This is a genomic window from Prauserella alba (genome assembly GCF_024171735.1).
GTDB classification, from domain to species: Bacteria; Actinomycetota; Actinomycetes; order Mycobacteriales; family Pseudonocardiaceae; genus Prauserella; species Prauserella alba.
The window spans coordinates 230687-285349 of the sequence record NZ_JAMTCH010000004.1 but is presented as its reverse complement, the minus strand read 5'-3'; the positions used below and the strand labels follow the sequence as shown (position 1 = coordinate 285349).

General features: G+C 69.4%; 59 protein-coding genes (2 of these 59 only partly in view). 40 read left to right on the top strand and 19 right to left on the bottom strand.

Going from position 1 to position 54663, the window contains the following annotated elements; translation table 11 throughout:
- The 5 genes from atpA to LY12_RS10260 form a co-directional block, all read left to right on the top strand.
- On the top strand, window positions 1-698 hold the end of the coding sequence (gene atpA / locus LY12_RS10280; RefSeq protein WP_253855440.1) for a F0F1 ATP synthase subunit alpha. The gene continues 943 nt to the left of window position 1, outside the view; the window shows 698 of its 1641 coding nt (coding positions 944-1641); its start codon lies off the left edge, out of view; the stop codon is at window positions 696-698.
- A gap of 12 nt (window positions 699-710) precedes the next feature.
- Window positions 711-1661 (top strand): F0F1 ATP synthase subunit gamma, encoded by a 951-nt coding sequence (locus tag LY12_RS10275; RefSeq protein ID WP_253855438.1) that lies wholly within the window; start codon window positions 711-713, stop codon window positions 1659-1661.
- A 3-nt stretch (window positions 1662-1664) separates the two neighbouring features.
- Complete coding sequence (gene atpD / locus LY12_RS10270) at window positions 1665-3089, top strand: F0F1 ATP synthase subunit beta (RefSeq protein WP_253855437.1); 1425 nt, start codon at window positions 1665-1667, stop codon at window positions 3087-3089.
- 135 nt (window positions 3090-3224) lie between these two features.
- Window positions 3225-3590 carry a F0F1 ATP synthase subunit epsilon gene (locus tag LY12_RS10265; RefSeq protein ID WP_253855435.1) on the top strand — a complete coding sequence of 122 codons (366 nt, stop codon included), beginning with the start codon at window positions 3225-3227 and terminating at the stop codon, window positions 3588-3590.
- Between the two features lie 28 nt (window positions 3591-3618).
- Window positions 3619-4053, top strand: coding sequence for a DUF2550 domain-containing protein (locus LY12_RS10260; protein WP_253855433.1), 435 nt, complete (start codon window positions 3619-3621; stop codon window positions 4051-4053).
- 294 nt (window positions 4054-4347) lie between these two features.
- Here the strand turns inward: LY12_RS10260 and LY12_RS10255 are convergent, their stop codons facing one another.
- Complete coding sequence (locus LY12_RS10255) at window positions 4348-4920, bottom strand: cob(I)yrinic acid a,c-diamide adenosyltransferase (RefSeq protein ID WP_253855431.1); 573 nt, start codon at window positions 4918-4920, stop codon at window positions 4348-4350.
- 142 nt (window positions 4921-5062) lie between these two features.
- Here LY12_RS10255 and murA point away from each other — a divergent pair, with 142 nt between their 5' ends.
- Complete coding sequence (gene murA / locus LY12_RS10250) at window positions 5063-6340, top strand: UDP-N-acetylglucosamine 1-carboxyvinyltransferase (protein ID WP_253855429.1); 1278 nt, start codon at window positions 5063-5065, stop codon at window positions 6338-6340.
- Between the two features lie 31 nt (window positions 6341-6371).
- Here murA and LY12_RS10245 read toward each other — a convergent pair whose 3' ends face one another.
- On the bottom strand, window positions 6372-6995 hold the full coding sequence (locus LY12_RS10245; RefSeq protein WP_253855427.1) for a LysE family translocator: 624 nt from the start codon (window positions 6993-6995) through the stop codon (window positions 6372-6374).
- A gap of 253 nt (window positions 6996-7248) precedes the next feature.
- On the opposite strand from LY12_RS10245, the gene ehuA reads away from it, so the two are divergent.
- Both ehuA and LY12_RS10235 read left to right on the top strand, forming a co-directional pair.
- On the top strand, window positions 7249-8019 hold the full coding sequence (gene ehuA / locus LY12_RS10240; RefSeq protein ID WP_253855425.1) for an ectoine/hydroxyectoine ABC transporter ATP-binding protein EhuA: 771 nt from the start codon (window positions 7249-7251) through the stop codon (window positions 8017-8019).
- A gap of 56 nt (window positions 8020-8075) precedes the next feature.
- Complete coding sequence (locus LY12_RS10235) at window positions 8076-8849, top strand: enoyl-CoA hydratase-related protein (RefSeq protein ID WP_253855424.1); 774 nt, start codon at window positions 8076-8078, stop codon at window positions 8847-8849.
- Here the strand turns inward: LY12_RS10235 and LY12_RS10230 are convergent.
- Window positions 8846-9379 (bottom strand): NUDIX domain-containing protein, encoded by a 534-nt coding sequence (locus tag LY12_RS10230; RefSeq protein WP_253855422.1) that lies wholly within the window; start codon window positions 9377-9379, stop codon window positions 8846-8848. The genes LY12_RS10235 and LY12_RS10230 overlap by 4 nt on opposite strands.
- A 72-nt stretch (window positions 9380-9451) precedes the next feature.
- Here LY12_RS10230 and ehuB point away from each other — a divergent pair, with 72 nt between their 5' ends.
- Window positions 9452-10354 (top strand): ectoine/hydroxyectoine ABC transporter substrate-binding protein EhuB, encoded by a 903-nt coding sequence (gene ehuB, locus LY12_RS10225; protein ID WP_253855420.1) that lies wholly within the window; start codon window positions 9452-9454, stop codon window positions 10352-10354.
- Window positions 10355-10408: 54 nt separating this feature from the next.
- Here ehuB and ehuD read toward each other — a convergent pair whose 3' ends face one another.
- Both ehuD and LY12_RS10215 read right to left on the bottom strand, forming a co-directional pair.
- Window positions 10409-11065 (bottom strand): ectoine/hydroxyectoine ABC transporter permease subunit EhuD, encoded by a 657-nt coding sequence (gene ehuD / locus LY12_RS10220; RefSeq protein ID WP_253855418.1) that lies wholly within the window; start codon window positions 11063-11065, stop codon window positions 10409-10411.
- Window positions 11062-11826: an amino acid ABC transporter permease gene (locus LY12_RS10215; protein ID WP_253855416.1), complete on the bottom strand. Its 765-nt coding sequence runs from the start codon at window positions 11824-11826 to the stop codon at window positions 11062-11064. Before LY12_RS10215 ends, ehuD begins: the two co-directional genes overlap by 4 nt.
- A gap of 522 nt (window positions 11827-12348) precedes the next feature.
- Here LY12_RS10215 and nucS point away from each other — a divergent pair.
- From nucS to LY12_RS10180, 7 genes are all read left to right on the top strand, one after another.
- On the top strand, window positions 12349-13008 hold the full coding sequence (nucS, locus tag LY12_RS10210) for an endonuclease NucS (RefSeq protein ID WP_253855414.1): 660 nt from the start codon (window positions 12349-12351) through the stop codon (window positions 13006-13008).
- Between the two features lie 450 nt (window positions 13009-13458).
- Entirely contained in the window at window positions 13459-15156 is a 1698-nt protein-coding gene (locus tag LY12_RS10205) for a sodium:solute symporter family protein (protein WP_253855412.1), read from the top strand.
- 10 nt (window positions 15157-15166) lie between these two features.
- Window positions 15167-15448 (top strand): hypothetical protein, encoded by a 282-nt coding sequence (locus LY12_RS10200; RefSeq protein ID WP_253855410.1) that lies wholly within the window; start codon window positions 15167-15169, stop codon window positions 15446-15448.
- 141 nt (window positions 15449-15589) lie between these two features.
- Window positions 15590-16591 carry a dihydroxyacetone kinase subunit DhaK gene (dhaK, locus tag LY12_RS10195; protein WP_253855408.1) on the top strand — a complete coding sequence of 334 codons (1002 nt, stop codon included), beginning with the start codon at window positions 15590-15592 and terminating at the stop codon, window positions 16589-16591.
- A complete protein-coding gene (gene dhaL, locus LY12_RS10190; RefSeq protein ID WP_253855406.1) occupies window positions 16591-17220 on the top strand; it encodes a dihydroxyacetone kinase subunit DhaL in 630 nt (209 codons plus the stop codon). The genes dhaK and dhaL overlap by 1 nt, the downstream gene beginning before the upstream one ends.
- Window positions 17217-17927 carry a dihydroxyacetone kinase phosphoryl donor subunit DhaM gene (gene dhaM, locus LY12_RS10185; protein WP_253855404.1) on the top strand — a complete coding sequence of 237 codons (711 nt, stop codon included), beginning with the start codon at window positions 17217-17219 and terminating at the stop codon, window positions 17925-17927. The genes dhaL and dhaM overlap by 4 nt, the downstream gene beginning before the upstream one ends.
- Before the next feature lie 179 nt (window positions 17928-18106).
- Window positions 18107-19225 (top strand): alkaline phosphatase family protein, encoded by a 1119-nt coding sequence (locus LY12_RS10180; protein ID WP_253855403.1) that lies wholly within the window; start codon window positions 18107-18109, stop codon window positions 19223-19225.
- 64 nt (window positions 19226-19289) lie between these two features.
- On the opposite strand, the gene soxR is transcribed toward LY12_RS10180, so the two are convergent.
- The 3 genes from soxR to LY12_RS10165 form a co-directional block, all read right to left on the bottom strand.
- Window positions 19290-19757 (bottom strand): redox-sensitive transcriptional activator SoxR, encoded by a 468-nt coding sequence (gene soxR, locus LY12_RS10175; protein WP_253855401.1) that lies wholly within the window; start codon window positions 19755-19757, stop codon window positions 19290-19292.
- A 66-nt stretch (window positions 19758-19823) separates the two neighbouring features.
- The gene (locus LY12_RS10170; RefSeq protein ID WP_253855399.1) at window positions 19824-20639 is read right to left on the bottom strand and encodes a sugar phosphate isomerase/epimerase family protein; all 816 of its coding nucleotides are present in this window, start codon (window positions 20637-20639) and stop codon (window positions 19824-19826) included.
- On the bottom strand, window positions 20636-21805 hold the full coding sequence (locus tag LY12_RS10165) for a DUF993 family protein (RefSeq protein ID WP_253855397.1): 1170 nt from the start codon (window positions 21803-21805) through the stop codon (window positions 20636-20638). Before LY12_RS10165 ends, LY12_RS10170 begins: the two co-directional genes overlap by 4 nt.
- On the opposite strand from LY12_RS10165, the gene LY12_RS10160 reads away from it, so the two are divergent.
- Complete coding sequence (locus tag LY12_RS10160) at window positions 21804-21947, top strand: hypothetical protein (RefSeq protein WP_253855395.1); 144 nt, start codon at window positions 21804-21806, stop codon at window positions 21945-21947. The two genes, LY12_RS10165 and LY12_RS10160, sit on opposite strands and share 2 nt — an antisense overlap.
- Window positions 21948-22012: 65 nt before the next feature.
- Here the strand turns inward: LY12_RS10160 and LY12_RS10155 are convergent, their stop codons facing one another.
- Window positions 22013-23050: a LacI family DNA-binding transcriptional regulator gene (locus LY12_RS10155; RefSeq protein WP_253855394.1), complete on the bottom strand. Its 1038-nt coding sequence runs from the start codon at window positions 23048-23050 to the stop codon at window positions 22013-22015.
- A 204-nt stretch (window positions 23051-23254) separates the two neighbouring features.
- Here LY12_RS10155 and LY12_RS10150 point away from each other — a divergent pair, with 204 nt between their 5' ends.
- The 7 genes from LY12_RS10150 (at window position 23255) to lpdA (ending at window position 30304) form a co-directional block, all read left to right on the top strand.
- Window positions 23255-24136, top strand: a complete 882-nt coding sequence (locus LY12_RS10150; RefSeq protein ID WP_253855392.1) for an ABC transporter permease — start codon at window positions 23255-23257, stop codon at window positions 24134-24136.
- A gap of 38 nt (window positions 24137-24174) precedes the next feature.
- Window positions 24175-25197 carry an ABC transporter substrate-binding protein gene (locus LY12_RS10145; RefSeq protein WP_253855390.1) on the top strand — a complete coding sequence of 341 codons (1023 nt, stop codon included), beginning with the start codon at window positions 24175-24177 and terminating at the stop codon, window positions 25195-25197.
- A 95-nt stretch (window positions 25198-25292) separates the two neighbouring features.
- The gene (locus LY12_RS10140) at window positions 25293-26069 is read left to right on the top strand and encodes an ABC transporter ATP-binding protein (RefSeq protein ID WP_253855389.1); all 777 of its coding nucleotides are present in this window, start codon (window positions 25293-25295) and stop codon (window positions 26067-26069) included.
- Window positions 26070-26156: 87 nt separating this feature from the next.
- Window positions 26157-27311 carry a Gfo/Idh/MocA family protein gene (locus tag LY12_RS10135; protein ID WP_253855388.1) on the top strand — a complete coding sequence of 385 codons (1155 nt, stop codon included), beginning with the start codon at window positions 26157-26159 and terminating at the stop codon, window positions 27309-27311.
- Window positions 27312-27334: 23 nt separating this feature from the next.
- Window positions 27335-28336 (top strand): threonine ammonia-lyase, encoded by a 1002-nt coding sequence (locus tag LY12_RS10130; RefSeq protein WP_253855387.1) that lies wholly within the window; start codon window positions 27335-27337, stop codon window positions 28334-28336.
- A gap of 44 nt (window positions 28337-28380) precedes the next feature.
- Window positions 28381-28794: a nitroreductase family deazaflavin-dependent oxidoreductase gene (locus LY12_RS10125; protein ID WP_253855386.1), complete on the top strand. Its 414-nt coding sequence runs from the start codon at window positions 28381-28383 to the stop codon at window positions 28792-28794.
- 109 nt (window positions 28795-28903) lie between these two features.
- A complete protein-coding gene (lpdA, locus tag LY12_RS10120) occupies window positions 28904-30304 on the top strand; it encodes a dihydrolipoyl dehydrogenase (RefSeq protein ID WP_253855385.1) in 1401 nt (466 codons plus the stop codon).
- Between the two features lie 186 nt (window positions 30305-30490).
- On the opposite strand, the gene LY12_RS10115 is transcribed toward lpdA, so the two are convergent.
- Window positions 30491-30931, bottom strand: a complete 441-nt coding sequence (locus LY12_RS10115; RefSeq protein ID WP_253855384.1) for a pyridoxamine 5'-phosphate oxidase family protein — start codon at window positions 30929-30931, stop codon at window positions 30491-30493.
- An 82-nt stretch (window positions 30932-31013) separates the two neighbouring features.
- Between LY12_RS10115 and LY12_RS10110 the strand changes: the two genes are divergently transcribed.
- The 5 genes from LY12_RS10110 (at window position 31014) to LY12_RS10090 (ending at window position 37970) form a co-directional block, all read left to right on the top strand.
- Window positions 31014-31937, top strand: coding sequence for an AraC family transcriptional regulator (locus LY12_RS10110; RefSeq protein ID WP_253855383.1), 924 nt, complete (start codon window positions 31014-31016; stop codon window positions 31935-31937).
- 115 nt (window positions 31938-32052) lie between these two features.
- Window positions 32053-32988, top strand: coding sequence for a phosphotransferase (locus tag LY12_RS10105; RefSeq protein WP_253855381.1), 936 nt, complete (start codon window positions 32053-32055; stop codon window positions 32986-32988).
- A gap of 218 nt (window positions 32989-33206) precedes the next feature.
- Window positions 33207-35789: an ATP-dependent Clp protease ATP-binding subunit gene (locus LY12_RS10100; protein WP_253855379.1), complete on the top strand. Its 2583-nt coding sequence runs from the start codon at window positions 33207-33209 to the stop codon at window positions 35787-35789.
- Between the two features lie 87 nt (window positions 35790-35876).
- A complete protein-coding gene (locus LY12_RS10095) occupies window positions 35877-36743 on the top strand; it encodes an RNA polymerase sigma-70 factor (protein WP_253855377.1) in 867 nt (288 codons plus the stop codon).
- Between the two features lie 93 nt (window positions 36744-36836).
- A complete protein-coding gene (locus LY12_RS10090; RefSeq protein ID WP_253855375.1) occupies window positions 36837-37970 on the top strand; it encodes an NAD(P)/FAD-dependent oxidoreductase in 1134 nt (377 codons plus the stop codon).
- 3 nt (window positions 37971-37973) lie between these two features.
- Here the strand turns inward: LY12_RS10090 and LY12_RS10085 are convergent, their stop codons facing one another.
- Window positions 37974-38798 (bottom strand): alpha/beta fold hydrolase, encoded by an 825-nt coding sequence (locus LY12_RS10085; protein ID WP_253855373.1) that lies wholly within the window; start codon window positions 38796-38798, stop codon window positions 37974-37976.
- A gap of 79 nt (window positions 38799-38877) precedes the next feature.
- Between LY12_RS10085 and LY12_RS10080 the strand changes: the two genes are divergently transcribed.
- Together LY12_RS10080 and LY12_RS10075 are read left to right on the top strand one after the other, a co-directional pair.
- Window positions 38878-40203: an aminotransferase-like domain-containing protein gene (locus LY12_RS10080; RefSeq protein ID WP_253855371.1), complete on the top strand. Its 1326-nt coding sequence runs from the start codon at window positions 38878-38880 to the stop codon at window positions 40201-40203.
- Window positions 40204-40530: 327 nt separating this feature from the next.
- The gene (locus tag LY12_RS10075; protein ID WP_253855369.1) at window positions 40531-40929 is read left to right on the top strand and encodes a hypothetical protein; all 399 of its coding nucleotides are present in this window, start codon (window positions 40531-40533) and stop codon (window positions 40927-40929) included.
- Here LY12_RS10075 and LY12_RS10070 read toward each other — a convergent pair.
- Complete coding sequence (locus LY12_RS10070) at window positions 40919-41281, bottom strand: hypothetical protein (RefSeq protein ID WP_253855367.1); 363 nt, start codon at window positions 41279-41281, stop codon at window positions 40919-40921. The genes LY12_RS10075 and LY12_RS10070 overlap by 11 nt on opposite strands.
- A 119-nt stretch (window positions 41282-41400) precedes the next feature.
- Window positions 41401-41841 carry an Hsp20/alpha crystallin family protein gene (locus LY12_RS10065; RefSeq protein ID WP_253855365.1) on the bottom strand — a complete coding sequence of 147 codons (441 nt, stop codon included), beginning with the start codon at window positions 41839-41841 and terminating at the stop codon, window positions 41401-41403.
- Between the two features lie 195 nt (window positions 41842-42036).
- On the opposite strand from LY12_RS10065, the gene LY12_RS10060 reads away from it, so the two are divergent.
- The 3 genes from LY12_RS10060 to LY12_RS10050 are packed head-to-tail and all read left to right on the top strand — an operon-like array spanning window position 42037 to window position 44910.
- Window positions 42037-42318 carry a metal-sensitive transcriptional regulator gene (locus tag LY12_RS10060; RefSeq protein WP_253855363.1) on the top strand — a complete coding sequence of 94 codons (282 nt, stop codon included), beginning with the start codon at window positions 42037-42039 and terminating at the stop codon, window positions 42316-42318.
- Between the two features lie 40 nt (window positions 42319-42358).
- Window positions 42359-42565, top strand: a complete 207-nt coding sequence (locus LY12_RS10055) for a heavy-metal-associated domain-containing protein (RefSeq protein WP_253857276.1) — start codon at window positions 42359-42361, stop codon at window positions 42563-42565.
- Window positions 42566-42606: 41 nt separating this feature from the next.
- The gene (locus LY12_RS10050; RefSeq protein ID WP_301302477.1) at window positions 42607-44910 is read left to right on the top strand and encodes a heavy metal translocating P-type ATPase; all 2304 of its coding nucleotides are present in this window, start codon (window positions 42607-42609) and stop codon (window positions 44908-44910) included.
- A 92-nt stretch (window positions 44911-45002) separates the two neighbouring features.
- Here the strand turns inward: LY12_RS10050 and LY12_RS10045 are convergent, their stop codons facing one another.
- Window positions 45003-45620: a TetR family transcriptional regulator gene (locus LY12_RS10045; RefSeq protein WP_253855361.1), complete on the bottom strand. Its 618-nt coding sequence runs from the start codon at window positions 45618-45620 to the stop codon at window positions 45003-45005.
- A gap of 130 nt (window positions 45621-45750) precedes the next feature.
- Between LY12_RS10045 and LY12_RS10040 the strand changes: the two genes are divergently transcribed.
- The 5 genes from LY12_RS10040 (at window position 45751) to LY12_RS10020 (ending at window position 49917) form a co-directional block, all read left to right on the top strand.
- On the top strand, window positions 45751-46842 hold the full coding sequence (locus LY12_RS10040) for a ferredoxin reductase (protein WP_372493518.1): 1092 nt from the start codon (window positions 45751-45753) through the stop codon (window positions 46840-46842).
- A 10-nt stretch (window positions 46843-46852) separates the two neighbouring features.
- A complete protein-coding gene (locus LY12_RS10035; RefSeq protein WP_253855357.1) occupies window positions 46853-47971 on the top strand; it encodes a fatty acid desaturase family protein in 1119 nt (372 codons plus the stop codon).
- Window positions 47972-48001: 30 nt separating this feature from the next.
- A complete protein-coding gene (locus LY12_RS10030) occupies window positions 48002-48211 on the top strand; it encodes a hypothetical protein (RefSeq protein ID WP_253855355.1) in 210 nt (69 codons plus the stop codon).
- A gap of 96 nt (window positions 48212-48307) precedes the next feature.
- Window positions 48308-48775 (top strand): ribonuclease E activity regulator RraA, encoded by a 468-nt coding sequence (gene rraA, locus LY12_RS10025; protein WP_253857272.1) that lies wholly within the window; start codon window positions 48308-48310, stop codon window positions 48773-48775.
- A gap of 86 nt (window positions 48776-48861) precedes the next feature.
- Window positions 48862-49917 carry a zinc-dependent alcohol dehydrogenase family protein gene (locus LY12_RS10020; protein ID WP_253855353.1) on the top strand — a complete coding sequence of 352 codons (1056 nt, stop codon included), beginning with the start codon at window positions 48862-48864 and terminating at the stop codon, window positions 49915-49917.
- 54 nt (window positions 49918-49971) lie between these two features.
- Here LY12_RS10020 and LY12_RS10015 read toward each other — a convergent pair whose 3' ends face one another.
- Window positions 49972-50499 (bottom strand): winged helix-turn-helix transcriptional regulator, encoded by a 528-nt coding sequence (locus LY12_RS10015; protein ID WP_253855351.1) that lies wholly within the window; start codon window positions 50497-50499, stop codon window positions 49972-49974.
- A gap of 116 nt (window positions 50500-50615) precedes the next feature.
- Between LY12_RS10015 and LY12_RS10010 the strand changes: the two genes are divergently transcribed.
- Window positions 50616-51149 (top strand): pyridoxamine 5'-phosphate oxidase family protein, encoded by a 534-nt coding sequence (locus tag LY12_RS10010; RefSeq protein WP_253855350.1) that lies wholly within the window; start codon window positions 50616-50618, stop codon window positions 51147-51149.
- A gap of 21 nt (window positions 51150-51170) precedes the next feature.
- On the opposite strand, the gene LY12_RS10005 is transcribed toward LY12_RS10010, so the two are convergent.
- The 4 genes from LY12_RS10005 to LY12_RS09990 form a co-directional block, all read right to left on the bottom strand.
- Complete coding sequence (locus tag LY12_RS10005; protein ID WP_253855349.1) at window positions 51171-52388, bottom strand: acyl-CoA dehydrogenase family protein; 1218 nt, start codon at window positions 52386-52388, stop codon at window positions 51171-51173.
- A gap of 124 nt (window positions 52389-52512) precedes the next feature.
- The gene (locus LY12_RS10000) at window positions 52513-53742 is read right to left on the bottom strand and encodes an acetyl-CoA C-acetyltransferase (protein ID WP_253855348.1); all 1230 of its coding nucleotides are present in this window, start codon (window positions 53740-53742) and stop codon (window positions 52513-52515) included.
- Entirely contained in the window at window positions 53742-54482 is a 741-nt protein-coding gene (gene fabG / locus LY12_RS09995) for a 3-oxoacyl-ACP reductase FabG (RefSeq protein WP_253855347.1), read from the bottom strand. Before fabG ends, LY12_RS10000 begins: the two co-directional genes overlap by 1 nt.
- Before the next feature lie 41 nt (window positions 54483-54523).
- A protein-coding gene (locus tag LY12_RS09990; RefSeq protein ID WP_253855346.1) for a CoA transferase crosses the window boundary here: on the bottom strand, window positions 54524-54663 show its end. It continues 1087 nt past the right edge of the window; only the last 140 of its 1227 coding nucleotides appear in the window; its start codon lies beyond the right edge, outside the window — the gene reads right to left on this strand; it ends in the stop codon at window positions 54524-54526.

The window sequence follows — 54663 nt, the reverse complement described above, 5'->3', positions numbered from 1 at the left end:
TCTCGGACGAGCTGGGCGGCGGTTCGCTGACGGGGCTGCCTGTCATCGAGACGAAGGCCAACGACATCTCGGCCTACATTCCGACGAACGTCATCTCGATCACCGACGGGCAGTGCTTCTTCCAGTCGGACAAGTTCAACTCGGGCCAGCGTCCGGCCGTCGACACCACGACCTCGGTGTCGCGAGTCGGTGGTGACGCGCAGACGAAGGCCATGAAGAAGGTCGCCGGTACGCTCCGTATCGACCTGTCGCAGTACGAGGAGCTCAAGGCGTTCTCCGCCTTCGCCTCCGACCTCGACGCGGCCTCGAAGGCCCAGCTGGACCGTGGTGTCCGCCTGTACGAGCTGCTCAAGCAGCCGCAGTACTCGCCGGTTCCGGTCGAGCAGCAGGTCGTCACCGTCTACCTCGGCACCAACGGGCACTTCGACGACGTCCCCGTCGAGGACGCCGCGCGGTTCAACACCGAGCTGCTCGAGAACATGCGGCACAAGCACGAGGACGTCCTGGCGGAGATCCGCGACACCGGGCAGTGGAACGACGAGCTGGCCGAGAAGGTCGCCGCCGCCGCCACCGAGTTCAAGAAGGGCTTCACCACCTCGGAAGGCAACCAGCTGGGCGAGGTCGAGGCCGACGCGATGGACGCCGAGAAGGTCGGACAGGAATCCGTGAAGGTGAACCGTCCGGCTCCGAAGAAGTAGTGGGCGGTAGCCATGGCACAGCTTCGTGAGCTCCGGTCGAAGATCCGGTCCACCAAGAACATCGGCAAGATCACCAAGGCGATGGAACTCATCGCCACCTCGCGCATCAGCAAGGCGCAGGCGAGGGTCGAGGCCGCGCGTCCGTACGCGACGGAGATCACCGAGGTGCTCTCCGCGCTGGCGACCGCGTCCTCGAACCTGGACCACCCGCTCCTGGTCGAGCGCGAACCGGTACGTCGGGTCGCCGTGCTCGTCGTGACCAGTGACAAGGGGCTGTGCGGTGGCTACAACGCCAACGTCCTGCGGGCCACCGAGGAGCTCCTCTCGCTCCTGCGTGAACAGGGCAAGGACCCACAGCTCTACGTCATCGGCGGCAAGGGTGTGAACTACTACACGTTCCGCGGCCGGGAGATGTCCGGCAGCTGGACCGGGTTCTCCCAGCAGCCGCACTACGAGAACGCGGCGGAGGTCGGCGAGACCCTGGTCGAGGCGTTCCTCGCCGGTGGTGACGACGAGGGCGGCAACGCGGGCCCCGACGGGATGCTGGGCGTGGACGAACTCCACATCGTCTACACCGAGTTCCGGTCCATGCTGACGCAGACACCGGTGGCCAAGCGGATGGCGCCGCTGGAGGTCGAGTACGCCGACGGTGAGGACGGTGCCGCCGCGGAAGGCGGTGGGGTCGCACCGGCGTACGACTTCGAGCCGAACGCGGAGGCGCTGCTCGGCACCCTGTTGCCGAAGTACATCAACACGCGGATCTTCGCGGCGTTGCTGGAAGCGGCGGCATCCGAGCTTGCGGCCCAGCGGAACGCCATGAAGGCGGCGTCGGACAACGCCAGCGAGCTCGTGGAGACCTACACCCGGCTGGCGAACCAGGCCCGCCAGGCCCAGATCACCCAGGAGATCAGCGAAATCGTCGGCGGAGTGGATGCGCTCGCCGCAGTAGGAAGTGATGACTGAGCTATGACTAGCACTGAAGCTGCCGTCAAGGGGCGCATCGTCTCGGTGACCGGTCCGGTCGTCGACGTGGAATTCCCGCGCGGCCACATCCCCGAGCTCAACAACGCGCTCAAAGCCGAGATCGAGTTCGCCGATCTCCGCAAGACCGTGACCCTCGAGGTCGCGCAGCATCTCGGCGACAACCTGGTCCGTGCGATCTCGCTCGCACCGCAGGACGGTCTGGTGCGTGGCGCCGAGGTCACCGACACGGGCGGAGCGATCTCCGTGCCGGTCGGCGACAAGGTCAAGGGCCACGTGTACAACGCCCTCGGCGAGTGCCTCGACGAGCCGGGCTACGGCTCCGACATGGAGCACTGGAGCATCCACCGCAACCCGCCGGCGTTCGACCAGCTCGAAGGCCGTACGCAGGTGCTGCAGACCGGCCTGAAGGTCATCGACCTGCTCACCCCGTACGTGCAGGGTGGCAAGATCGGTCTGTTCGGCGGTGCCGGTGTGGGCAAGACGGTGCTGATCAAGGAGATGATCACCCGTATTGCCAAGAACTTCGGTGGTAGCTCGGTGTTCGCCGGTGTCGGCGAGCGCACGCGTGAGGGCACCGACATGTTCCTCGAGCTGAGCGAGGACGGCACCATCGACAACACGGCCCTCGTGTTCGGCCAGATGGACGAGCCGCCGGGCACGCGTATGCGCGTCGCGCTGTCCGCGCTGACGATGGCCGAGTACTTCCGTGACGTCCAGAACCAGGACGTGCTGCTGTTCATCGACAACATCTTCCGGTTCACGCAGGCGGGCCAGGAGGTCTCGACCCTGCTGGGCCGGATGCCCTCCGCCGTGGGTTACCAGCCGACGCTGGCGGACGAGATGGGTGTGCTGCAGGAGCGGATCACCTCGACCAAGGGTCGTTCGATCACCTCGATGCAGGCGGTCTACGTGCCGGCCGACGACTACACCGACCCGGCTCCGGCGGCCACGTTCGCCCACCTCGACGCCACCACCGAGCTCTCGCGTGGCGTGTTCCAGAAGGGCATCTTCCCCGCGGTGGACCCGCTGGCGTCGAGCTCCACGATCCTGGACCCGGCGATCGTCGGTGACGAGCACTACCGCGTGGCCTCCGAGGTCATCCGGATCCTGCAGAAGTACAAGGAGCTGCAGGACATCATCGCGATCCTCGGTATGGACGAGCTGTCCGAAGAGGACAAGCTCACGGTGCAGCGTGCCCGCCGCATCGAGCGTTTCCTCTCGCAGAACATGCTCGTCGCGGAGGTCTTCACGGGCCAGCCCGGTTCGACCGTGCCGGTGACCGAGACCGTCGAGGCGTTCGGCAAGATCGCGCAGGGCGACTTCGACCACTACCCGGAGCAGGCGTTCCTGGGCATCGGTGGCCTCGAGGACCTCGAGAAGAAGTACCACGAGCTCACCGGTAAATGACCGGCTGAACTCGAGCGACACATACGGTGCGACGGGGCCGGGAGACTTCCGGTCCCGTCGCTTCCGTACTCACCCCTGGCAAGAACGGCGTGGCGGTTACACTGGCGCCAGCGCTGATGGAGAAGGAGACCCCACGTGGCTGAGATGTCCGTCGAGTTGGTCGCCGTCGAACGGCGGCTGTGGTCCGGCCAGGCCTCGTTCGTCGTTGCGCAGACCACCGAAGGCGAGATCGGCATTTTGCCGAGCCACGAGCCGATGCTCGGCCAAATGGTCGAGGGCGGTGTGGTCAAGGTGACGACGACGGCAGGCGACACCGTGACGGCCGCGGTGCACGGTGGTTTCCTTTCAGTGACCGCCGAGCGTGTGAGCGTCCTCGCCGAGAGCGCCGAGCTGGGCGAGGAAGTCGACGTCGAAGCCGCGCGGGCGGCGCTGACCGACGACGACGAGGTGGAACGCGAGAGAGCGACCGCGAAACTCCGCGCAGCCGGCCAGTCGGTCTGACAGGCGAGACCAGCAGAGGCGAGTGGCCGTGGACGCAGCGATCGTGGTCTTAGCCCTCCTGCTGGTCCTGCTCGTCTTCGCGCTCTGGTACGGCCTGCGTTGGGTCGCGATGCGCCGCCGTGGCGGTGTGAGCGTGGCGCTGCGCTGGGACCCCGACCGGGAGCGTTCCGGCTGGCACCTGGGGATCGCGCGTTACCACGGCGAGCAGTTCCTCTGGTATCGCGTGTGGAGCCTGCGCAGCGGCCCGGACCGGGTACTGGCTCGGGAGGGGCTGGAGATCGCGGATCGGCGTGATCCCATCGGCACCGAGTCCTATGCCGTCCCGTCCGGTTCGACCGTGTTGCGCTGCCAACCTGCGCGCGGTGAGCCCATCGAGGTGGCGATGGGCCCGGATGCGCTGACCGGGTTCCTGTCCTGGCTCGAATCCGCCCCGCCCGGAAGGCGCATCCGCCGCGCCTCCTGACACGCGTGTCCTGCGTTCGGACACGCGTGTTCTGCGTTTAGGACCGCGTGTCCTGCGTTCGCACGTCGCCCGGCCACCACCTCTCGGCGACGCGCTGCCGCGCGACTGCACCCTCTCGCGTGCTCCGCTCCCACTCGTCACCCGGCCACCTCTTACTCAACGCGCGCTCCTGCGCGGCTGCGTCACGCGCGCTCGGATTCCGGGGCTGGTCGCATCGCCGAAAGGCGTGATGGCCGACGACCTGCTCTGAGCGACGGGCGGAGTCGTCCCCCAGAGCAGGTCCCGAGACCGTGCTCAGCGGCCGCCGCCCGGTTGCCACAGGACGTCGCCGTCCGGGTTGGCCAGCCGGGCGAGGATGAACAGCAGGTCGGACAGGCGGTTGAGGTACTTCACCGCGAGGGTGTTGGTGCGGTCCGGGTCGGCTTCCGCGAGCTCCCATGCCGACCGCTCCGCGCGCCGGGCGACGGTGCGTGCCTGGTGCAGCAGGGCAGCGCCCGCGGTGCCGCCGGGCAGGATGAACGAGGTCAGCTTGCCGAGGCGTTCGTTGAACTCGTCGCACCAGCCTTCGAGTCGTTCGATGTAGGGCTCCGTCACGCGCAACGGCGGGTACTCCGGGTCGGCGGTGATGGGGGAGCACAGGTCCGCGCCGACGTCGAACAGGTCGTTCTGCACCCCGCGGAGCACGTCGGCGACCTCGTCGGACAGGCCGCCGAGGGCGATCGCGACGCCGATGACGGAGTTCGTCTCGTCGACGTCGGCGTAGGCGCCGAGGCGCGGGTCGGTCTTGGCGACGCGGGAACCGTCGCCGAGGGCGGTGGTGCCGGTGTCGCCGACCTTGGTGTACACGCGGTTGATCCGGACAGACATGCGACGAGGCTACGTCAGGTTCCGGTGTGCGGGGCATCGTCGGGCGGAGATCATCCGTTTCGGCCGTGGCCGAATTGTGACCATCCTTGCCGTAAGCATGCCCCTGCGCAGAGTGCGTGACTCGGACGGGCAAGATGTCCGCATGAGCGAGCACTTCGACGTACATGGCGGAGCGCGCCTGACCGGCGAGGTCGAGGTCGTCGGAGCCAAGAACAGCGTGCTGAAGCTGATGGCGGCGGCGCTGCTCGCGGAGGGCACGACCACGATCACGAACTGCCCGCGGATCCTCGACGTGCCGCTGATGGCCGACGTGTTGCGCAGCGTCGGCTGCCACGTCGAGATCGAGGACGACGTGGTGCGCATCACCACCCCCGCGGAGCTGTCGCACGAGGCGTCCTCGAGCGCGATGAGCAAGCTGCGGGCCTCGGTCTGTGTGCTGGGGCCACTGGTCGGCAAGCTGAAGAAGGCCGTCGTGGCGCTGCCTGGCGGGGACGCGATCGGCTCGCGGCCGCTGGACATGCACCAGAACGGACTTCGCAAACTCGGCGCGACCAGTGCGATCGAGCACGGCTGCGTGGTCGCGCAGGCCGAGGGACTGCACGGGGCGCAGATCTGGCTCGACTTCCCCAGCGTCGGTGCCACCGAGAACATCCTCATGGCGGCCGTCCTCGCCGAGGGCACGACGGTGATCGACAACGCCGCTCGGGAGCCGGAGATCGCCGACATCGCGGCGATGCTCGGCGAGATGGGCGCTCGGATCGAGGGCGCGGGCACGTCGACGTTGACCGTCGAGGGCGTGGCGGAGCTCAAGCCGACCGAACACCGCGTGATCGGTGACCGGATCGTCGGCGCGACCTGGGCGTTCGCGGCCGCGATGACCCGGGGTGACGTGACCGTCAAAGGGGTCGACCCGCACCACCTCGAACTCGTCCTGGAGAAGCTGCGCCTGGCAGGTGCCGAGGTGACGACCTATGACGGCAAGGGCTTCCGTGTTCAGCAGCCGGAGCGGCCGCAGTCGGTCGACTTCGTGACGTTGCCGTATCCCGGTTTCGCCACCGACCTGCAGCCGTTCGCGGTCGCGCTGTCGTCGGTGTCCGACGGCACGTCCATGATCACGGAGAACGTCTACGAGGCGCGATTCCGCTTCATCGAGGAGATGGTGCGGCTCGGTGCCGACGCGCGGACGGACGGCCATCACGCCGTCGTACGCGGGGTGGACCAGCTGTCGAGTGCGCCCGTGTGGGCGTCCGACATCCGCGCGGGCGCGGGCCTGGTGCTGGCGGGCCTGTGCGCAGACGGGATCACGGGGGTGTGGGACGTGTTCCACATCGACCGCGGCTATCCGCACTTCGTGGAGAACCTCAACCGGCTCGGTGCGCGCATCGACCGGGTCGGCGGCCCGGGGCCGGACGGCGCCTGAGCGGGCCCGTCGACGTCGTGATCCGGCGGGGTCAGCCGGCCGCCGCGAGGGAGACGCCGAAGCCGATGAGTGTGCCGCCGGTCGCGATGTCGAGCCCACGGCGCACGCGCCGGCGCCTCAGCCAGGCGCGGACGCGGTGCACGAACATCAGCAGCAGGACCAGCCACACCGCACCCAGCACGGCCACCGTGTAGGCGAGCAGGAGTGCGTGCAGCGGCGTGCTCGTCACCGGGTCGAGGAACTGCGGCAGCACCGACAGATACAGCGCCAGCACCTTCGGGTTCGTGACGTTGGACAGGAAGCCCTCGCGCCACCGGCGGAACGTGCTCACGTCCGCTCCCTGGGCGTCCATCGCGGCGTAGTCGCCGCGCCAGGCCGACCGGAGTGCCTGAATGCCCAGGTAGCAGAGGTAGACGACGCCGGCCCAGCGGATCGTCGTGAACACCGGCTGCGACTGCACGATCAGCGTGCCGAGTCCGAGTGCGACGAGGGTGCCCTGGACGAGGTTGCCGACGGCGATACCGAAGGTGGCCGTCAGGCCGCCCCGGAGTCCGCCTGCGAAGGCGTTCTTGAGCGTCACCACGGTGTCGGGCCCCGGTGCGATCACGACCAGGATCGTCAGGACCAGGTAGCTGCTGTAGGCACTCCACGTCACGACGTTCCACGGTAGGTCATGGCCGGAGGCGGCCGGGCAGCGCAGGTGTGTTCGGCACCGACACCTCACGGTGGCCCTCGACGGTTCACGGGTGATCGCACCCGTATGTTGAGCCGATCACCGTTGTGGGCGCGGGCGTTCCTGCTTGTGAGTTACCCTACGGCTTTGCTCGCCATGCCTTTGCTCGTCCGACTTTTGGAGCGTCGTTTTGTGCCCCCAGAGTGAGACATCAACCGGTCTTGGCTCGGATGTGATGATCCGGTTCGACGATGTCGTCAAGAAGTTCGACGACAACATCGTGCTGCGCGATCTGAGCTTCTCCGTGCGTCCCGGCGAGTTCGTCTCGCTGATCGGGCCGAGCGGATCGGGGAAGACGACGATCCTGCGCCTGCTGATGACGCTGGAGCGCATCAACGGCGGCACGATCCAGGTCGGCGACGAGTACCTCAGCCACATGGATCGCGGCGGCAAGCTCGTCCCCGCGGACGAGCGGCACCTGCGTCAGGTCCGCAAGCGCATCGGCATGGTGTTCCAGCAGTTCAACCTGTTCCCGAACATGAAGGTGCTGCAGAACATCACCGAGGCCCCGATGCGGGTGCTCGGCAAGTCGCGCGACGAGGCCGAACGGCGCGGCAAGGAGCTGCTCGACATGGTGGGCCTGTCCGACAAGGTCGACGAGCATCCCTCGCGGCTCTCGGGCGGGCAGCAGCAGCGTGTCGCGATCGCGCGGGCGTTGGCGATGGAGCCCGAGATCCTGCTGCTCGACGAGGTCACCTCGGCGCTGGACCCGGAGCTGGTCGCGGGTGTGCTGGCCGTGCTGCGCGAGATCGCCAGCACCACCGACATCACGTTCCTGTGCGTCACGCACGAGATGCAGTTCGCGCGCGACGTCTCCGACCGCGTGATGATGTTCGACGCCGGGCAGATCGTGGAGGACGCGGCGCCGGACAAGCTGTTCACCGACCCCGATGAGGAACGCACGAAGGCGTTCCTGCACGCCGTCATCGACAGGGAAGCCTCGTAACCACGCACGGCCGGACACCGCTTCCGCGAGCCGGCGAGGCGGGATACGGTCGTTTCATGGGTGAGTACGAGCACATCCTCGTCAAGCGCGACGGCGCGACGGTCACGATCACGATGAACCGCGCGAGCAGGCGAAACTCGCTGACCGAGGAGCACCTGCGGGAGCTGCTCGCCGCGTTCACCGAGGTCGGGGAGTCGGACGCGACCGGGATCGTGCTCGCCGGGGCGGGTCCGGTGTTCTCGGCCGGGCACGACTTCGGCGACGTCGCGGAGCGCGACCTGGTCGGCGTGCGCGAGCTGCTGCAGGTGTGCACACAGCTGATGCACACCATGGAGTCGGTGCCGCAGGTCGTCATCGCGCGGGTGCACGGGCTCGCGACGGCCGCGGGTTGCCAGCTCGTCGCGTCGTGCGACCTCGCCGTGGCGGCCGAATCGGCCGGTTTCGCGTTGCCGGGCGGCAAGGGTGGCTGGTTCTGTCACACGCCTGCCGTGCCCGTGGCCAGGACGATCGGCCGCAAACGCCTCATGGAGATGGCGCTGACCGGCGATGTCGTGGACTCCGTGACCGCGCTGGACTGGGGCCTGGTCAACCGCGTCGTGCCGGACGCGGAGCTCGACGAGGCGGTTGCCGAGCTGCTCGGCAGGGCGACTCGCGGCAGCCGCGCCGCCAAGGCGCTCGGCAAGCAGACGCTGTACTCGCAGCTCGACCGGCCCGAGGACGACGCGTACCGGATCTCCGTCGAGGTCATGGCGGCGGCGTCGCAGCTTCCGGGCGCCCGTGAGGGGATGGCCGCCTTCCTGGAGAAGCGCAAGCCCGACTGGCCGGACTAGGAGCGCTGCTCCCACAGCTGGAGCAGCGCGTATGCCGCGACGGACTGCGCATCGGTGATCTCACCCGCTGTGATCATCCCTTCGAACTTCGTGCGTTCGAACCATGACGCGCGCATGTCCTGTTCCTCGTGCTCCCGTTGTGGCTCGCCGTGGGTGAGGTCGGTGGCGAGGAAGATCCGGCCGCGCTGACTGGACAACCCGGGCGCGACGTCGAGTTTCCCGATTTCGACGAGGTCACCCGCTGCCAGTCCGGTCTCCTCGCGCAGTTCCCGCGCGGCCAGCTCGGCCGGCTCGACGTCCGCACGCTCGGGTGCCGTGCCCTGCGGGAATTCCCAGCGCCGGATACCGAGCGGGTAACGAAACTGTTCGACGAGATGAAACCGTCCGTCCTCGTAGGGGATGACGAGTGCGTAGTCGGGTTTGTCGACGACCCCGTACAGACCTGCGGATCCGTCCTCGCGCCGGATCGAGTCCTCACGCACCGTCATCCAGTTGTTCGTGTACACCTGCCGCGAGCTCAGCTGTTCCATGTCGAAGATTCTGCCTGAGCCACTCGTTTGGGTTAGGGTCCGATGAACCGTTGTCTTTCGAACGGAGAGATTGTGTCGGAACCGAAGATGAACCGCCTTTCCCGCCGGGCTTTGTTGCGCCACTCCGCGACCGGTCTCGCAGCCGTCGGGGGCGGCTTGCTCCTCGGTGCGTGCGAGACGACCAACCCCGAGACCGGCCAGTCCGAAGGTGGACAGAGCCTGCAGCAGCGGGTGGATGCGGGCCAGCCGCTGCGCCTCGCGGTCGCGAACGAACCGCCGTACACCGTGCTCAAGAAGAACGGTGAGCTCACGGGTGCCGAGCCCGACGTGGCGAAGGCCGTGCTGAAGCGCATGGGCATCGACAACATCAAGGGTGTGCAGGCGGACTACGACTCGATGATCCCCGGTCTCGACGCGAACCGTTGGGACATGGTGACGGCGGGGCTGTTCATGAACAAGACGCGGTGCGCGAGGGTTCAGTACTCGTCGCCCGTGCTCGTGTCGACGGAGTCGTTCGCCGTGCCGGAGGGTAACCCGAAGGGGCTGACCACGGTGGACGATCTGAAGAACAAGGACGTCACGGTGGCGGTGCTCGAGGGAAGCTTCGAGTTGAAGACCGCGAAGTCACTGGGAGTCGATGATGCGAAGCTGCCGACCTACCCGTTGGCGCCCGATGCGCTGCAGGGTATGAGGGACGGCCGGGTCGACGGGATTCTTCTTCCGACGCTGACTCTGGAGAAGTTGAAGGAGCAGAAGGGCGGTTTCGAGGTCACCGAACCGCTCGAGGCGTTCCCGACGACCGGTTCCGGCGCGGCGTTCCGGCCCGGGGACGAGGAATTCTTCGGTAACTACAACAAGGAGCTGGAGAAGTTCAAGGAGAGCAACGAGTTCGAGAAGCTGATGGACAAGTGGGGCTTCCCGGCAGAGGAGGCTCGTAAGGCCACCACCGAGGAACTCTGCGCCACCGAGGGCTGAGCAGCCGTGGTCCGGGGGCGTGAGCGTGATCAGCGCTCACGCCCCCGGACCACGTCAGCGTGTCTCCAGCCTGCGTTCCAAGCGGCGCAGCAACAGCGCGGTCGGGTAGCTCGCGGCCAGGAAGATCAGGCCTGCCAGTGCGAACGGCTCGACGTACTCGTAGGTGTTGGCACCGACTTCCTGCGCCTGGTGGAGCAGTTCCGGCACGGTGATGAACGCCAGGAACGGGGTTTCCTTGAACATCGCGATCGCGTAGTTGCCCAGCGACGGCAGCACGTTGCGGATCGCTTGTGGCAACACGACACGCTGCCACGTCATGCGTGGCGGCAGCTGCAGCGCGACGCTCGCCTCCCACTGTCCACGCGGGACGGCGTCGATACCCGACCGGTACACGTCCGCCATGTAGCACGCGTAGTGCAGACCGAGTCCGGTCACGCCGGCCATCATCGGCGACAGCGTGACACCCATGCCCGGCAATGCGTAGAACAGGAAGAACAACTGCACGAGCAGGGGTGTGCTGCGGATGAACTCGATGAATGCCGTCAGCAGCTGCGTCACCACCGGGATGCGGAGCTGACGAATCACGGCGAACAGCAGTCCGAGTACGGCCGCTACCGCGATGCCGAGAGCGGTGGCGACCAATGTGTACTGAACGAAGGCGACCAGCAGGTCGGGCAGGATGTCGCCCGCGTACTCCAGATCGAAATTCATCGGGCACCTCCCGGTCCGCCCGCCGCGGAGCTCGCGTCCACGAGCTTGGCCTCCTCGGCAGGTTTCGGCTTGCTGAAGGTGAACACGCTGCGCAGTCCGGCGTGCTGACCCAGTCGGGTCTTGGCGATCACCTCGGCCATATTGGACAGCAGCGTTACCGCGTAGGCCATGACGAAGTAGATCACCATCAGCGCCAGGTACATGAGCGTGGCGTCACCGCCCGCCTTACGGAAGTCCTCCGCCTTCGTCATGATGTCGGCCAGCGAGATGGCGTACAGCAGCGGCGTGCTCTTGAGCAGCTGGATGAACAGGTTGTTCATCGACGGGATCATCAGCGGGATCGCCTGCGGCCAGATCACGCGGGTCATCCGCTGCCACGCGGACAGGTTCAGTGCCGTCGCGGCTTCCCATTGCGGCTTGGGGACCGCGTTGATGGAGCCGCGCACCACCTCGGCGCCGTAGGCGCCGTAGTTCAGGCCGAACGCGATGACGCCGCATGCCAGTGGCTCGAAACGCAGGCCGAGCAGCGGCAGGCCGAAGAACAGGAAGAACAGCTGAATCGGCAGCGACGTGCCGCGGAAGAACTCGATCACCACGCGGGCCACGCCCCGTACCGCGATGCGGTGAGAGCGGGCCATCAGCCCCAGCACGATGGCGATCGCGATCATGAGGAGCGTGCCGAATAGCGTCACCAGCAGGGTGATGCGTAAACCGTCGAGCAGGTTCCCCGTCCAGTCCCACACAGTCGGTATATCGTTCATCAGCACCTCTCGTCGGTCTTTTGCTCGCGACGCCCGCTGAGACGGGCGGTGGCCAGCGCCGGCACCCGCAAGACACTAACGGGGGACCGGCCGTTGCGCGTTGCGACTGCCCGGATGAATCCCGTACGAATGTGCGGACCGATATAGGAACGTCATATTCACGCTGTCCCGTAAGTCGATTTTTCGTGGTAATGACCGAGTCGTCGACCCGCTGTTCGGCATATCCGTGAGCCTGCCGGTCTCCGCGGTGTATGCGGCGTGGACCACTGGTCTCGCCGCGAGATGAGCGGATCGCAATCGGCCCCGCGAAATCGTCGAATCCTGCGATGACCGGCGAAGACAAGCCCGACGTGGGCTGCGATGTCCGGTCCGGCGCATCCGTGACCTCGCTGTCGGCGCCGGAGACGGTCATCCGTATGTTGGGCTCGATCGCGATGAACCGGCTGCCCGCGCCGGCCGACGGAACCGGGCCATCGCCGGGCCCATCAACGGGTGCCGTGGCGTGTGTCCTAGTCTCTCGCCGTGCGTTTGGTCATTGCCCGGTGCCAGGTCGACTATGCCGGCCGTCTCACCGCCCACCTGCCCATGGCCACCCGGCTGCTGTTGGTCAAGTCGGACGGTTCGGTGTCGGTGCACTCCGACGACCGCGCCTACAAGCCGCTGAACTGGATGAGCCCGCCGTGCTGGCTCATCGAGGACGGCAACCTGTGGATCGTGGAGAACAAGGCCGGCGAGAAGCTGGTCGTCACGATCGACCAGATCGTCGAGGAGATCTCGCACGATCTGGGTGCCGAGCCCGGTCTGCAGAAGGACGGGGTGGAGGCGCATCTGCAGGAGCTGCTGGCCGAACACATCACCACGCTCGGCGACGGCTACTCGCTCGTGCGGCGGGAGTATCCGACCGCGATCGGGCCGGTCGACATCCTCGCGCGCGATTCCGAGGGGTCGTCCGTGGCGGTGGAGATCAAGCGGCGCGGCGAGATCGACGGTGTGGAGCAGCTGACGCGGTATCTCGAACTGCTGAACCGTGACCCGCTGCTCGCCCCGGTGCAGGGCGTGTTCGCCGCGCAGCAGATCCGCCCGCAGGCGCGGACGCTGGCCGAGGACCGGGGTATCCGCTGCGTCACGCTGGACTACGACGACCTTCGCGGTATCGAACCGGACGAGTTCCGGTTGTTCTGACGGCAACGTGCTGTCGCGACGGCAGCGCGCTGTCGCGACGATGGCGAGCCGGACCGGGCTGTGCGAGCGACGGGTTCGCCCTCGGCTTCCCCGGGGCAGGTAGCGGCGACCCCGGTACCGAGCGGCGTCCCCGGGGAACGAGCGGCATCCCCGGACACGAGCGGCGGCCCTCGGATCGCCGCGCGCTCGCTGCGGCGCCGCTTCGCCACCGCGCCGCTTCGCCACCGCGCCGCTTCGCCACCGCACCGCCGCTCCGCTTCGCCGCCGCGCAGCTTCACCGCCTCACCTGCGACCGGTACGTACCAATTGTCGTCACTGTACGTGTTTCGCCGGGGTCGTTACGTAATCCGCGGTGTGGGATTCAGGTGAGGATCTGCGTGCGGTAATGTTCGCGCGCAGCTTGATCTGTGATCATTTCTGTTGACTACTGTTGATTCCGGAGGTGGGCCGATGACCGTCCTAGCCCAGGATCTACGGCTCGACGCGAACGCGATCGACTACGCGTTGCTCGCGTTCTACTTCGCCCTGGTGCTGGGTATCGGTTACCTGGCGCGGAAACAGGTGTCGTCGAGTCTGGACTTCTTCCTTTCCGGCCGGTCCTTGCCCGCATGGGTGACCGGCCTGGCGTTCGTCGCCGCGAACCTCGGCGCGATCGAAGTCATGGGCATGTCGGCGAACGGCGCCCAGTACGGCCTGCCGACCGTGCACTACTTCTGGATCGGCGCGATCCCGGCGATGCTGTTCCTCGCCATCGTGATGATGCCGTTCTACTACGGGTCGAAGGTGCGCAGTGTCCCGGAGTTCATGCTCCGGCGATTCGGCAAGCCCGCGCACCTGGTCAACGGCGTCAGCTTCGCCCTGGCGCAGATACTCATCGCGGGTGCGAACCTCTTCCTGCTGGCCAGCGTCGTGAACCTGTTGCTCGGCTGGCCGCTCTGGCTGTCGATCATCCTGGCGGCGGTCATCGTGCTGGCCTACACCGCACTCGGTGGCCTGTCGGCGGCGATTTACAACGAGGTGCTGCAGTTCTTCGTCATCGTCGCGGCCCTGCTGCCGCTGACGCTGGTCGGCCTGCACGAGGTCGGCGGCTGGGAAGGCCTCGTCGACAAGGTGGCAAGCGGCCCCGGCGGTGAGGAGCAGCTCAGCTCCTGGCCGGGCAACCAGCTCACCGGCTTCGGCGACAACTTCCTCTCGGTGCTGGGCATCGTGTTCGGTCTCGGCTTCGTGCTCTCGTTCGGCTACTGGACGACGAACTTCGTCGAGGTGCAGCGCGCGATGGCCTCGAAGAGCATGTCGGCGGCGCAGCGCACCCCGATCATCGGTGCGTTCCCGAAGATGCTCGTCCCGTTCATCGTGATCATCCCGGGCATGATCGCCGGTGTCAGCGTCACCGAGCTCTCCGGCGAGAACAAGGCAGCCCTGCTCGCGGGCGAGGCAGCGCCCAGCGGTGCGACGTTCAACGACGCGCTGCTGCTGTTGATGCGCGACCTGTTGCCGAACGGCATGCTCGGCATCGCGATCGCCGGTCTGCTGGCCTCGTTCATGGCCGGTATGGCGGCGAACCTGAGTGCGTTCAACACCGTCTTCACGTACGACATCTGGCAGGCCTACATCAAGAAGGACAAGCCGGATCAGTACTACCTGCGGGCGGGCAGGGTGGTCACGGCGTGCGCCACGATCCTGGCGATCGGCACGGCGTTCATCGCCTCCACCTACAGCAACCTGATGGACTACCTGCAGCAGCTGTTCTCGTTCTTCAACGCGCCGCTGTTCGCGACGTTCATCCTCGGTATGTTCTGGAAGCGGATGACGGCCCACGCAGGTTGGTCGGGCCTCGTCGCCGGTACCGGCGCCGCGATCGGTGTCTTCCTGCTCGCCGAGACCGGCGTGTGGGACCTGCCCGGCCAGGGTGCGTCGTTCATCGGCGCGGGTGCGGCGTTCGTGGTGGACATCGCGGTCAGCGTTGTGGTCACCATGATGACGAGGCCGAAACCGGAGACGCAGCTCGTGGGCCTGGTCTACTCGCTGACACCGAAGGAGAGCCGGACCCGCTCGACGGTGGGCGAGGACGCGGGCTGGTACCGCAACCCGGGCCTGCTGGCGGGCATCGTCCTGGCTCTCACGATCGTCCTGAACATCTTCTTCTAGGAGGCGGACAATGGGCAGCGACACGCGCAAGCGCACCGCCGGTGCGTTCGACGTCCGGCTGGTCATCGCACTGCTGACCGGTGTGTACGGAGCGGTGATCACCGTGCTCGGGATCGGGTTCGTCTCCGACGAGGATCTGGCCAAGGCCGGCGGCATGAACATCAACCTGATCGCGGGCATCGGCCTGCTCGTGTTCACCGGGTTGTTCCTGCTGTGGGTGAAGCTTCGTCCGCTGACGGTGCCTGTGCCCGAGGACGAGGAGGACGACTCCTCCCAGTCGGAACAGGGCTGACAAGGACAGAGCCGAGAAAGCAGGCCGGGCGTTCGACGCGGAATCTCGCGTGGCGCCCGGCCTGCTTCTGTCGTTAGCGTTGCCTCGAGTGCGCGCCGCGTTCGCGGGCGAAGTCGAAGGTGACACGGAAAGTGGGACGTCGTGAAGAAGATCATCAACGATCCGGCGGCGGTGGTCGCCGAATCGCTCCGAGGACTGGAAGCCGCGCACGCGGACCTGGTGCGCGTGACCTACGACCCGAACCATGTGGTGCGCGCCGACGCGCCGGTCTCCGGCAAGGTGGCCGTGATCTCGGGCGGCGGTTCCGGCCACGAGCCGTTGCACACCGGGTTCGTCGGCGCGGGAATGCTCGATGCGGCCGTTCCCGGCCCGGTGTTCACCTCGCCGACGCCGGACGCGGTGCAGGCGGCGGTCGCGGCGACGACGGGGCACGCCGGTGCGCTGCTGGTGGTGAAGAACTACACCGGCGACGTACTGAACTTCGAGACGGCCGCCGAGCTGGCCGCCGCCGAGGGGCTGGACGTGCGCAGCGTGGTGATCGACGACGACGTCGCGGTGGCCGACTCGACCTTCACCGCGGGTCGGCGCGGAGTCGGCGGCACCGTACCGCTGGAGAAGATCGTCGGCGCGGCGGCCGCACGCGGCGACGGGCTCGACGCCGTGGAGGCGTTGGCGCGGCGCGTGGTCGGCCAGGTGCGGTCGATCGGGGTGGCGCTTTCGCCGCCGACCGTGCCGCACGCCGGGGAGCCGAGCTTCGACCTCGGAGAAGACGAGATCGAGTTCGGCATCGGCATCCACGGTGAACCGGGCCGCGAGCGGATCGCCGCCGAGCCGGCCGACGCACTCGTCGAGCGGATGATCACGGCTGTGATCGACGACCTGCCGTTCGCCGAGGGCGACGACGTACTGCTGCTGACGAACTCCATGGGCGGCACACCGCCGATGGAGACGTATCTGGCCCACGGGATCGCCGAGCGGCTGCTCGCCGACCGGGGCATCCGCGTGACGCGCCGGCTCGTCGGCCCGTACGTGACGAGCCTGGAGATGCAGGGGATCAGCCTGACGCTGTTGCGGATGGACGACGAGCTGACCGAGCTGTGGGACGCCCCGGTGCACACGCCGTCGCTGCGGTGGGGGGCCTGATGGGCTGCAACGCCGAACGGGCTGCCGGCGTGCTGCGCGCGGGTGCGGCGACCGTCGCCGAGCACAAAACCGAACTGACCGAGCTGGACCGTGCCATCGGCGATGCCGACCACGGGGAGAACCTCGACCGCGGGTTCGCGGCGGTGTTGGCGGCGTTGGACGCGGGGGTCCCGGAGACGCCCGGTGCGGTTCTGAAGGTCGCGGCGACGACGCTGATCTCGAAGGTCGGCGGAGCGGCCGGGCCGCTGTACGGCACGGCGTTCCTGCGTGCGGCGACGAAGCTCGGCGATGCGTCCGAACTGGATGCCGCCGCGGTCGCGGCGGGGCTGCGGGCCGCGCTGGACGGTGTGGTCGCCCGCGGCAAGGCCGAGGTCGGCGACGCCACGATGGTCGACGCGCTCGAGCCCGCGGTCGAGGCCGCGGAGCGGGCGCACGCCGACGGTGAGAATGTCGCCGCGGTGCTCACGGCCGCCGCCGATGCGGCGAAGGAGGGTGCTGATTCGACGGTGCCGCTGACCGCTCGCAAGGGGCGCGCGTCGTATCTGGGCGAGCGCAGTGTCGGTCACGCCGATCCCGGCGCGACGTCCACGGCGCTGCTGCTGCGGTCGTTCGCGGAGGCGTCGCGATGAGCGGGGAACTGGTCGGGCTGGTGGTCGTGTCGCACAGCGGCAGGCTGGCCGACGGGGTCGCGGAGGTCGCCGCGCAGATGGCTCCGGACGTGACGGTGAAGCCCGCAGGCGGGCTTCCCGACGGTGGGATCGGCACCGATTTCGAGGCCGTGCTCGCCGCCGTGACCGAGGCGGCGGCGGAGGCGGGCGTGGTCGTGCTCTACGACCTGGGAAGCGCGCAGATGACCGCGGATATGGCCGTGGAATCGCTGCCGGAGCCGGAGACGGCGGTGGTCGTCGACGCCCCGCTCGTCGAGGGTGCGATCGCGGCCGCGGTCGCGGCGCAGGGCGGCGGTGACCGTGCCGCGGTGGCGGACGCGGCCCGTGCGGCGGCAGGCCGGTCCGAAGTGGCCGACACCGCCGAGGCGGCCGGCGCGCACGGCGCAGAGCCGGAATCCGGAGCAGGGGCGCGCGCGGAGATCACCCTCGGCAACGAGGTCGGGCTGCACGCCCGGCCCGCGGCCCTGCTCGCCCGGAGCATCGCCGATGTCGACGCCGACGTGCAGGTCTCCCTCGGCGACACCGACGCGGACGCCAAGAGTGTGTTCTCGCTGATGTCGCTGACCGCGCGGAAGGGCGACACGGTCGTCGTGACGGCGAAGGGTGCGCAGGCCGAGGACGCGGTCGCGCGCATCACCGCTCTGGCCGAACGCAACTTCGACGAGTAGGCCGCCGCCGGCGGCAGGCTGCGAGGTCGCGCCCGGCACGTGCCCCCTCGGGGCGCGTGCCGGGACCGACCGGCAGCTGTCCCGGTTGGCGACCGCGTGAACGACCGGCACTCGGCGTGGTCGGCCGCGTCCGGTTATCGGCTGGCGTGCAGCCCGGGGTGACGGCGATGCTGGGCGGCATGGATCATCCGCATCTCTCGCAGATCGTGCCGACGATGTTGGCTGCGTCGGGAGTGCCGGGCTTCGCCCGTTCGGTGCCGGAACTGCCGGAAGCGACCCGGTCGTGCGTGCTGCTCGTCGACGGTCTCGGCTGGGAGCTGCTGCACGAGCACGCGGACTGCGCGCCGGTGCTGCTCGAGCTGTGCCGCAGGCCGCTGCAGGTCGGCTACCCGGCGACGACGGCCGCGGGGTTGGCCGCCATCGGCACCGGCTCGCCCTCGGGGGAGCACGGCATGGCGGGCTACAGCTTCGAGGTGCCGGGCACGGGCGTGGTGAACGCGCTGCGCTGGTGCAGCCACCCCGGTGGGCGCGACCTGTCGGACGAGCTCGCCGCCGAGGACGTCCAGCCGCTGCCGACGACATTCGAGCGTGCCGCCGCGGCCGGCGTCGCGACGAGCGTGGTGTCGGCGGCGCAGTTCGACGGGTCGCCGTTGACCAGGGCGGTGCTGCGGGGCGGCCGGTACGTCGGCGTGCACGCGCTGGGGGATCTCGCGATGCGGGTGACCGAGGCGCTGCGACCGGAGCGCGCGTTCGTCTACGGCTACCACAGCGAACTCGACAAACTCGGCCATCTGTACGGGCCCGGGTCGACGGCGTGGCGCATGCAGTTGCGCCAGGTCGACCGGCTCGTCGAATCCGTCGTCGAGGGGCTGCCCTCCGGTGCGGTACTGGCGGTGGTGGCCGACCACGGGATGGTGCGGATCGGGGAGACCGTCGACGTCGACGCGATGCCCGCGCTGCGCGAGGGGGTGCGTGCGCTGGGCGGTGAGGTACGCGCCCGCCACGTCTACGCCGAGCCCGGCGCGGCCGACGACGTGCTGGCGGCCTGGCGGGAAGTGCTCGGCGAGCGGGCCTGGGTCGCCTCGCGTGACCAGGCCGTCGAGGCAGGCTGGTTCGGTCCGCACGTCGGCGATCGGGTGCGTTCGCGGATCGGCGACGTCGTCGCGGCCGCCCGCGATCGCTGCGGCATCGTGAGCGCGACGGCCGAGCCCGCCGAGACGTCGCTGACGGGACACCACGGTTCGTTCACCGCCGCGGAGCAGCTCGTTCCGCTGGCCGTGGCCGACAACGTGAGCTGATCAGGGCGCGGGCGCAGGACACGCGGTGCTGAACGCAGGACATGCGCCGACGCCAGCACGGCAGCTATTCGATGCCGCCCTCGCCGGCGGGTTTCAGCAACGGTGCTCCGGGGCCGAACTGCGAGAGCCGGTCATCGATGTTGTGGAGGCCGCAGGCCTTCAGCGACAGGCAGCCGCAGCCGACACAGCCCGTCAGCTGGTCGCGGAGGCGTTGCAGGGCGTCGATACGGGCGTCGAGCTCGTCGCGCCAGTCCCGGGAGAGTCGTGCCCAGTCGGCCTTCGTCGGCGCGTGATCGTGGGGCAACGTGTCGAGCGCGGAGCCGATCTCGTCGAGGCTCAGCCCGACACGTTGCGCGGCGCGGATGAAGGCGATGCGGCGCAGGACCGAACGCGGGTAGCGTCGTTGGTTGCCGCTGGAACGCTGCGACGAGATGAGGCCGCGGTCCTCGTAGAACCGCAACGCGGTGTGCGGCACGCCGCTGCGCTGAGCGACCTGCCCGATCGTGAGATGATCGGCGAGCCTGGTGGTCACTCCGCCACGGTAACCGAACCCGCGCGCCGACTTCCACCTAACTCGAAGTCGGCGCCGCGGGCCGGCTCACCGGGGTGCCACGTGCTCCTCGTAGGCGCTGATCACCTGCCGCAGCACCTCGTCGCCCGGCTGCTGCCACAGGTCGGCATCGAACACCTCGACCTCGATGGGCCCGTCGTAGCCCGCCGATTCGACACAGGATCGCAACCAGCGGTGGTCGACCGGCCCGGTGCCGGGCAGCGAGCGTGCCATCAGCCCGTCGGTGATCGGCACCTGCTGGTCGCAGACGTGAAAGCCGGCGATCCGTCCTGCGGCCTTCGCGATCGACTCCTCGATCCGCGGGTCCCACCACACGTGGAACTCGTCGACGATCACGCCGACCGCACCGGCCGGGTGCTCCTGGGCGATCTCCAGCGCCTGGTCGAGCGTCGACAGCACGGACCGTTCGGCGCACTGCATGGGATGCAGTGGCTCGAGCGCGAGCCGTACCCCGCGCTCCCGGGCGTACGGGGCGAGTTCGCCGACCGCATCGGCGACGCGCTGCCGGGACGCCGCCAGGTCCCCGTCCGCGATCCCGCCGACGACGAGCACCAGCACATCCGCACCGACCGTGGCGGTCTCGTCGATCGCCTCCCTGGTCATGGCGACCCCGTCGGCCGAGTCGCCCTCAGGTGTCACGCCGGTGAGAAAGCCGCCGCGGCACACCGATGAGGCGCGTACGCCGTGCTCGGCAAGCAACCGCGCCGTCTCGGCGGCGCCGACCTCGGCGATCTTGTCCCGCCACAGGCCGATCCACTCGACGCCCTGATCCGCGCAACCGCGCACGGCCTCGGGCAGGGACCAACGCTTCGTGGTGATCTGATTCAGGCTGAGACGGTTCACCAGCGCACCCCCGCGGTGTCGAGCAGCGAGCGCATCCGGGAGACGGCAAGCTCGGGGTCGGCCAGCAGCCCGGCGCGATCGGCGAGCCGCAGCACGTCCGCGAGATGGGTGATCGACCGCGCCGACTCGAGCCCGCCGACCATGCGGAAGTGATCCTGATGGCCGTTCAGGTACGCCAGGAAGACCACCCCCACCTTGTAGTACGGCGTCGGAGCCCGGAAGATCTCGCGGGAGAGCGGCACGGTCGGCGCCAGCAGCCCGTGGAAACGGGCGTGGTCGCCGTCGTCGAGCGCGGTGAGCGCCGCGCCTGCCACCGGCGCGATCGGGTCGAAGATCCCGAGCAGTGCCTCGCTGTGCCCGTGCTCGTCGCCCGCGATGAGTTCCGGGTAGTTGAAGTCGTCGCCCGTGTAGCACGCGACTCCCTCCGGCAGTGCGCGCCGGAACTCCCGCTCGACGTCGGCATCGAGCACCGACACCTTCACCCCGGCGACGGTCGAGGCATGTTCTGCGCAGAGCCCGGCGAGCTCGCGGGCGGCCGCGCGTACGTCCGAGTGGCCCCAGTAACCCGCCAGCGCCGGGTCGAACGGCTCACCCAGCCAGTGCAGCAGGACCGGCCCGTCCGCGGCGGACAGGAGCTTGCCGTAGGCGTCGCGGTAGAGCTCGGGACCGCCGGCGGCGGCGGCGAGGGCACGGCTCGCCATGACCACCGGTACGGCTCCCTCGCCTGCTACCAGATCGAGCTGCTCCCGCCACGCTCCGACGACGTCGTCGATCGTGGCGGGGCCGGCAGGGAGCTGGTCGGTGCCGACGCCCGCGACCCACGGCCGGCTTCCGGCGCGGGCCGCCGCGCCGGTGCGGCGGATGAGTTCCTGCGTCGCCGCCCAGTCCAGGCCCATGCCACGCTGTGCGGTGTCCATGGCCTCGGCCACCCCGAGGCCGCACGACCACAGGTGTTCACGGAAGGCGAGTGTCGCCTCCCAGTCGAGTTCGACGACGTGTGCCGGGTCGGCGGGGCAGGCTGCGTCGGCCACCACGTGCGCGGCAGCGTAGGCCGTGCGCGAGGTCGGCGGTTTCGCCGGTGCCGCGGCCGGTGGGCGGATCGGCGTTCCGGTCGGGGACCACTGTTCGAGCGTGCGGTCGCGCGACGGAAGCAGCAACGAGCTCATGATCACTCCTTTGTGGCCGGACGTCGGCCACGGGTTCGGTGCGGACGACTCCGGACTCGGGCACCCGGCGGGTGACAACGGTGGGCCACGGCAGGCCGGGCCTGCCCTCGCGGCACGTGCCCACCCCTGCGACGTGCGCTGAAAGCGCTTGTAGAAAGCGTTTTCACACACCTTAGACGCCGTCGCCGCACGCGACAAGGCGCCGCGTCAGCTGCCGGCAGGCGGGATGGTGCTCTCGCGGACGACGACGGTTCCCGGCATGCGGAGAATGCGGCTGCGCTTGCCGCGGTTGTCACGCACGGCCAGCTCCATGACCTTCTCGCCCAGCTCCTCGAGGGGCAGCGCCACCGTCGTCAGCGGGGGAGCCAGGTCGCGGACCACGGGGATGTCGTCGAAGCCGGCGAGCGAGACGTCCTCGGGCACGGACCTGCCCGATTCCCGCAGCGCCGCGAGCGCGCCCATGGCCATCACGTCGGTCACCGCGAACACACAGGTGGCGTCGAGCCCGCGCGCCAGCAGCTCGGACATCGCGGCGTACCCGCCGTCGCGGGTGAACGCCGCTTCGACGATGTGGCTCTCGGCCAGCTCGACACCAGCCTCCGTGAGGCCGTCGCGGAAGCCGCGAAGCCGGTCGACGACCGTGGTCAGTGCCCGCGGGCCGGCCAGTACGGCGAAGCGGCGGTGTCCCTGCGCGGTGAGCGTGCGGGCGAGCTCCGCGGCGCCGTCCCGGTTCTCGGGCTGCACACTGTCGACACGCAGCGTGCGATGCCTGCTGACCACCGCGACCTGGCCACCGCCGCGCTGGTACGGCTCGATCTCGGCCGCGAGCGCGCGCTCCCATTCCCGGTCCTCGAAACCCGAGCCGACCAGCAGGATCGCCGAGGCCCGCTGGGCGCGGAGCATCGAGATGTAGGCGATCTCCTTCTGGGGATCGCGGAAGGTACTCGCCAGCATCACGAGCAGGCCCGCCTCGTCGGCCGCGCGCATCACCCCCCGCGAGATGCCCGCGAAGTACGGGTCGCTGACGTCGTGACAGATGACGCCGACCGTGCGGTGCGCGCCGCCCGCAAGCGCCTGCGCGTGTGCGTTGGGCGTGTAGGCGAGCTGGTTGGCTGCTGCCAGCACACGTTCCCGCAGGTCGGAGCGTACTTTTGTGGTTCCGTTCAGTGCGCGCGAGGCCGTGGCGAGGGAGACCTGTGCCTCCCGCGCGACGTCTTCGAGCGTGACGTGCGGCCGATCGTCCATTCGCGACTCTCCCAGCTCGTCCGATGAGCACCGGCCAGGGTAGGCCCCTCGGTTCGGCGCCCGACGCTTGACCGGTTCTGTCCGGTCTGCATACGCTGTCCACATCCTAGCGTGAAAGCGCATTCAGAAAGCGCATTCACACAACGTGTGCCGGGTCTCGATCAGGTTCTTGGTGGCGACACGTTCGACGGTGAACGGAGGGTCATGGTCACGCACACACAGTCCGCGCGGGCCGGGCAGCGGGAGCGAGCGGGCGAAGCCTCCGGCGTCGCCGAACGCAGCCGTCCCGGACTCGGGCAGCGACTGGGCGGTTTCCTGGAACGTTCGTGGCGGCCGTTCGCGCTGCTCGCGGCCCTGTTCGTGGCCTGGTGGGGCGTCACGGCGGCCGAGCTCGTCGAGCCCTACCTGGTGCCCTCGCCAGGGGACACGTTCGACGCCATCGCGCAGCGGCCCGAGTACTTCTGGGAACACACCTGGACCACGACGTACGAGACCGTCCTCGGATTCGTCATCGCCATCGCGGTCGGTGTGGTCGCTGCCGTGGCCATGGTGCAGTCGTCGACGCTGGAGAAGACGCTGTACCCGCTGCTGCTGTTCGCGCAGGTCATCCCGAAGATCGCCATCGCGCCGCTGTTCGTCGTGTGGCTCGGCTTCGGCCTCGGGCCGAAGATCCTGGTCGCCGTGCTGATGGCGTTCTTCCCCGTCGTCATCTCCATGGTCACGGGACTGAAATCCGTGGACCCGGAGATGCTCCAGCTGTCCTCGACGATGGGCGCGAAGTCGGGGCAGACGTTCTGGAAGATCCGGTTCCCGGCGTCGCTGCCGCACCTGTTCTCGGGCCTGAAGGTGGCCGCGACGATGGCCGTCACGGGTGCCGTCGTCGGCGAGTTCGTCGGTGCCAACGCCGGCCTCGGATTCGTGATCCTGCAGGCCAACGGCAACCTCGACACCCCGGTGCTGTTCGCCGGCCTGTTGATCATGTCGCTGCTCGGCGTGCTGCTGTTCGTGATCGTGGAATGGCTCGAGCAGCTCCTGCTGCCCTGGCACGCCAGCCGCCGCGACGAGGGCGCGAGCACCACCATCTGATCCCTATCCACGAGAGCCCAGTGAGTCGAAGGAGAGCAATGAAGCTACGTGCACTCACCGCAGGCACCGCCGCCACAGCCCTGCTGCTGGCCGCAGGCTGCGGCGGATCGGAAGGCGAGACGGTCACCAACTCCGCGGGGGAGGAGCTGGACAAGGTCACCCTCACCCTCAACTGGTACCCGTACGGCGAACACGCGCCGTTCTACTACGGCAAACAGCAGGGGATCTACGAGGAACACGGGATCTCGCTGGACATCCGCGCGGGCCAGGGGTCGCAGAAGACCGTGCAGGCGACCGCGGCGGGGCAGACCGACTTCGGCTGGGCCGACACACCCGCGCTGCTGGCGGGCGTGTCACAGGGACTCGACGTCAAGAGCATCGGCGTCTACCTGCAGACGACGCCCTCGTCCGTGCAGTTCTTCTCGGAGGAGGGCATCTCCTCGCCAGACGATCTCAAGGGCAAGACGGTCGCCAGCACGGCAGGCGACGCGCTGACGAACGTGTTCCCGCTGTTCCTCGAAGCCAACGGACTGTCCGAACAGGACGTCCAGGTGCAGAACACCGACGCCGCGGGGAAGATGGCCGCGGTCATGCAGGACCAGACCGACGCGTTGCTCGGCTACGCGACCGACCAGGGACCGACGATGCAGGAGAAGTCGGGCAAGGACGTGTCGTACCTGCGGTGGGCGGAACACGGGCTGAACTTCTACAGCAACGGCCTGCTCACCGCGCAGGAGGTGCTCGACGATCGCGGTGACCTCGCCCAGCGCATGGTGGCCGCGACCACCGAGGCGTGGGAACAGGCGGGACAGGACCGCCAGGCTGCGGTCGACGCGATGGAAGGTGCCTCGGAACAGCTGCCGTCGAAGGAAGTACTGACCGAGCAGTTCGGCGAGACGCTCGAACTGCTGCACACCGATGCCACCGAGGGTGAGCGTCCCGGTGTCAACACGCCGGAGGACTGGAAGAAGACCATCGGCATCTTCTCCGACGCGGGTGTCATCGAGGAGGCAGGCGAGCCCGGTGAGTACTGGGAGCGCGACCTCGCCGCCCAGGAGTAACGGCGACGCGTGGCGGGCGCGCACCCGGCGCGGCCGCCACGCATCGCCCCGTACAACCGCCACCCGAGAACAGGCCCGAGGAGTGGGGAAGGCACATGGCTGGCTACGCGGTCGAAATCGACGACGTGACGGTGCGGTTCCGCAGTAAGAAGCGCGACGTGACGGCGTTGACCGACGTGACGATGCGCGTGGAACCGGGAGAGTTCGTCTCCATCGTCGGGCCGTCGGGATGCGGCAAGTCGACACTGCTCAAGCTGTCATCGGGGTTGCTACCGGCGTCGACGGGCGACGTGCGGCTGTTCGGCGAACCGGTGAACGGACCGCGCAAGGACATCGGCTACGTCTTCCAGAAGGCGGCGCTGCTCGAGTGGCGTTCGGCCCGCAAGAACATCCTGCTGCAGGCGGAGATGCGGAAGATGCCTGCGAAGGAGGCGGCCGCCCGCGCCGACGAGCTGATCGAGATGACCGGGCTGTCGGGCTTCGAGGACGCGCTTCCGCACGAGCTGTCCGGCGGCATGCAGCAGCGCGTCGCGCTGTGCCGGGCGTTGCTGCACCGTCCGCCGGTGCTGCTGATGGACGAGCCGTTCGGCGCGCTCGACGCCCTCACCCGCGAGCAGATGAACGTCGAGCTGCGCCGCATCTGGCAGGAGACGGGCACGACCGTCCTGCTCGTGACGCACTCGATCGCGGAGGCGGTCTACCTGTCCGATCAGGTCGTGATGATCTCGGCAAGGCCGGGCACGGTCGCGGGTGTCGTCGACGTGAACCTTCCCGTGGAGCGGGACTACGGCCCGACGATGGCCGAACCCGAGTTCGCCAAGGCCACCCGCCACATCCGCGACCACCTCGGCGCGGCCGCAGCGGCCGAGTAGCGGGCCGAGTCCGAGGAACCGAACCACGTCGACGGCCGCGGTGACCGCTGCCGGTCCGACTCGCACGTCAACCTCAGAAAGGGCGTCATGGTCAACGAACTGCGATCCGTGGGGATCGTGATGAACGGTGTCACGGGCCGGATGGGCTACCGCCAGCACCTCGTCCGGTCGATCCTGGCGATCAGGGAACAGGGTGGACTGTCCCTGCCGGACGGCAGCGTGCTGTGGCCGGAGCCGATCCTCGTGGGGCGGAGCGAGCAGAAGCTCGCCGCGATCGCGAAGGAACACGGCCTGGACCGGTGGACGACGGATCTCGACGAGGCGCTGCGCTCCGGCGCCGAGATCTACTTCGACGCACAGGTCACCAGCAGGCGCGCCGAGGGCGTGCGCAAGGCCGTCGCCGCGGGCCTGCACATCTACACCGAGAAGCCGATCGCCGAGGACACCGAGGGCGCGCTCGAACTCGGCAGGCTCGCCGCCGACGCGGGTGTGAAGGTCGGTGTGGTGCAGGACAAGCTCTTCCTGCCCGGACTGCGCAAACTCAAGCGGCTCGTCGACGGCGGGTTCTTCGGTGAGATCCTCTCCGTGCGCGGCGAGTTCGGGTACTGGGTGTTCGAGGGCGACTGGCAGGAGGCCCAGCGTCCGTCCTGGAACTACCGGGCCGAGGACGGCGGCGGCATCATCGTCGACATGTTCTGCCACTGGCGCTACGTGCTGGAGGACATCATCGCGCCGGTGCACTCGGTGCAAGCGCTTGCGGCCACGCACATCCCGAAACGCGTGGACGAGCAGGGCAGGACGTACGAAGCCACGGCGGACGATGCGGCGTACGGCATCTTCGAGCTCGGTGGCGGCATCGTGGCGCAGCTGAACTCGTCGTGGACGACGCGGGTGTTCCGCGACGAGCTCGTCGAGTTCCAGGTCGACGGCACCGAGGGCAGCGCCGTGGCCGGCCTGCGCCGTTGCCGCGTGCAGCACCGCTCGATGACGCCGAAACCCGTGTGGAACCCGGATCTGGCCGCCACGGAGGACTTCCGCGGTCAGTGGCAGGAGGTTCCGGACAACGGCGAGTTCGACAACGGGTTCAAGGTCCAGTGGGAGATGTTCCTGCGGCACGTGGCCGGCGACGAGCCCTTCCCGTGGGACTTCCTCGCCGGGGCCCGGGGTGTCCAGCTCGCCGAACTCGGCCTGCGGTCGGCGCGGGAGGGTCGCCGGGTCGAGATCCCGACGCTCGCGCTGTAGCGGGTACGGGCAGACTGCGGGGTATGCAGCTCGTTTCGCTCGACGACATCCGCACCGCCGCCGACCGTGTCCGCGGCCAGGTCCTGCGTACCCCGCTTCTGCCCGCACCGTGGGCCGACGCCGATCGCCCGCTGTGGCTGAAACCCGAGAGCCTGCAGGCGATCGGTGCGTTCAAACTCCGCGGCGCGGTGAACGCGCTCGCGGCACTCGACGAACGAACCCGCGGGGACGCCGGCTCCGCCGGGCAGGGCGTTGCTGACGGGCAGAGCGGCGCGACGCCGAGCGTCGTGGCGTATTCGAGCGGCAACCACGCCCAGGCGGTGGCGTGTGCGGCGCAGCGACTCGGCGTCGCTGCCCACATCGTGATGCCGGAGAACACGCCGCAGGTGAAGGTCGAGGGCACACGCAGGTACGGCGCCGAGGTCGTGCTCGTGCCCAGCGGGCAGCGAGAGTCGGTGGCCTACCGGCTCGTCGAGGAGCTGGGCGCGGCGCTGGTGCCACCGTTCGACCACCCCGACATCATCGCCGGTCAGGGGACCGCCGGGCTCGAGATCGCCGACGATCTTCCGGATGTCGAGCTCGTGCTCGTCCCCATCAGCGGGGGAGGGCTCGCCTCGGGGATCGGCACCGCGGTGAAGGCGCTCTGCCCGAACGCCGCCGTGATCGGAGTCGAGCCGGAGCTGGCTGCGGACGCCGCCGACAGCCTGAGGGCCGGGAAGATCGTCGAGTGGCCGGTGGAGGACCGGGTCAGGACGATCGCCGACGGGTTGCGTTCGCAGCCGTCGGAGCTGACGTTCGCGCACCTGCAGACCGTCCTCGACGGCATCGTGACCGTCACCGAGGACGAGATCCGCGACGCGATGCGGGTCCTCGCCAACCGCGACCGGCTGATCGCCGAGCCATCCGGCGCGGTGCCGCTCGCCGCCTACCTCCACCGGTCGGGTGAGTTGCCCCGCGGACGCACCGTCGTGGTGGTCTCCGGCGGCAACGTGGACCGCGCGCTGCTCGCCGACGTCCTAGGCTGACGGTCAGCAGACGACCCAGCCGGCGCACGACGAAGGGGCCGACGATGAGCGACGTACTGTTCGGCGACGAACACGTTCGGAAGTACGAGGAGACCGACGGCGAGGTCGGCCACGTGTGGCAGGACGGGGTACCGACGCTGGTCCTCACCACCACCGGGCGGAAGACCGGGGAGCCGCGAAAGTCGGCGCTGATCTACCAGTCGCACGGTGGTTCCTACGTCGTCGTCGCGTCCAAGGGCGGTGCGCCCGACCATCCCGGTTGGTACAAGAACCTGGTCGCCGAGCCCCACGTGAAGGTCCAGGTCGGCGCCGAGCGGTTCGATGCCGTGGCCCGCACCGCGAACGCGGAGGAGAAGGCGGAGTTGTGGCCGCTGATGGCTGCGGTGTGGCCGTCCTACGACGATTACCGGGCCAAGACCAACCGCGACATCCCCGTCGTACTGCTCGACCCGTCCTGACCTGCGTGAATGCTCTGCCGGGCCGGTGGGAGGCCCGGCAGAGCGACCCAGGTCACGCCCGTGGCCGGGGCGAGGGCCGTTCGGTGTGGCGCGGGGCATAATCCACGCCATGAGCGAACACTTCGACGTCGTGGTCCTGGGTGCTGGCCCCGGCGGATACACCGCCGCCGTCCGGGCGGCCCAGCTCGGGTACGACACCGCCGTCATCGAGGAGCGCTACTGGGGCGGGGTGTGCCTGAACGTGGGCTGCATCCCGTCGAAGGCGTTGCTGCGGAACGCGGAGCTTGCCCACCTGTTCACCGCCGAGGCCAAGACCTTCGGCATCCAGACGACCGGCGAGGTCACCTTCGACTACGGCGCTGCGTATCAGCGCAGCCGCAAGGTCGCCGACGGTCGCGTCAAGGGCATTCACTACCTGATGAAGAAGAATGCCATCACCCAGTTCAATGGCCGCGGTTCGTTCACCGGGCCGAACGCGATCGACGTGCGGCGCAGTGACGGCGGCACCGACACGGTCACGTTCGACCACTGCATCATCGCTTCCGGCGCCAGCCCGAAACTGCTGCCCGGCACGCAGCGCAGCGAGAACGTGGTCACCTACGAGGAGCAGATCCTCGCCGAGGAGCTGCCGAACAGCATCGTCGTGGCGGGCGCGGGCGCCATCGGCGTCGAGTTCGCCTACGTGTTGCACAACTACGGCGTGCAGGTCACCATCGTCGAGTTCGCCGACCGCATGGTGCCGGCCGAGGACGAGGAGGTGTCGGCCGAACTGGCGCGACGCTACCGCAAACTCGGTGTCGACGTGCTGACCTCAACGAAGGTCGAGTCCATCGAGGACAACGGCACCGGTGTGCGGGTCACCGTGTCGAAGGACGGCCAGCAGCAGGTTCTCGAGGCCGACAAGGTGCTGCAGGCCATGGGTTTCGCGCCGAACGTCGAGGGCTTCGGGCTCGAGAACACCGGCGTGCGGCTCACCGAGCGGGGTGCGATCGACGTCGACGGCCGCGGCCGCACCAACGTGGGGCACATCTTCGCGATCGGTGACGTGACGGCGAAGCTGATGCTCGCGCACGCCGCCGAGTCGATGGCCATGATCGCGGCCGAGACCATCGCGGATGCCGAAACGATGGAACTCGACTTCCGCATGATCCCTCGCGCGACGTACTGCCAGCCGCAGGTCGCCTCGTTCGGGCTCACCGAGCAGGAGGCGCGCGACGCGGGCCACGACGTGCAGGTGCAGAAGTTCCCGTTCACCGCCAACGGCAAGGCGCACGGTCTCGCCGAGCCGGTCGGGTTCGTCAAGATCGTCGCCGACTCCGCGTACGGCGAGTTCCTCGGTGCCCACCTGATCGGCCCCGAGGTCACGGAGCTGCTGCCGGAGCTCACACTCGCCCAGCAGTGGGACCTCACGGTGCACGAGGTCGCCCGCAACGTGCACGCCCACCCGACGCTCGGCGAGGGAATCAAGGAGGCGGTCCACGGCCTCGCGGGCCACATGATCAACATGTGAGGATCGCGGTCGGCCATGGGTGGACCCGTGGCCGGCGAACCGGCCACGCGGCCGGGTGAGCCGAGGCGCCCCGGCCGCGTGTCCTGCATTCGGCCCCGCGTGTCCTGCCTTCGGTACGGCGCGTGCTGCGTTCGGCCTCGTCCGGGCCACGCGGTGTGGTCGCGGGGATTACGGCTCGACGGCCGGTCAGAAGCCGTAGCGCGCGACGGCGTCCGGTCGGATGACGATGCGCACCAGGTCGAGCGCGGACACCTCGGCGAGGTCGGTGGCGCGCGCAGGATCGTCGAGGTCCCAGTACTCGGCTGCGAGGCGGTGGCACAGCTCGGACACGCCGTCCGTGTCGATCGTGGTGGTACCCGAGACCGACACCCAGCGCTCGCGTTCGTCTGCGGGCGAGGCGACCACGATCGAGGCACGGGGATCGCTGCGCAGCCGGGACACCTTCCGCGCCCCGGCTTCCGAGAACAGCTGAATCGTGCCGTCGTCGGTGGCTTCGAACCACACGGGCCGGGGTTGCGGCGGCAGTGGTCCGGCCGCCACGGACAGGAAGCCGTGCAGCGGACGGCGGAGGAACTCGAGGTCGGCGGCGGTCAGCAGCGGGGTCGGCGTCGTGGTCTCGGTCGTCATGTCGACGAGTGAACCCGAGTTGCTCGGACGATCCCATGGGTGGAACGCCGAATCACCTGTGTATTCGTCTACTCTCGGCCGGGTGGACGTGTTCGACGATCTGATCCGCGGCGTGCGTGCACACGGCTCGCTGTTCGGCAGCTCGATGCTGACGCCGCCGTGGGCGTTGCGGTTCGTGGACGGCGCGCCGCTGACCCTGTGCACGGTGCTCGGGGGAGCCGGCTGGATCGTGCCGGAGCACGCTGAGCCGGTTGCGCTGGGTGATCGCGAGACGGTCGTCGTCCGGGGTCCGGAGCCGTTCAGCTTCGTCGACGAGGTCGGTACCCGTGCCGAGCCGGTGGCCTGCGGGCAGCACTGTGCGATTCCCGATCGGGGCGGCACGCGGCATCGTCGCGGTTGGCACGAGTCCGGTGACGCCGACGTGACGTTGATCGTCGGCGCCTATCCGGTACACGGCGAGATCAGCAGCCGGCTGCTGGAGACACTGCCCGATGTGTTGCGTGTGGACAGTGGTGGTACGGGCGACGGGGTGCTGGACCACGTCGCTGAAGAGGTCTCGATCGACCGTCCGGGCCAGCAGGTCGTACTCGACCGGTTGCTCGACTGGATGCTGGTCTGCACGCTGCGGGAGTGGTTCGACCGGCCGGGGGCCGAACCGCCGGCATGGTGGGCGGCTCAACACGACCCGGTCGTCGGTGAGTCGCTGCGGCGGATGCATGCCGAGCCCGCGGCACCGTGGACGGTCGCCGCGTTGGCCGACGGCGCCCGTGTGTCACGGTCGACCCTGGCCAAGCGGTTCGCCGAGCTGATGGGCGAACCGCCGCTGGCCTACCTCACCCGCTGGCGGATGACCCTGGCCGCGGAGCTGCTGGTCGAGCGGAGTTCGGCGACGATCGCCGACGTCGCCCACGCGGTGGGCTACGGCGATCCGTTCGGGTTCAGCGCGGCGTTCAAACGCGTGCGCGGCGTCAGCCCCAGCGAGTTCCGCAGGGCCGCGACCGCCTGACGCCCCTTCCCTGCCACCGTGTTGTCGATTCCGGGGACCGTGTTGCGTTCTCCGGGGACCGTGTTGCGGATCTGCGGGCTCGCGGCGCTCACCATGACCTGGCACCGTGCGGATCGTGGGTGGAAACGCCGTGGGTGGAAATGCCGCACCGCAGTGGCTGATCGACTGGTGCCGGGAGCACCTCCACAGCACGCCGACGCGCGTGCTGTTCCACGAGCAGCGGGAATCCGCGGTGTTCGGCCTCCGGTTGCCGGAGCAGGCGGACGTCGTGGTGAAGGCGCGGCGCGGTGACGGCCGCCTCGGGGCGTGTGTCGAGGCTCAGCGCGCGCTGGCCGAACGGTGGTCGCCGTGTCCTCGGCCGCGCACTCCGGTACTTCCGGTCGGTCCGCTCGCGGTGCACGCCGAAGAGCTGCGCGCCGGTGGAGGGATGCTGCCGGGAAGTTCGCCGGACGTGGCCGAGCGCTACGCCTCGGTGTTCGCCGAACTGATGGCGGAGCTGGCCGAGGTGCGGGTGTCGGTGCCGAGGCCCAATCCTCGGTGGGTGCGATGGGACCACCGCGACGAGGGCCTGTGGCCTTCCGTCGCGAGCCTCGATGGTCGGAACCAGGACGATGTGCCGCCGGAGGTCGACGAGATCGCTCGCCGGGTTCGTCGGCGGTTGTCGGCCGAACGCCTGCCCTCGGTCCTGGGGCATGCGGATTTCGAAGCCCAGAACCTCCGATGGACGGAAACGGGCATTTCCGTCGTGCACGACTGGGACAGCCTGGCGCACCAGCCAGAGGCCGCACTGGTCGGTGCGGCGAGCGGCGGATTCGCCGGTGCGGGGCCTGCGACTCTGGCGCCGGTCGACAGCTCGGCGGCGTTCCTCGAGCGGTACCAGCGCGTGCTCGGCCGCCGGTTCACGGTGACCGAGCAGGAGATCGCGTGGGCGGCGAGCGTGTGGCAGGCAGCCCATCATGCACGTTGGGAAGCCCTCCACGGCGCTCTGCCGGTCTGCGGCGAGGAACTTCGATGCCAAGCAGACGAACGGCTCCGGCTGGCCAATGCCTAGCGCGGGGACACATATCCGCGAGTGCAGCACACGTGCAACCGCGGGTGGGACACACGATCCCCCGTAGGCGACAACACGGACCCCGGAACTCGCAACACGGGCCCCGGGATCCGCAACACGGGCCCCGGGATCCGCAACACGGGCGGGCTGGTTGGCACCTCGGCTCGGTGGGTAGCCGTGCCGGGCAGATCCCGCCATCGGTAAGGAGGAGGCTGTCGATGTCCGGCTTCTTCGGCGAACCGGGCCCCAGTCCGTTCGATCAGTTGCTCGCCCAGTTCTTCGGTGGTTCGAGCCGTGGTGGCACGCCGGGACGGCAGGCGCCGCTGGGGATCACCAGGCTGATGAGCGAGCAGGCGCTGGCGCTGTTGTCGGCGTCGGTGCAGCGGGTCGCCGCGCAGGGGCGCGCCGAGCTCGACTCGCTGCATCTGCTGTGGGGCGCGACGCAAGTGCCGGGCAGCCGCGAGCTGATTCAGCGCGCGGGCGGTGACCCGGACGCACTCGCCACGCGGATCGGCGAGCATTCCGAGCGCGGTTCCACCGGCGGCCCGTCGGCGGCGCCGATACTCACTCCGGGAGCCAAGCGCATCCTGATGGATGCCCACCAGATCTCCCGGCAGCTGCGATCGAGCTACATCGGCCCGGAGCACATTCTGCTGGCGCTCGTGGCGCACCAGGACTCGGCGGCGGGGCGGATGCTCGGTGACGGCGGTGTGACGCCCGAGACGATCCGGCGCGGCTTGGCAGGCCCGGAGTCCGGCGGCGCCGCCGCTGCGCCCCAGACCGGTCAGGCCGCTCGCGGCGGGAGTTCGGGGACGCCGCGTGGCGACGGGACGGGTAATACGCCGACGCTGGATCAGTACGGCCGTGACCTCACCGCGTTGGCCTCCGGGGGTGAGCTCGACCCGGTGGTCGGCAGGGACACCGAGATCGAGCAGACCATCGAGGTGCTCTCGCGCAGGACGAAGAACAACCCGGTGCTGATCGGTGAAGCGGGCGTGGGGAAAACGGCGATCGTGGAAGGCCTCGCGCAGCGCATCTCCGACCGGCAGGTGCCGGACATCCTGGGCGAGCGCAGGGTGATCCAGCTCGACCTCACGGCGATGGTCGCGGGCACCAGGTACCGCGGGGACTTCGAGGAACGGATGACGGCGCTGCTCGACGAGATCCGCGAACACCGCGACGAGCTGATCGTGTTCATCGACGAGCTGCACATGGTCGTCGGGGCCGGATCGTCGGAGGGCTCGATGGGCGCGGGCAACATGCTCAAACCGGCGCTGGCACGCGGCGAGCTGCACATCGTCGGCGCGACGACCCTTGACGAGTATCGCACCAACATCGAGACCGATCCCGCGTTCGAACGCCGGTTCCAGCCGATCCTCGTGCCCGAGCCGACCGTGGAGGACGCGCTGAAGATCCTGCACGGGCTGCGCGACCAGTACGAGGCGCACCATCAGGTGCGGTTCACCGACGAGGCCCTCAACGCTGCCGTCACCATGTCCGACCGCCACATCACCGACCGGCACCTGCCCGACAAGGCGATCGACCTGATCGACCAGGCCGGTGCGCGAGTGCGCATGCGGTCGGCGCGGCGACCGGAAGGCTTGACGGAGCTGCAGGACCGCCTCGACCAGTTGTCGCGCGATCGCGACCAGGCGGTGAGCGAGGAACACTACGAACGGGCCTCCGCGCTGCGCGACGAGATCAACGAGGTGCGGGAACGGATCGAGCAGGCTCGTAGTCAGGACCGGCCGTCCGGCGAGGCCGAGGTCGGCCAGACCGACGTCGCTGAGGTCGTGTCGCGGTTGACGGGGATCCCCGTCGCACAGTTGACCCAGGAGGAACGCGAGCGGCTGCTCAAGCTCGAGGAGCATCTCCACCGTCGCGTCGTGGGCCAGGACGAGGCGGTCGAGGCGATCTCGGAGGCGGTGCGCCGCACGCGTGCAGGGCTCGCCGAACCGAATCGGCCGTCCGGGAGCTTCCTGTTCCTCGGCCCGACCGGGGTCGGCAAGACGGAACTGGCCCGCGCGCTCGCCGAGGCGTTGTTCGGTGACGACGACCGCATGATCCGGCTCGACATGTCCGAGTACGGCGAACGGCACACCGTGTCCCGGCTGATCGGCGCCCCGCCGGGGTATGTCGGCTACGAGGAGGCCGGCCAGCTCACCGAGGCCGTTCGGCGCACGCCGTACTCGGTCGTGCTGCTCGACGAGATCGAGAAGGCACACCCCGAGGTGTTCAACGTCCTGCTGCAGGTCCTCGACGACGGCAGGCTCACCGACGGCCGCGGCCGGACGGTGAACTTCACGAACACGGTGCTGATCATGACGAGCAACATCGGGTCGGAACTCGTGCTGAGCGGGACGCAGGGCGCGCTCGGGTTCACCGCATCCAGCGGCGAAGACGGGGACGAACCCCTGCGCGACCGCTTGCTGCGCAGGCTGCGGGACACTTTCCGGCCGGAGTTCCTCAACCGCATCGACGAGATCATCGTGTTCCGCAAGCTCACGTCCGAGCAGCTGGAGCAGGTGACGTCGCTGCTGCTGGAGGAGACGCGGCGGAAGGCGCGCGCTCAGGACGTCGAGGTGGACGTCAGCGAGGACGCGGTGCGTTGGCTCGCCGAGACCGGGTACCAGCCCGAGTACGGCGCGCGCCCGCTACGGCGCACGATCCAGCGCGAGGTGGACAACGTGCTGTCCCGGATGCTGCTCGGTGGCGAGATCGCCGAAGGCACCACGGTGCGGATCGACGTCGCGTCCGAGGGCGGGCTGCGGTTCGACGTCGTCGAGCACGCCGCCGTCTGACCGGGTAGCCGTCTGATCGGGTAGCCGTCTGACCGGGTGGCGCCCTGATCCGGTCGCTGTCCGGCCGGGGGTGGCTACGGTGGTGGCGTGTCCATCGCCGACGAGCACGTTCAGACCTTCGAGGACGCGCGTGGTCGGTTGCTGGCCATCGCCTACCGCATGCTCGGCACCGTGGCCGACGCCGAGGACGCCGTTCAGGACACGTTCGTCCGCTGGTCGGGCGCTGGACACGGGGACGTGCGCGAACCGGTGGCGTGGCTGACGCGGGTCCTGACCAACGTGTGCCTGAACCGGCTGACCTCGGCCAGGGCCCGGCGCGAGGAGTACGTCGGGCCCTGGCTCCCGGAACCGGTCGTCACCGAACAGCCGCTGACGACGCTCGCCGATCGCGAGTCGGTGTCGATGGCGATGCTCGTGATCCTCGAACGGCTGACACCGCCCGAGCGGGCGGTGTTCGTGCTGAGGGAGGCGTTCGGTTACGCGCACGCGGAGATCGCGGCCATGCTCGACATCACCGAGGTGTCCAGCCAACAGCTGCAGCGCAGGGCCCGCGGGCACGTGGCCGACGGCAGGGCCAGGTTCACCACGTCGACCGAGGAGTGCAGGCGGATCACCGAGCGCTTCCTGTCCGCGGCGCGCGGTGGTGACCAGGATGCGTTGCGCAGTCTGTTCCGCGATGACGTCGTCGCGTGGGCCGACGGTGGTGGCAAGTCCACCGCCGCCCGCCACCCGATCTCGGGTGCCGACAGGGTGACCCGTTATCTGGCGTGGATGAGCTGGGACATCCCCGGCCTCGCCATCGCACTGCCGGACATCAACGGGGCACCGGGCCTGGTGGCCTCGGTCGACGGGGCGATCGTGCTCGCCGTGTCGCTGCACATCGTCGACGGTGCAATCGCCGACATCTATCTCGTCGTCAATCCGGACAAGCTCGCGCGGCTCACCCTGCCGTGATCCGAGTGTGACGGGCGACACGCCGGGTCGTCGTCAGCTTTCGCGCCGCTGTGCGGTTCATGAGGTGACGTGCTCGGTGTGGAAGGAGTTCCCATGTCTCATCGGATCGTGATCCTCGGCGGTGGCTACGCGGGTGTGACGGCGGCGAATCGGATCGCCCGCAGACTCGACGGTGCCGAGGTGACGTTGGTGAACGAACGTGCCACGTTCGTCGAGCGGGTGCGGCTGCATCAGGTCGCGGCGGGTGAGTCGCTCGCGTCGCGGCCGTTGCGCGAGCTGGTGCGACCGGGTGTCGACGTCGTCGTGGGCCGCGCCGGCCGCATCGACCTCGAACGACGGCAGGTCGTGCTGGACGGCGGTGCCGAGTCCGAGCCTGCACCGCTGCCGTACGACACGCTCGTCTACGCGCTCGGCAGCGTCGCGGCACCCGGGCCCGATGACGCCGTCGCGCTGGCGACCGCCGACGACGCGTGGTGGGCACGTGACCGCGTTGCCGAACTGGTGGCCGAACACGGCACGGTCGCGGTCGTCGGAGGCGGGTTGACGGGTATCGAGGCCGCGACCGAACTCGCTGAGCGTCACCCTGCCGTGCGGGTGCGCCTGGTGTCCGATGTGGAACCGGGGCCGTGGTTGTCGCATCGTGCACAGGGACATCTGCGAAGGGTTTTCCACGGACTCGGAATCGAGGTCGCCGGCGGCTCGGTCGCCGATGTCCGGGACGGTTCCGTGCGGCTCACCGACGGCCGGGTCGTCGGGGCGGGGCTCACGTTGGCGTGTACCGGTTTCGCGGTGCCGGCCGTCGCACGCGACTCCGGACTGGCCGTCGACGAGGTGGGCCGGATTCGTGTCGACCGCACGCTCCGGTCGGTGTCCCATCCGGACGTCTACGCGGTCGGCGACGCCGCCGTGCCGCAGCTGCCGAACGGGCGTCCGTTCCGCATGGCGTGTGCGACCGCGTTGCCGATGAGCGCGGCCGCGGGCGCGGCGATCGCCGACCGGTTGGCCGGCCGCAGGCCCACGGGGTTGCGTTTCCGGTACGTCAACCAGTGCGTCAGCCTGGGCAGGCGGAACGGGGTGATCCAGGCGGTGGCTGCCGATGACCATCCACATCGGATTGTCCTCACCGGTGCGGTCGCGGCGCGTTACAAGGAAACCGTCGTCCGCGGCGCGACGTGGTTCACCGCCCACCCCGGGCCGAATCGTCCCGTGCCGCGGACCAGGGTGTGACGTTCAGCGGTCGAGTGCTCCGAGGAAATGCTGCACGGCGTCGTTGAAGGCGACCTCGTGCTCCAGATTCGGAAGGTGCGCCGTGCCGTCGAGGACGAGGAGACGGCCCCGCGGCACGGCGTCCGCCATATCGCGGGCGACCGGGACAGGGGTGACTGTGTCGTGGTCGCCGACGACGACGAGTGTGGGTACCGCGATCTCGGTGAGCTCGGGCCGGTAATCGGGGCGCATCGCCCGGCCGCGGAGTGCGGCTGCCGCGCCCTGGGCCGGTGCCGTGGTCATCATGCGGTGGACGTGCCGGACGGTGGCGGGGAGTGTCCGGATGCTGCCGGGCGCGAGCATCCGCGGCAGCATTTCCCCTGCGAACCCGTGCATGCCCTCGGTCAGCAGGCGGTCGGCCGTCGCGTGACGCGCGACGACCCCGGCGGCGTCCTCGGGGAGCGGCGACGACGCGGCGATCAACAGCTCCCGGAGCCGGTATTGCTCCGACCGTTCTCGGAGCAATCGGTGGGTGGCAAGCGCGATCTGCCCGCCCATCGAGAGCCCGCCGAGGGCGAAGCTCTCGATGTCGAGCTCGTCCAGCAGAGCGAGGAGGTCGCCTGCGAACACCTCGAGTGGCGTGCACGCGTCATCGCCCGGCGTTTCGCCGTATCCACGCAGGTCAGGAACGACGACGCGCCACCCTGCCGCGGCCAGTCGTTCCCGTTGCGGCCACCACATCGACCGGTCGAACGGATGGCCGTGGAGCAGGACGACGGCGGGGCCGTGCCCCGCGTCGTCGTAGGCCGTTGCCGTGCCGGGGGCGGCCGTCGCTCGTGTCGCCGTCATGGTTGTGACGCTAGAAGGTCAATTGGCTCGGTGCAATGAAAACATTGATCTCGGTACAATTCTCTGGAAGGGTGAGATCATGGTGGGTTCCAACGCCGAGGACTACCGGGTCATCGCCGAAGGGGTCGCCGCGGACATCGCGGCGGGACGGCTGCGGGTGGGGGAACGGTTGCCGCCGCAGCGCCGGTTCGCGCGGGATCACGGCATCGCCACGTCGACGGCATCCCGCGTGTACACGGAGCTGACCCGGCGCGGGCTCGTCGTCGGTGAGGTGGGCAGGGGCACGTTCGTCCGGGCAGCCGTGCCACCCGTCGACCCGCCCGGTGGGGAGCCGGCAGGGGCGCGGGTGGATCTCGAACTGAACTTCCCGTCGTTGCCGGGGCAGTCGGAGCTGCTGACCCGTGGCCTGTCCGGCGCGCTCCGGCCGGATGCGTTCGACGCGGCGTCGGCACCCGTTCCCGTCGGCGGCACCGCGGAGGCACGTCGGGTCGCGGCGGGCCTGCTCGGGGATGTCGACCCGGACGGTGTGCTGTTCACCGGCAACGGGCGGCAGGCGATCGCCGCCGCCATCGCGGCCCTCGTGCCCACGGGCGGACGGCTCGGGGTGGAAGCGCTGACCTACCCGGTGGTCCGCGGGCTCGCCGGCAACCGCGGCGTCACCCTCGTACCGCTCGACGTCGACGAGGACGGCATGCGCCCTGATGCGCTCGAACAGGCGGCGGTCGATGCGGTGTATGTACAGCCCGCGCTGCAGAACCCGCTCGGATCGACGATGCCTGCGGAGCGGAAGGAGGAGTTCGCGGAGGTGGTTCGCGATCGCGGTGTTCCGGTGATCGAGGATCGGGTGAACGCATTTCTCTGCGACGAACCGCAATTGGCCGACCACATACCGGAATGCACGGTCGTCGTCGACAGCTTGTCGAAACGGATCGCGCCGGGGCTGACCCTCGGCTTGGTCGCCGCTCCCGCGTCGCGGCGGGACGGGGTCGCGCGGGCGCTACGGAGCGGCGGATGGGCCGCGACCGGATTCGCACTCGACGCCGCCACCCGATGGATCGGCGACGGCACGGTCGCTGAGCTCGTCCGCGGAAAGCGTGCCGACGCGGCCCGGCGGCAGGAGCTCATGCGTTCCCGGCTGGACGGGTTCGCGATACGCGCCGACCCCCGCGCCTATCACTGCTGGTGGGAGCTTCCCGTGCCGTGGCGGGCCGACACCTTCGTCGCCGCAGCGGCCCGTCACGGCATCGCGATCAGCCCGGCGGCGTCGTTCACGATCGACGAGGGGCACGCGCCCTCCGCGGTTCGGCTCGCACTGGCCGCGCCGGCCGAATCCGTGCTCGCGGCCTCCCTCGACGTGCTCGCGCGATTGGCGCGCGGAGGGCCGGACGACACGGGACCGAACTGAAGCGGATTCGCTCGGGCTCAGCGTTGCCGGGCTTCGCGTTGCAGGCCCCCGTGTTTGGGGCGCCGTGTTTCAGGGCCCCTGTTGCCGGCTCCGGGTTTCAACGGAATTCGATCTTCGCCGCGGGGAGGTTCCGCGGGGAAAAGTGATCACTGGCCGTCCCGGCGCTGCTCCGGTGAAACTTGAGCTTCGCCACATTACGGCAGAAACCCGGACACCCGACGTTAACGTGGATGCGAGCCCGGATTCTCCGGAGATATTTCCGGCACCGAGTTTCCCCGATGCCCCGTGCTTTCACCGAACTTTGTGCCATGACCGTAGGGAACAGCCATGACCGCATCCGGCAACGCCGACCAGACGAACGTGGGCGCCCCGGCCGACCCCGGCGCGCTGGCCGCCCGCGCTGAAGACGCGACGCGCACCCTGCAGCAGTGGGCTGCCCGCCGCGGCTCTCACCCGCGGGCCGACCACGAGGCGGAACTGCACGAGGTCCTGAGCTCGCTGCGACAGCTCGCCGAGAATCTCGCCCGCTTCCTGCCCGAAGCGGGTCTGCATCTCGAGCAGCAGCTCTGGTCCGGCAACGTCGGTGAGGACGCGGCCTACGGAGAGCTGACGCAGTCGACGTTCGAGGCGGCGGCCGCGTTGGCGCGGGCGCAGCGCATGGCGGCCCAGTTGGGCCGCGAGCTCCACACCGCCGAACTCGCGAGCCGTTCGCTCGTCACCCAGTGACACCGCCGGTCAGCCGCCGGGTCGTGCGCTGATCGGTCACCCCGCCCGGTCGTTTCCCGGTGCGGCGCTGTCCGCCGCGGGTCTGTCCGGACGGTTCTTCCTCGGGGTGCCGGCGGCCGGCGTCCGGTTCGTCGGTGCATTGCGGATCGGCCCGTAGTACTGCGTTCGTTTCACGCTGTTGCCTGATCGCTTCGATCAGTTCCGCTTTGCTCATGTGGGCCGTGGCGAAGATGCCGAGCGCCCGTGCCGACTCAGCGAGTTCGGCCGTATTCGCATTGTCATTGTCTTGCTGTTCCGGGATATGCACCATATTCGGCAGATACCCGGCGTCGTGGTTTCCAAACCGGGACACCCCGCGCGAAAGTCCATTGAGGACACCGGGTGTATTTGGTGTGAGTCGTGGCACAGAAAATGCGGCCCGGCGGGGTCGGAACCCGGCATTCCGGATTCCGACCCCGCCGGGTCCTTTCGTTACTTGATTTCGATCCGGCGTGCCGCGTCCTCGGGGCGCTTCGGCACGCGCACGGTCAGTACGCCGTCGGCCAGTTCGGCGCTCACCTGGTTGGGGTCGACCCCCTCGGGCAGGGTGACGGCGTACCGGAACTGGCCGGTGCGCCGGGCGCGGCGGCGGAAATTCCCTTCGCGCTCGGCGATCTCGCCGTCGATGGTCAGTCTCCCCTCGGCCAGGTCGACCGCGATGTCTTCGCGCTTCACACCCGGCAGCTCGACGTCGACCGCATAGCCCTCGTCGGTCTCGCGGACGTCGGCGGCGGGCGACCAGGCCGCTGTCCGGTTGTCCGCGGCGCCGGCCAGCAGGCGCTGCAGTTCGTCGAACTCGCGCAGCGGGCTCCACGTCGGGGCCGGAGCGTGCAGTGTGCGCGGTGTGCGGGTGCGCAGTACCGGGAATGCCATGTCGTTCATCCCTTCTCGGGCTCGAGGCCCGCGGCTCGGGCCTGCCATCCCGTCCAACCGAGTTGCGGCCTGCTTTGTTCCCAAAGTTGAGCGGTGTTCGCTCAAGGCGATGTCCAGGGAGTTCAGCGCCCTCGTGGTTGCCTTATAGGGGTAGGGGGTATATGGTAACCGAGTCGACAGCGAAGGAGGCACGTCATGCGGGGTTACAGCGGCGACAAGGACGCCTATCTGAAGCGGCTGCGCCGGATCGAAGGGCAGATCCGGGGACTGCAGCGGATGGTCGATGACGACGAGTACTGCATCGACATCCTCACGCAGGTCTCGGCCGCGACGAAGGCGCTGCAGTCACTGTCGCTGGGCCTGCTCGACGAGCACCTGAAGCACTGCGTCGCCGAGGCCGTCGCCGAAGGCGGCGAGGCGGCCGACGAGAAGGTGCGCGAGGCGAGCGAGGCGATCGCCCGTCTCGTGCGCTCGTGACCGGTGAACCACAGGCGATTCCGAAGAAGGGGCGATCGTGATGTTCGAGAAGACCTACACCGTGACCGGCATGACCTGCCAGCACTGCGTGGCGTCGGTGACCGAGGAGGTCGGCGAGCTCGACGGCGTGCGTGGCGTGGACGTCGACCTCGGCACCGGGGCGGTGACCGTGACGAGCGATGCCGCGCTGACCGATGACGCAGTTCGCTCGGCGGTGGAGGAAGCCGGGTACACGCTGGCCGCGTAAGGCCGCACGACAGCAACGGATGATCCGCGAAGGAGGCGGTGATGACGGCCGCATCTCGGGCGCCGGAGGGTGCCGAGGCCGCCGGGCAGGGTCCGGTGGCCGAGCACGAGATCGAGCTTGCGATCAGTGGCATGACGTGTGCCTCGTGTGCCAACCGCATCGAACGCAAGCTGGGCAAGCTCGACGGCGTCGTGGCGTCGGTGAACTACGCGACGGAGAAGGCGCGAGTGTCCTACCCCGACGGGGTACCGCCGGAGCGGCTCGTCGAGGCTGTCGAAGCCGCGGGCTACGAGGCGGCACTGCCCACCGGGCGAGCCTCCGACAGGCAGGGGACCGACGACGAGCCGGCCGCAGCCGAACCGGCCGACCGTGAGGCGGACTCCCTGCGGCAGCGCCTCATCGGTGCACTCCTGCTGTCGGTGCCGGTGATCGTGCTGGCGATGGTGCCGCCGTTGCAGTTCGCCAACTGGCAGTGGGCCTCGCTCGTGCTGGCGTCGCCGGTCGTGGTGTGGGCGGCGTGGCCGTTCCACCGCAGCGCGTTGATCAACCTGCGGCACGGCGCCGCGACGATGGACACGCTGGTGTCGATGGGTGTGTCGGCCGCGTTCGCGTGGTCGCTGTACGCACTGTTCTTCGGCAGTGCGGGCATGCCCGGGATGACGCACGCCTTCGAGTTCACGATCGAACGCGGGGACGGCAGTGCGAACATCTATCTCGAGGTCGCCGCGGGCGTGACGACGTTCCTGCTGGCGGGCCGGTACTTCGAGGCACGCGCGAAGCGCAGGGCCGGTGCTGCGCTGCGGGCGCTGCTGGACCTGGGAGCCAAGGACGTCGGCGTCCTGCGTGGCGGTCGTGAGGAACGCATCCCCGTCGACCACCTCGCGGTCGGCGACCGGTTCGTCGTGCGCCCGGGGGAGAAGGTCGCGACCGACGGTGTCGTCGTCGACGGCGTCTCGGCGGTCGACGCCAGCATGCTCACGGGGGAGTCGGTGCCGGTCGAGGTCACCGAGGGCGACACCGTCGTCGGGGCGACCGTCAACCAGGGCGGCAGGCTCGTCGTCGAAGCGACCCGTGTCGGCGGTGACACCCGCCTGGCGCAGATGGCCAGGCTCGTCGAGGACGCGCAGGCGGGCAAGGCCGCGGTGCAGCGGCTGGCCGACCGCATCTCCGGGGTGTTCGTGCCGATCGTCATCGTGTTGGCCGTGGGCACGCTCATCGGCTGGCTGGCCACCGGCGGTGCCGTCGAGGCGGCGTTCACCGCAGCCGTCGCGGTGCTGATCATCGCCTGCCCGTGCGCGTTGGGCCTGGCCACGCCGACGGCGCTGCTCGTGGGTACGGGCCGCGGTGCGCAGCTCGGCCTGCTGATCAAGGGGCCCGAGGTGCTGGAGTCCACGCGCCGGGTGGACACGGTCGTGCTCGACAAGACGGGCACGGTGACCACGGCCGCGATGACGCTCGGCGAGGTGCACCTCGCTGCGGGTGCGGACCGCGCCGAGGCGTTGCGGCTCGCCGGTGCGGTCGAGAACGCTTCGCAGCACCCCATCGCCAGGGCGATCGCGGATGCGGCCGAGCGGGAACTCGGCGAGTTGCCGGAGGCCGGCGACTTCGCCACGACCAACGGCCTCGGCGTGCACGGCGTCGTCGACGGGCACGCGGTCGTCGTCGGCAGGGAAGCACTGGCCCGGGAGTGGAGCCTGACGCTGCCGGACGAACTGGTGGCCGCGAAGGAAGCCGCGGAACGTGACGGCGGCACCGCGGTGATCGCGGGCTGGGACGGCGAGGCACGTGCCGTGCTCGTCGTCGCCGACGAGGTCAAGGCGACGTCGGCGGAAGCGGTGCGGCGGATGCGGTCGCTGGGGCTGCGTCCGGTGCTGCTGACCGGCGACAACGACGCGGTCGCGCGGGCCGTCGCCACGCAGGTGGGCATCGACGATCCGGCGGACGTGATCGCCGAGGTGCTGCCCGAGGACAAGGTGGCCGTCGTGGAGTGGTTGCAGGCCGAGGGCCGGGTGGTCGCGATGGTCGGTGACGGCGTGAACGACGCCGCTGCGCTGGCCCGAGCAGACCTGGGGCTGGCCATGGGGACGGGCACCGACGTCGCGATCGAGGCGGGCGACCTGACGCTCGTGCGTGGTGACCTCACGGCGGCCGCCGACGCCATCCGGCTGTCCCGCCGGACCCTGCGGACCATCCAGGGCAATCTGTTCTGGGCGTTCGGCTACAACGTCGCCGCGCTGCCGCTCGCGGCCGCCGGGCTGCTGAACCCGATGCTCGCCGGCGCCGCCATGGCGCTGAGCTCGGTGTTCGTCGTCACGAACAGCCTGCGGCTGCGCCGTTTCTCCTGAGGGCCCCTACACGCCCCCAGGGGCACTTTGGTTGCACTCAATGCAACCAAAGTGCCCTTGGGGGCTTCTCGCGGGCATCAGCGCAGTTGATCTCAGGTGCTGCGCCAGTGCGGCACGCCGAGGAAGATCAGGCGGAGTTTGCGCTCGGCCGCAGCCAGGATCTCCGCATCCGAGCCGGGGCGGGCCTCCAGCAGTTCCATCACGGTCGCGAGCATCGCGGACACGATGAGGTCGGCCAGCATGCGCAGGTCCTCGGTGGACCAGGTGCGCAGCCCGTCGAAGCGTGCGAGGTCCACGGCCAGCTCACCGGTGAGCAGCTTCAGCTCGACGCCGATGGTCTGGCGCACCGCGCCGGTGCCGCCGTAGCGTTCCCGCACCAGGAACCAGTAGTGCTCCTCGTGTGAACGCACGTGCTCCGAGAGTGTCCGTACGGATGCGCGGATGAGGTCGGCCGAACCGCCGGGCGCGTTGCGCGCACCGCGGATCATCGTCCGCAGTGCGCGCATGGACTCCTCGACGAGCGTGACGCCGAGTTCGTCCATCGATTCGAAATGGCGGTAGAACGCCGTCGGCACGACACCGGCCTGCTTGGCAATCTCCCGGAGGCTCAACCCGGCGAATCCTCGCTCGGAAGCCTGCCGCAACGCGGCGTCGAGCAGCGCGCGGCGCGTCCGTTCCTTGCGCTCGTTGCGGGTCTCCGGTGCCGTCATGGCTGTCGAGCATACGTCGGCCGGTCCTGTAACCCCGTTCACATCGGCCCTGGTCACCTTGCGCCTCCACCTGATCGCCTACAAGATTGAGTGTACAGTCGTTCACTGAAAATGGAGGCGCGGAATGGCGATGCGCACAGCCGTGCGGCGAGCGGCGACCCGGCCGGGATCGCTGCCCGCCTCGCTCGCGTCACTGGCGGAGAAGCTGCTGACGCCGCACGGGGTCGACCGCTATCTGGAGTTGGTCGACCCGATGCTGGTCCGCAGGGAGATCCGCGGCGAGGTCGTGGCCCTGCGCAGGCCGACCCGGGACTCGGTCACGTTGACGGTCCGGCCGAGCAGGGCGTGGCGGGGCTTCGCGGCGGGTCAGTTCGTCCGTGTCACCGTCGACATCGACGGGGTGCGGCGCACGCGCTGCTACTCGCCGGCCGGCAGCGCGCACCGCGATGGTGAGCTGGAGTTCACCGTCAAGGCCCACGAGGGCGGGCTGGTGTCCCGGCAGCTGCACGAACACGGCCACGTGGGCATGGTGCTCGGCCTCTCACCTGCGGACGGCACGTTCGCGCTGCCCGAGCCGCGACCCGACTCGATCGTGCTCATCGCGGGCGGAAGCGGCATCACACCGGTGCTGTCGATGCTGCGGACGCTGGTCGACGAACGGTACCCGGGCGAGGTGTCCCTGCTGTACTACGCGCGGACGCCTGCAGACGTGCCCTACGCCGAGGAGCTCGACGCGCTCGCGGCCCGGCGGGGCGTGCGCATCCACGTGCGGCACACGGCGTCCGACGGCCGTTTCACCGCCGAACACCTCCGCCGCGTCGCGCCGTGGTTCGCCCGTGCCACCACGTTCCTCTGCGGCCCGCCACCGCTGATGGAGGCCGTGCGTGCCCTGTACGCCGATGCGGGGATCAGTGAACGGCTGCACACCGAGGAGTTCGTGCCGCCGGTGCTCACGGTCGGTGCGGCCGAGACCGGCGGCCGGATCCGGTTCGCGCGCAGCGGGGTGGACGTCGTGAGCGACGGCCGGCCGCTGCTGGAGCAGGCGGAGGATGCGGGCCTGTCCCCGGAACACGGCTGCCGCATGGGCATCTGCTTCTCCTGCACCCAGCGCAAGGTCTCCGGCGTCGTGCGTACCGCATCCGGTGAGGAGTCCGCCGAGGACGACGAAGAAATCCAGCTGTGCGTCACTGCCGCGGTCGGTGACGTCGAGATCGACTGTTAGGAGCCACCTCATGACGGGCTTGCAGGACCGGCTCACGCCGGAACAGGTCGAGGAGTTCGGCCGCGAGATGGACGAGCTGCGCAGGCGGGTCGTCGCCGACCTCGGCGCCGACGACGTCGAGTACATCCAGAACGTCATCAAGACCCAGCGCGGGCTCGAGGTCACCGGCCGCGCGTTGATGTACGCCGGGTTCTTCCCGCCGGCGTGGCTCGCGGGAGTGGGTGCGCTGTCGCTGGCGAAGATCCTCGACAACATGGAGATCGGCCACAACGTCATGCACGGCCAGTACGACTGGACGCGGGACCCGGCGCTGAGTTCGCAGCGGTTCGAATGGGACAACGTGGCGCCCGCCGAGAACTGGCGGCACTCCCACAACTACATCCACCACACCTACACCAACATCGTCGACAAGGACCGCGACGTCGGCTACGGCATTCTGCGTATCGACCCGGCGCAGCAGTGGCACCCGTACTACCTCGGCAACCCGGTGTACGCGACGCTGCTGGCGATCTTCTTCCAGTGGGGCGTCATGCTGCACGACCTCGAGGTCGACCGGGTCGTCAAGGGCGAGCGCAAGTGGTCGGAGTTCGGCGAGGAGCGTCGCCGCATCGGCCGGAAGATGGGCAGGCAGATCGGCAAGGACTACGTGCTGTTCCCGCTGCTCACCGGGCCGCTCGCGCCGCTCACGTTCGCGGGCAACGCCGCGGCCAATCTGGCGCGGAACCTGTGGGCGTTCGGAATCATCTTCTGTGGCCACTTCCCGGCCGATGTCGAGAGCTTCTCCGAGGAGGAGACCGAGCAGGAGACCCGCGGACAGTGGTACCTGCGGCAGATCCTCGGCTCGGCCAACATCACCGGCGGCCCGCTGTTCCACATCCTCTCCGGCAACCTCTCGCACCAGATCGAGCACCACCTGTTCCCGGACATCCCGGCGCGGCGGTACCCGCAGATCGCGGGCGAGGTCCGGGCGATCTGCGAGAAGTACGGACTGCCGTACCACACCGGGCCGCTGCACAAGCAGTTGTGGTCGGTGGCGAAGAAGATCGTCAAGTTCGCGCTTCCCGGAAGCGGGGACCGCGAGCCGGAACCGGTTACAGTCGAGCGCGACCGGACACCTGCTGCGGCGTGAGGTCCGCAGACACGACGAGGGAGCGGTGACATGGTCGGCCGATTCGAAGCGGGTAAGGACACGGTGCAGGTGCTCACCGAGCAGGCGGCGTCGCATGTCGGCAACATCGCCGGAATCATCACGGGCGCGGTGCGCGACGTCGCGCGCGAGACGGGCGACTGGGTGACCGAGCTGATCGAGATGCGGGAGGCGTCGGACAGGGCCGTGGCCGACGACGAGCGGGAGGCCGGCGGCCGCTGACCCCGGACGTGGCCGGCGCGCACGGGTGTGGCGTGCGCCTCCCCGGGCGGACCGGGTGCGCAGCCGGTGGTCATGATGGCCGGCGTGACTGACGTGATGAGTACGGCCGACCTCGTCGACCAGCATGGCGAGGCGCTGCGCGTGTGCGATGTCCAGTTCCGGCAGTTCGGCTCGCACCGGGAGTTCTCCGGCAGGGTGCGAACGGTGTCCTGCTACCAGGACAACGGCCTGGTCAAACAGTTGCTCAACTCGGAAGGCGAGGGGTGCGTCCTCGTCGTGGACGGCCGGGGCTCGCTGCACACGGCGCTGACCGGTGACCTGATCGCGGGCGCAGCCGTGCGCAACGGTTGGGCCGGCCTCGTCGTCAACGGCGCGGTGCGGGACTCGGCCGTGCTGGCCGGACTGCCGCTGGGCGTGAAGGCGCTCGGCACCAACCCGCGTAAGAGCAGCAAGGACGGTGTCGGCGAGGTCGACATCCCGGTCGGGTTCGGCGGTGTCACCTTCCACCCCGGTGACACGCTGTACGCCGACGACGACGGTGTGGTGCTGCTGCCCCGGTCCTGATCGGGCGCCGACGCTGCGCCCACGGCTCGTCGGCTCGTCGCGGGGCCGGGCGCCGTGGGCCGCCGCGGGCGGGTCAGACTGACGGCATGCAGGCCGTCGTCTACGCCGGTTACGGCGAACCGCCCGTGCTCACCGACGCTCCGGAGCCGGAGTGCCCGTCCGACGGCGTCGTGGTCGCCGTCCGCGCGACCGGCGTGTGCCGGTCGGACTGGCACGCCTGGAAGGGCCACGAGCAGGTGCCACTGCCGCAGATCCCGGGACACGAGCTGGCGGGCGTGATCACCGAGACCGGCCCCGACGTCACGCGGTGGAATCCCGGTGCTCGGGTGACGGTGCCGTTCGTGTGCGGGTGCGGGCGGTGCGAATACTGTGCCGTGGGTGAGGCCCAGGTGTGCCCGCATCAGACGCAGCCGGGGTTCACCGGGCCCGGGTCGTACGCCGAACGCGTGGCGCTGCACGCCGCGGATCTCAACCTCGTGGCACTGCCCGACTCCGTGGGGTTCACGGCTGCCGCCTCGCTCGGCTGCCGGTTCGCGACGGCGTTCCGCGCCGTCACGGTCCACGGTGGGGTCGGACCGGGGGAGTGGCTCGCGGTGCACGGCTGTGGCGGCGTGGGGCTGTCGGCGGTGCAGATCGGCGTGGCACTGGGCGCGCGGGTCGTGGCGGTCGACGTGGCCGAAGCAGCCCTCGACGCCGCTCGTCGCCTGGGTGCGCAGGCCGTGGTGAACTCGGCGGGGTCGGGTGCGTCCGAGACGGCGGCGGCCGTCCGGGAACTCACCGGTGGCGGCGCACACGTGTCGCTGGACGCCTTCGGCTCGGCCGGCACGTGCGCCTCGTCGGTGCGCGGCCTGCGGCGCCGGGGCCGGCACGTCCAGGTCGGCCTGCTGTTCGGTGAGGCGGCCACCCCGCCGATCCCCATGGACGTCGTCACCGCGCAGGAACTCGCGGTGTACGGCTCCCACGGGATGCCCGCGCGCGACTACCCGCAGCTGCTGAGCATGCTCGCCGACGGCAGGCTACGGCCAGAGGAACTCATCGGGGAGACCATCGGCCTGGCGCAGGCACCGGCTGCGCTGGCGGCGATGGACGAGCCGGCCGCAGCGACCGGCACGGGCATGACCGTGGTCGAACTGCCCGGCTGAGTCACCGTCCGCGGCAACCGTTCTCAGCCGCGCAGCGGTCGAGCCGCGATCCGCTCACGCTTCGTCCGTGGGCCGGCCGCCGGTACGTGCTCGCTCGACGGCGAGTTCGAACGACGGGCCGTGGCCGGGAGGCTGATGGCGTGCCGCCGCGCCCAGGTGTTCCTCGCGGAGGTCGTCCATGAAGCTCTCCCACAGTGGGGGACCGCCGTCTTCGAGGGCTTCGGCGTAGCGGCTCAGCTCGTCGTCGGCTCCGAGCTGCCTCCGGCCCCACACCCCGACTTGGACGAGTACGGGAACCAGGGCGATGGCCCGTTCGGTCAGGTTGTAGAGCGCCTTCTGCTTGTGAGCGGGATCGTCGCTCCTGGTGAGAAGTCCGCGGTGGACCAGCATCTTGAGCCTGTCGGCCAGGATGTTGGTGGAGATGCCTTCGTCGCAGGTGAGTAGCTCACGGTAGTGCCGCTTTCCGGCGAAGACGATGTCGCGGAGCACCAGCAGCGTCCAGCGGTCCCCGAAAACCTCCAATGACAGGTTGATGGGGCACAGGGAACGAGGGGACGCGGTCATCCGATCGGGCTCTGTCATCCGCTTCGACCCTGCCATCCGCTTCAACTCTCCAACCGGTTGTGTTCCTGCATCGGTTCCTTCTAGTCTACAACTGCTTGCAAAACTGCAGTGATGTCCTGATTCGAGGAGGAACGATGCAGGTACATCCCGTCGTCGAGGCGATTCCACCCGTCGGCCGCGGGACCGGGATCGACGCACAGAGTGAGCTGGAGCCGCTGCCTTGGGACGGGGCCGAACGCCGCCTCAACGCCGACGCGTTCTGCTGGCTCGCGACCGTGCGTCCCGACGGAGCGCCGCACGTGGCTCCGCTGTTCGCAGTGTGGTCGGGCTCCCGGGCGTACGTGTCCTCGAAGGACACGGCGCGCAAGAGCAGGAATCTCACCGGGGACAGTCGCTGCGTGCTTACCACAGACGTCGACGCGGCGCACGTGATCGTCGAAGGCCGTGGCGTGCGGGTGTCCGATCAGGACACACTCCGGCGGGCATCGGAGGCCTTCGAAGCGGTGTACGGCTGGCCGACGACCGTCGCCGGTGACCTGCTCGACGCGCCGTTCGGTGCGCCGACATCCGGCGGGCCGCCGTACGCGGTGTTCGAGATCGAACCGGAGACGGCATTCGCCTTCCCGCTCGAGGGCACGTTCCTGCCGACCCGCTGGCGCTTCTTGTGAGGCGTACCGGCTCGTGGCGGTTCAGCCGCGCAGCCGGTACTCCTTGAGCAGGCCCTTGCTGATGACCGTCTTCTGGATCTCGCTGGTGCCCTCTCCGATGAGCAGGAACGGCGCCTCCCGCATGAGCCGTTCGATCTCGTACTCGGTGGAGTAGCCGTAGCCGCCGTGGATCCGGAACGCCTCCTGGGTGACCTCGGCGCAGTACTCGCTGGCGATGAGCTTGGCCATGCCTGCTTCGACGTCGTTGCGTGCGCCGGAGTCCTTGAGCCGTGCCGCGTTGACCATCATGAGATGGGCGGCTTCGACCTTCGTGGCCATCTCGGCGAGTTTGAACGAGATCGCCTGATGCTGCGCGATGGGCTTGCCGAAAGTTTCGCGCTGCTGGGCGTACTCGATCGCCAACTCGAACGCGCGGATCGCGATGCCGCACGCACGGGCCGACACGTTGACGCGCCCCACCTCGATGCCGTCCATCATGTACGAGAAGCCCTCGCCGGGAGCCTCGCCGAGCACCATGTCGGCACCGATGCGGAAACCGTCGAACACGGCCTCGGTGGTGTCGACACCCTTGTATCCCATTTTGTCGATCTTTCCGGGGATCGTGAGACCCGGCAGCACCTCGCCGTAGCCAGCCGGTTTCTCGACGAGGAACGTCGTCAGGTTCCGGTGCGGGCTGTCTGCACCCTCGTCGGTGCGGGCGAGCAGTGCGACGAGAGTCGACGTGCCGCCGTTGGTGAGCCACATCTTGGTTCCGTCGACGACGTAGTCGCCGCTGCCTCCTGCGGCGGAGCCCTCGTCGCGAGTGGCCTTGGTGCTGATCGCGGCGACGTCGGAACCGAGACCGGGTTCGGACATCGAGAACGCGCCCCGCACCTCGCCGGTCGCCATGCGAGGCAGGAAGTGGCGCTTCTGCGTCTCGGTACCGTGCCGGGCGATCATGTGCGCCACGATGAAGTGCGTGTTGATCACGCCCGACACACTCATCCAGCCGCGCGCTATCTCCTCGACCACGAGCGCGTACGTCAGCAGCGACTCGCCGAGCCCGCCGTACTCCTCGGGGATGGTGATGCCGAACAGCCCCATCGCCTTCATGCCCTCGACGATCTCGGCGGGGTAGGTGTCGCCGTGTTCGAGCTCCTGTGCGTGCGGAATGATCTCCTTGTCGACGAATTCCCTGACGGTGGCAAGGATCTCGGACTGCACATCGGACAGTCCGGCAGTCTGTGCCAAGCGGGCCATGACGGTGGGGCCTCCAAGCGAGAGGTGTGGATTCGCGTGACGCCGCCGGACGGTGGTCGGGCTCGTGCTGTCGGGATGCCGTCCGGCGGCGGGTCACCCGGCGGTGGCGATGCCGGCCCGGGTGTCAGCCTGCGACGCGTTCGACGACCGCGGCCAGCCCCTGGCCACCGCCGATGCACATCGTCTCCAGGCCGTAGCGAGCGTCGCGGCGGTCCAGCTCGCGGGCCAGGGTGGCGAGGATCCGCGTACCGGTCGCGCCGACCGGGTGGCCGAGCGAGATACCGGAGCCGTGGACGTTGAGCCGGTCGAAATCGCCGTCGCCGAAGTTCCACTCACGCGTGCACGCGAGCACCTGTGCGGCGAACGCCTCGTTGAGTTCGACGAGGTCCATGTCCGACATCGCGAGCCCGGCACGGTCCAGTGCCTGCTGCGACGCGGGAACCGGCCCGATGCCCATCGTCTCCGGCGGCACCCCGGCGACGGCCCAGGACACGATCCGCACCAACGGACGCAGGCCCAGCGCTGCTGCCTTCTCGGGGTGGGTGACGATACACATCGCGGCCGCGTCGTTCTGTCCGCTGGCATTGCCCGCCGTGACGGTCGCGTCCGCGTCCTGCTTGCCGAGCACGGGTTTCAGTCCGCTCAACGTATCGAGCGACGCATCGGCGCGCGGGTGCTCATCGGTGTCCACAACGGACTCGGTCTTTCGGGTGCTCACGGTGACCGGAACGATCTCCTCGGCGAACACGCCGGACCGCTGCGCCGCCACGGCACGTTCGTGGGAGGTCAGTGCCAGCCGGTCCTGTTCCTCGCGCGGGATCGAGTACTCGCGGCGCAGGTTCTCGGCGGTCTCCAGCATGCCGCCCGGCACGGGGTGGTTCCGGCCGCCCGCGGTGATGCGGCCCCGTGCGAGCCCGTCCTCCAGCATCACCCCGGAACCCTTGACACCCCAGCGCATCTCCGTGGAGTAGAAAGCCACGTTGCTCATGCTCTCGGCGCCACCGGCGACGACGACCTCGCTCGCACCGCTCTGCACCTGCATCGCGGCTTGCAGCACCGCCTGCAGCCCGGAGCCGCAGCGGCGGTCGACCTGCATGCCGCCGGTCGTGATCGGCAGTCCGGCGTTGAGCGCGACCATGCGGCCGATCGCCGGTGCTTCGCTGGTCGGATAGCAGTGGCCGAGCACGACGTCGTCGATCGCGTCCGGCGCGACGCCGCTGCGTTCCAGCAGCCCGCGCAGAGCGATCTCGCCGAGGTCGGCGGCGCTCAGCGGGCGGAGAACACCGCCGAACCGGCCGATCGGGGTGCGAACCGGCTCGCAGATGACTGCCTCGCGCGGCATTCCGGTGCTCATCACATGAACCTCCCGCCGGTGACCTCGAGAACGGTCCCGGTCATGTAGGACGACAGATCGGAGGCGAGGAACAGCGCGACACTCGCCACTTCGGACACCTCGCCGGCCCGCTGCATGGGGATCTCGGCCAGCTTCTGATCCCACACGTGCTCGGGCATCGCCTCGGTCATCGCCGAGCGGATCAGTCCCGGCTGGATCGCGTTCACCCGGACGCCGTGGCGTGCCATCTCTTTGGCTGCGGCCTTGCTCATGCCGACGATGCCCGCCTTGGCGGCCGAGTAATTGGTCTGCCCTGCCATGCCGACCTTGCCGGACAGCGACGAGAGGTTGACGATCGCGCCGCGCTGCTGCTCGCGCATGATCGCGGACGCCTTCCGCAGGCCGTTCCACGTGCCCTTCAGGTGGACGTCGATGACCTGGTCGAACTGCTCCTCGGTCATCGTCCGCATCGTGGCGTCGCGAGTGATGCCCGCGTTGTTGACCAGGACGTCGAGCGCGCCGAACCGCTCGGTGGCGGCGGCGAGGAGCGCGTCGGTGTCGGAGGTCGACGTGACGTCACAGCGCACGGCCACCGCGACGGCCGCGCCACCGAGTTTCTCGGCCGCGGCGGTGGCGGCGGCCTCGTCGACGTCTCCGACGACCACGTGCGCGCCCTCTGAGACGAACCGTTCGGCGATGGCGAAGCCGATTCCCTGTGCGGCGCCGGTGATCACGGCGACCTTGCCGTCGAGCAGACCCATGTGGTGGGGGTGTCCCTTCTCTGTGGATGGTGGCGTACGGATCACGCGGGGCCCGCGACGAGCCCGGTGTCGTGCAGCCTGCCGATCTCGGCAGGGCTGAGGCCGAGCCGATCGCTCAGTACCGCGTCGGTGTCGGCGCCGAGCGCCGGTGCGGGATGCGGCGGGCGGGATTCGCCTGCGG

What these genes read in the sequence shown, in the direction of transcription:
- LY12_RS10275 (WP_253855438.1), top strand. Translation starts at nt 711, where the DNA reads ATGGCACAGCTTCGTGAGCTCCGGTCGAAGATCCGGTCCACCAAGAAC.
- atpD (WP_253855437.1), top strand. Translation starts at nt 1,665, where the DNA reads ATGACTAGCACTGAAGCTGCCGTCAAGGGGCGCATCGTCTCGGTGACC.
- LY12_RS10255 (WP_253855431.1), bottom strand. Translation starts at nt 4,920, where the DNA reads ATGTCTGTCCGGATCAACCGCGTGTACACCAAGGTCGGCGACACCGGC.
- murA (WP_253855429.1), top strand. Translation starts at nt 5,063, where the DNA reads ATGAGCGAGCACTTCGACGTACATGGCGGAGCGCGCCTGACCGGCGAG.
- ehuA (WP_253855425.1), top strand. Translation starts at nt 7,249, where the DNA reads ATGATCCGGTTCGACGATGTCGTCAAGAAGTTCGACGACAACATCGTG.
- LY12_RS10235 (WP_253855424.1), top strand. Translation starts at nt 8,076, where the DNA reads ATGGGTGAGTACGAGCACATCCTCGTCAAGCGCGACGGCGCGACGGTC.
- LY12_RS10230 (WP_253855422.1), bottom strand. Translation starts at nt 9,379, where the DNA reads ATGGAACAGCTGAGCTCGCGGCAGGTGTACACGAACAACTGGATGACG.
- ehuD (WP_253855418.1), bottom strand. Translation starts at nt 11,065, where the DNA reads ATGAATTTCGATCTGGAGTACGCGGGCGACATCCTGCCCGACCTGCTG.
- LY12_RS10215 (WP_253855416.1), bottom strand. Translation starts at nt 11,826, where the DNA reads ATGAACGATATACCGACTGTGTGGGACTGGACGGGGAACCTGCTCGAC.
- LY12_RS10205 (WP_253855412.1), top strand. Translation starts at nt 13,459, where the DNA reads ATGACCGTCCTAGCCCAGGATCTACGGCTCGACGCGAACGCGATCGAC.
- LY12_RS10200 (WP_253855410.1), top strand. Translation starts at nt 15,167, where the DNA reads ATGGGCAGCGACACGCGCAAGCGCACCGCCGGTGCGTTCGACGTCCGG.
- dhaL (WP_253855406.1), top strand. Translation starts at nt 16,591, where the DNA reads ATGGGCTGCAACGCCGAACGGGCTGCCGGCGTGCTGCGCGCGGGTGCG.
- dhaM (WP_253855404.1), top strand. Translation starts at nt 17,217, where the DNA reads ATGAGCGGGGAACTGGTCGGGCTGGTGGTCGTGTCGCACAGCGGCAGG.
- LY12_RS10180 (WP_253855403.1), top strand. Translation starts at nt 18,107, where the DNA reads ATGGATCATCCGCATCTCTCGCAGATCGTGCCGACGATGTTGGCTGCG.
- LY12_RS10160 (WP_253855395.1), top strand. Translation starts at nt 21,804, where the DNA reads ATGATCACTCCTTTGTGGCCGGACGTCGGCCACGGGTTCGGTGCGGAC.
- LY12_RS10165 (WP_253855397.1), bottom strand. Translation starts at nt 21,805, where the DNA reads ATGAGCTCGTTGCTGCTTCCGTCGCGCGACCGCACGCTCGAACAGTGG.
- LY12_RS10155 (WP_253855394.1), bottom strand. Translation starts at nt 23,050, where the DNA reads ATGGACGATCGGCCGCACGTCACGCTCGAAGACGTCGCGCGGGAGGCA.
- LY12_RS10150 (WP_253855392.1), top strand. Translation starts at nt 23,255, where the DNA reads ATGGTCACGCACACACAGTCCGCGCGGGCCGGGCAGCGGGAGCGAGCG.
- LY12_RS10145 (WP_253855390.1), top strand. Translation starts at nt 24,175, where the DNA reads ATGAAGCTACGTGCACTCACCGCAGGCACCGCCGCCACAGCCCTGCTG.
- LY12_RS10140 (WP_253855389.1), top strand. Translation starts at nt 25,293, where the DNA reads ATGGCTGGCTACGCGGTCGAAATCGACGACGTGACGGTGCGGTTCCGC.
- LY12_RS10135 (WP_253855388.1), top strand. Translation starts at nt 26,157, where the DNA reads ATGGTCAACGAACTGCGATCCGTGGGGATCGTGATGAACGGTGTCACG.
- LY12_RS10130 (WP_253855387.1), top strand. Translation starts at nt 27,335, where the DNA reads ATGCAGCTCGTTTCGCTCGACGACATCCGCACCGCCGCCGACCGTGTC.
- LY12_RS10125 (WP_253855386.1), top strand. Translation starts at nt 28,381, where the DNA reads ATGAGCGACGTACTGTTCGGCGACGAACACGTTCGGAAGTACGAGGAG.
- lpdA (WP_253855385.1), top strand. Translation starts at nt 28,904, where the DNA reads ATGAGCGAACACTTCGACGTCGTGGTCCTGGGTGCTGGCCCCGGCGGA.
- LY12_RS10115 (WP_253855384.1), bottom strand. Translation starts at nt 30,931, where the DNA reads ATGACGACCGAGACCACGACGCCGACCCCGCTGCTGACCGCCGCCGAC.
- LY12_RS10100 (WP_253855379.1), top strand. Translation starts at nt 33,207, where the DNA reads ATGTCCGGCTTCTTCGGCGAACCGGGCCCCAGTCCGTTCGATCAGTTG.
- LY12_RS10090 (WP_253855375.1), top strand. Translation starts at nt 36,837, where the DNA reads ATGTCTCATCGGATCGTGATCCTCGGCGGTGGCTACGCGGGTGTGACG.
- LY12_RS10085 (WP_253855373.1), bottom strand. Translation starts at nt 38,798, where the DNA reads ATGACGGCGACACGAGCGACGGCCGCCCCCGGCACGGCAACGGCCTAC.
- LY12_RS10080 (WP_253855371.1), top strand. Translation starts at nt 38,878, where the DNA reads ATGGTGGGTTCCAACGCCGAGGACTACCGGGTCATCGCCGAAGGGGTC.
- LY12_RS10075 (WP_253855369.1), top strand. Translation starts at nt 40,531, where the DNA reads ATGACCGCATCCGGCAACGCCGACCAGACGAACGTGGGCGCCCCGGCC.
- LY12_RS10065 (WP_253855365.1), bottom strand. Translation starts at nt 41,841, where the DNA reads ATGGCATTCCCGGTACTGCGCACCCGCACACCGCGCACACTGCACGCT.
- LY12_RS10060 (WP_253855363.1), top strand. Translation starts at nt 42,037, where the DNA reads ATGCGGGGTTACAGCGGCGACAAGGACGCCTATCTGAAGCGGCTGCGC.
- LY12_RS10055 (WP_253857276.1), top strand. Translation starts at nt 42,359, where the DNA reads ATGTTCGAGAAGACCTACACCGTGACCGGCATGACCTGCCAGCACTGC.
- LY12_RS10050 (WP_301302477.1), top strand. Translation starts at nt 42,607, where the DNA reads ATGACGGCCGCATCTCGGGCGCCGGAGGGTGCCGAGGCCGCCGGGCAG.
- LY12_RS10045 (WP_253855361.1), bottom strand. Translation starts at nt 45,620, where the DNA reads ATGACGGCACCGGAGACCCGCAACGAGCGCAAGGAACGGACGCGCCGC.
- LY12_RS10040 (WP_372493518.1), top strand. Translation starts at nt 45,751, where the DNA reads ATGCGCACAGCCGTGCGGCGAGCGGCGACCCGGCCGGGATCGCTGCCC.
- LY12_RS10035 (WP_253855357.1), top strand. Translation starts at nt 46,853, where the DNA reads ATGACGGGCTTGCAGGACCGGCTCACGCCGGAACAGGTCGAGGAGTTC.
- LY12_RS10030 (WP_253855355.1), top strand. Translation starts at nt 48,002, where the DNA reads ATGGTCGGCCGATTCGAAGCGGGTAAGGACACGGTGCAGGTGCTCACC.
- rraA (WP_253857272.1), top strand. Translation starts at nt 48,308, where the DNA reads ATGAGTACGGCCGACCTCGTCGACCAGCATGGCGAGGCGCTGCGCGTG.
- LY12_RS10020 (WP_253855353.1), top strand. Translation starts at nt 48,862, where the DNA reads ATGCAGGCCGTCGTCTACGCCGGTTACGGCGAACCGCCCGTGCTCACC.
- LY12_RS10015 (WP_253855351.1), bottom strand. Translation starts at nt 50,499, where the DNA reads ATGACAGAGCCCGATCGGATGACCGCGTCCCCTCGTTCCCTGTGCCCC.
- LY12_RS10010 (WP_253855350.1), top strand. Translation starts at nt 50,616, where the DNA reads ATGCAGGTACATCCCGTCGTCGAGGCGATTCCACCCGTCGGCCGCGGG.
- LY12_RS10005 (WP_253855349.1), bottom strand. Translation starts at nt 52,388, where the DNA reads ATGGCCCGCTTGGCACAGACTGCCGGACTGTCCGATGTGCAGTCCGAG.
- LY12_RS10000 (WP_253855348.1), bottom strand. Translation starts at nt 53,742, where the DNA reads ATGAGCACCGGAATGCCGCGCGAGGCAGTCATCTGCGAGCCGGTTCGC.
- fabG (WP_253855347.1), bottom strand. Translation starts at nt 54,482, where the DNA reads ATGGGTCTGCTCGACGGCAAGGTCGCCGTGATCACCGGCGCCGCACAG.